Below are 57,671 nucleotides of genomic sequence, written 5' to 3'. Positions count from 1 at the left end.
GTGAGCGGGAGTTTGTATTTGACGGCGGTCGGGAGATCCTGCATGACCATGGAAAAGCCCCCGTCCCCGCAAACGGCGATCGCCTGCCGCTCCGGTTCTGACAAACTTGACGCGATTGCTCCCGGCAGGCCGCAGCCCATTGTCGCAAGCCAGCTGGAAACGATGAAATCCTGATTTGCTTTCATTTTGAAATGACGCGCCATCCAGACTGTCACAGTGCCGACATCTACAGATAGCACCGCATCATCGGCTGCCGCTTCCTCAAGACGCGCCACGACCTGCTGGGGTTTGAGCGGTGTTGCCGCCTCTGTCTCATCTTTTTCGATTTCGTTCCACCAATGCTGCATATGTTCAGTGCAGGCTTCCAGAAACCTTCTGTCTTCCTTCCGTTCAATAAACTCTGTCAATTCGCGCAGGCCGTGAGCCGAATCACAAACAAGACCCGCTGTCACCGGATAGCGTTTTCCGATTTTCGCCGGATCTGAATCAAGCTGGATCGCCGGCGTGTCATCAGGCAAATAATCGCGATATGGGAATGAGGTCCCGAGCATGATTAATAAATCACATTCCTCCATTGCCTCGTAAGCCGGCTTTGTGCCGATCTGCCCGAGATTTCCGAGAAAATGCGGGTGCTTATCAGGAACAACGCCTTTTGCCGGGAGCGTGACAACAATCGGAGCCGCGGCTTTGTCCGCGAATTCCAGCAGCTCACGTTTCGCCTTTTTCATTCCCTGCCCCGCCAAAATAATCGGCTTCTTGGCGTTATTTATATATTGCGCGCAAGTGATGAGCTGTTCTTTTTTCGGTTCAAGGTTCCCTTCAATATACACTGGTGACGTGTATACGGGCTCGCGTTTGATTTTCTCCGCGAACAAATCATCTGACACGCTCAATACCGCAACGCCTTTTTTGCTGCAGGCGGTGCGGATCGCCTGATTCAAGAGATCCGGCAGTGATTCCGCGCTATGTACCTCTCTGTTGAATACTGCCACGTCTTCAAACATTTGCTCAAGCTTGATCTCCTGAAAATAATCCCGTCCGACTTCGCCTGATGAAACCTGTCCTGCAATCGCCAGCACAGGGGCGCCGTCCGCTTTGGCATCATATAAACCATTTAATAAGTGCACCGCCCCCGGCCCTGCGATCGACAGGCAGACGCCGATTTTGCCGGTGAGTTTTGCTTCAGCCGCGGCAGCCAGCGCAGCCACCTCTTCATGGCGGGTTTGAATGAATTTCAATTGATTTCTTTCGTGCCTTAATTCTTCAATAAACTCATTGATACTGTCTCCGGGGATGCCGTATACATGATCAACTCCCCATTTTTCAAGCAGTTCTGTCATTGCTTGTCCTGCAGTTTTGTGTGCCATGCCGTATCCTCCTTTTTCCTATTTTCAATACCACAGGAGAGCTTCTTTAAAACCCGGAGACCTTTATCACTTGCCCAGTCTTCTTTTCAACAGGCCAATCGCCGCAAGCATGCCGCTGTCCTTGAGAGTGACAGCTACGTCCAGAGAGCCTCTCATAAAATCTTTGATTTGCCTTTTTCGGTTCGGCACTATAAATAGCGGCAAACGCTGCGGAGAAAACCACTTCAAATCCGCTGTCTCCATGCCGCTCGTTATCGCTTGTCCGCCTGTTATGTGTCCGGCAAACACGTGCTGTTCATCTTGAAACTTCGGCCTTTGGTAGACACCTATTTTCGCAGAAAGCGCTGCGTTGTATCCGGTTTCTTCCAACACCTCCCGGACTGCCGCTGCCTCAGCCGTTTCCCCGGGATCGACCCTGCCGCCCGGCAGATCCCATAAAGGGACGTCCTTTCGTTTCACCAGCAGAATCTGATGTTTTTCATTCGATACAATGACAAACGAACCTTGCGTATACATTACAAATTCTCCTTTTCACGCAAAAAAGACCAAGGTCGTTTTCCCCTTGGTCATAGTTGCTTTCCTTTTTAAAATGATACGGCAGTGCGGCAATCATTATGTCCTTTTTTCACAACAGCGGACTCTGAGAAAGAAGGCCGATTGGCTGTAAAGGATGGTATGCCAGCCCGTTTTTCCAATCATCACGTTAGCAATAACCAGCTGCCAAGACATGGTTGGCAGCCAATGATGTTTCGTTAATGTTCCAGCAATGATGCGCCGTCGGCCGGCATTGTGCCGTGAACGTACGGAGGCGCCGGCTTGAGCACTGGTTTTTGGCCCATAGCCTCAGGCTCCCCAACATATTCGAAATTCCCTTTTCCATCCATACTAGTCCCTGACGCCCAGCGCCCGCTTTGGCTTTCAGTTCCTTTAGAGCAGTCCATGAATGAATAGGAAACTTCTTGTTTTTCGTATTCACGATTAAATGTACTTGGGACAACTACGCCTTCACGTTCCTCTAATTCTTGAATGGCCGCCAGCCATTGATTTTGATGCATCGTGTCCCTCGCGATCAAGAAGGACAGCATATCCCTCACACCTTTATCATCTGTCATTTCATATAGACGGACAGCTTGCAGCCTGCCTTGCGATTCAGCATTAAGGTTTGCACGGAAATCGGCGAGCAGATTTCCGCTTGCAATCGTATATCGGGCTGTCCAAGGGTATCCCACACTATCATCTGGTTTAGCCCCCAGACCTCCTACGATGGCATGCTGAGGATTCATCCCTCCCATTACAGCTCCAATGACAGGATCTTTAGCCATTTGCTCTTGTTCTTCAATTGGCGCTTTATCAAGCAGCTGAGCTATCATCGTTGCCAGCATTTCCACATGGGCAATTTCTTCTGTGCCGATATCAAGAAGCATGTCACGATATTTTTGATCAGCTCTGCAGTTCCAGCCTTGAAATAAATACTGCATCATGACAGAAATTTCACCGAACTGTCCGCCTAATATTTCTTGCAATTTTTTCGCGTAAACGGGGTCTGGCCGGTCAGGTTTGGCATTATATTGTAACTCTTTCACATGGAAAAACATCTATATCCCTCCAATTCATCTATACGCTTTAGGATGGCTTTGTTTTCTGTTTTCATGTATAAGCTCTAAAAAAATACAACACTCTGTATGAGTGTTGTACCAAATCAATGGAGAACGATAGATACATCATTCTCAAGTGCTATCCCCTGTCTGCCTTTCTTTTTCTGCGTCTTACGGCAATCCAAATGAACACTGCCGCAATCACCATAATGAGTACCAGCACACCAATATACAGCCATTTCTGGCCATTATCTTGTGATGGCTGCTCTTCACTGGAACTGTTTGCTTCTGATTTGAGCTGCTGGTGGTTTGTAAACACCTGCTGGCTGTTTGTTTCATTAACGACGGTTGCCGAGTCATCGGTGCTGTTGAGATAGTTGATGATTTCTTTCGTGACGGCCGCGCCTTTTCCTTTTGACGGTGCAAAGACAGCCATTGTGTAGCTTGTATCCCAAAGAGATGCTTGGGTAAACGCCACTTGTTTTGTTGTCTCATTCAGCATCTCAAAACCTGATACATCAAACGAGCCGTTCTTCGCTTGCGGCACAAGCAGTTCTGATGATTGCTCCTTCAAAAGAGAAAATTGATTGATGCCCCCTAAGAAAATGAGGTCTCGTCCTTTGGCATCATTTGCTGTTACATCAGATGATTTCTTCACCGTATATGAATGCTGCGCTTCGCTGCCAAAGGACTCCGTAACAAGAGAAAGCTCCTCAAGCTTCGATTGGTTTACGGTGTCAGGAATCACGATCAGCGTTGCCTGTTCCTGATTTCCGGCGTAAGGAAGCGGCCACTCTTGAAAATCCGCTGACGGAGACATGCCTTTGACGGTGTAAGACAATGTACTGTTTTTATCGATAAAGACCCACTTTTCTTCGTCAGCGGTGTTGCAAGGATTGTTTTCCTTTAGCCCAGTTGTGACGAATTGAATATCAATGTAGCGGTTTTTCTGCAGCAGCTTAGGATCCACTTTTACCATGGCATGATAGAATCCGTTTTTATCTTCTTTTCCTAAATCATCAAGCCGGACCGAATGCGGCTGGCCGTTGATCATGACCTTCAGTTCTGCAGCCTGAGCAGCCGATTCGTTTTCGGCCGTTGAAGCTTGAATCGTTTCGGACTTTTTCAGCTTAAGCGACAGCTTCGCTGATTGGTTTTCATCTAAAACCGCCGATGCAGGATAAAAGTAATGTGCTGAAGATGTTTTGTCAGCTCCAATTGTGATATCATCCGCTCCAAAATTCTTGAGGGTCAGCCTATTGCTTTCTTTTTTTTCAGCCTGCTTAAGCTTGCTGATTGAGAGTGTATCGCCGCTGAGCTGGCCTGTATAAGTCTGATCCGTAATGACACTGATTTTTTCAGTGAGCACGTCATCGGATGCGGCTTGCGCAAACAGAACCGGCTGCTGCTTGCTCTCTGCTTTCAGCACCCGCTCCGCAAGCAGGAGTTTTTCTCCTTTTGCCTGTAAGCCGGCTTGTTTCATCAGCTTTTTCACCTTTCCGTTCCAATGCTTGTCCACTCCGATGAAAATCGTCGGCTTGTCGATTTTCTTCAGTTCAGATTCCGTGACATACGAAATGGTGACACTGCTGTCGGCCGTTTTCAAATAGCCTTCTGTTTTCACTGCTGCTTCAATTTCCGCCGAACTTGGGTCGTCCGGAATGACGATGGCGGTTTCCTCGGCTGTATTTCCCGATTGGGCGAAAGGATATGGATAATGGTCCAGCGTCGTTCCCTTCGCTTCACTGCTGTCCGCCAGCGTCAGGCGGCTGTCCGGGTAAATTTTGATCCAGTTTCCGGACGTATCCTGTCTGACGCAGACGCCCTCTTTCATTACACCGTAAAATTTCAGCGATACGTTGTGATAGCCTTGGGCAGACTGGCTTTTAGTCAGGTTCAGCTTCAATGTTTTCCGTTTTGAATCACCATTAAGCTTTACCGTTTTGACTGGTTCGTCGTCAATGACAGCCGTTAACGATGATGGAGAAATTAAAAGATTTGAAGCCTCGTATTCAATCACCAATTGCTGATTGCCGGAAGAGGCGCCTGCCGGAATCTGATACGTCAGCTCCGCGCTGTCTTTTGATCCGTACAGTGTCATCAGGTCGCTTGTCAGCACCTGCTGTTTGGCTTGTTCTTGGCTGCTTTTTCCGAGAAGCGAACCGCTGACCTGCACCTCTTTGGCTAAAGCCGCTTGTCCGGTCATCGCCAGAAGCATGAAGCTTGTGAGAAAAATCATTATTTGTTTCAAAAAGGTCACCCGCTTTTATGTTGATTGTATCGTTCTGTTTTGTACCATTTGACCTCCTGCTTGAATAAACGGTGCTTGATTTCTACGAATAAAGAATAGATAACGAGCACAATCCATGCCTGCGAGTATGTAAAGTACATGAGAAATACGATAAAAAAGTTTTGCCTGTTCATTTCTGTTTTTTCAATGCTCAACGTAATCATGACCTCTGTCATAAATAAGAAGAACGCCAAGATCCAGAGGGCCATTGCCAAAAACCCGACAGATAAATGCAAATCATAAAACAAATTGACGACAAATATCGTATTTGACATGATCACGCCAAAGAAAAACAGGAAGTACGTAAAGAAAAAATAAAACAAATCAAAGATAATCCGTTTGCGTTTCAGTTTGAAAAACTGCGCCAAAAATTTCAGTACGACATATTGATTACCGCGTGCCCATCTGGTGCGCTGGCGCCACCACACCTTCCACGTTTCCGGCTCCTGCTCCCAAGTGATGGCGGCAGGGAAAAAGCGGATGTGATAGCCGAGATTATACACCCGGATGGTCAGCTCGGTATCCTCAGCAAGCGCTTTGTCATCCCAGCCCCCGAGCTTTTCGATAATGCTTCTGCGGATCGCGAAGTTGGTGCCCGGGATCGTGGCGATTTTGAACCACTTCCATCTGCCTCCTTGGGCCATCCACTGAAAACAGATCGTTTCGATATTAATAAACTTCGTCAGCAGCGTTTTTGCCGCGTTAATGACGCGGAATTTCCCAACCACGGCGCCTGCCTTTTCGTCATTCATCAGGCCGAGAACGAGGTAATACACGGCCATTTTCTCAGGCGTGTTGTCGGCGTCATATACACAGATCACATCGCCGTTCGATTCGGCAAAACCAGAGTTAAGCGCGGAGGATTTGCCTTTTCCTGCGTTTGGCGGCTTCGTGATCACCATTTTGATGAAATCGTACGTCTCGGAAAATTCATTGACGATATCACCCGTCCGGTCTGATGAATTATCATTAACGACGATGATCTCCAGCCGGTCCTTCGGATAATAAAGGTTGACCATCGCCTTCAGCGTCTGCCGAATCACAACCTCTTCGTTATGCGCCGGGATAAGGACACTGACCTTTGGCAGCTCCTTCATGTTTTCTCTCCACTTCGGGATATTCCGCTCGAAGGTCATATAGTGGCGGAACCCGCCCTGCATGAGAAACATGTGGTAGAGAAGCATGACCCAAATTAAACTTAGTGAGATAAAGAACAGCGTATTACCCAAGGCTTCTTCTCTCCTTAAAAATTCGTTTTTTCAATGTGGCTCTCAAGTAAAACGTATAACTGACAAACATGACAACAAATAAGAGCACAATCGCGGAGAGAATCCATAACGCCTTTTCCAGAGGAGTTTGCCGATGATGATCGAAAAACTCGTCAATGGCGCTTACGCCGTTTTGGACCTGAATCGTTCCGTCACCGCTTGTATGAATTTCAACTTTGTCTGTTTTGACGGTTTGTTTCGTTTTCTTTAAATCCAGCCATTCACTGTCTGGAATGCGTTCCATCTGATCAACCAGCTCCGGCAGATATTTCATTCCAAGATACGGGTGATAAAACCCGCCGGCTACTCCGCCTTCAAAATCAATCATCTGGGCGATGTGCTCCTCCATATCGCCGAGCGGGTTTTGTTTTGATGTATCGACAAAACCGATCGTTTCCGGATACAGCGTCATACCGTGCAGCATTGAAGGAGTTGTCACATATGGAGACGCACCGGATGTTTTCCACGTTGTGCCGCTGAGCTGGACCTGCCCGAAAATGCTTGTAAAATACTGCGAGGCGATTTGATAGCCATATTCGGACATCGTGTAATGCGGCGCTTCAAACGCCAGCGGGTAGAGACCCGATGATGTCAAATCCTCAATCGCACGCGTCAGTTTTTGCTTTGTATACGTTTCTTCCTTTTCACGAAATGGTTTTAAATAGCTGTTATAAGCTTGTTCGTTCGGAAAGTCCCGTTCTTTTTCCAGAATGGATGGGGTGGCTTCGGCATTTCCAGATGTAATCGGCTGATCCGCCTTTGCATCCCAGAATTCAAAGCCCTCTCCCGTTTCACTGTAGCGGTAGGCGTGTGTATAGCCGTGGACAATGATACTGCCGCCCATGCTTTGCAGCTTTTTCAGCACCTTGACCATCTCCGGTTTATCAGACAAATACACTTTGTCGCCAGTTTCCGGATTCAAGTAAACCGGAATCACTGCCAGGATAAAAGGAACATGCCTCTTATGCAGATATGTACCGGCTTGAAGCAGCAATTTTTCATCAGACATCGGGCTGATATCCTCGAGGCGCAAATACAATAACGTTGTCCCCGCCTCCTCTCCGAAAGCTTCTCTGAGCTGTTTCGCCACGATCAAATTGTCATTTAACAAATTCGTTAATCCAATGTACACATTCGCTTTTTTTGTTTTCCATATAAAAGAATGCGTTTTGCCGTCATCGGCTTTAAAGGTATAAAGCGACTTTCCTTTCAGGCCTGATACGCTCAGCACGTTAAGCCCGCTCTCCAGAGACACATCGGCCTTTTCCGACCTGTTGTGAACCTGATATACATGTTCTTTGCTGATTAATGAAAGCCCGGAAAATTGGCTGATTTGGCCTGCGTTATAGCCGATGGCGACAACAGGTGTTTTAACGCTGCTGATCAGAGACACCAGTTTTTTGCTGAGCTTTCTTTTCGTTTGGCCGTAATACATCACATGGTCTTTGCCTTTGAAATCGGACGCTTCCACATCCGAATCTTTTTTGACTGTCACATGGGATGTAAAGTGGCCCGCAAGCAAATCAAGCATTTTGACTTGAGATGACTCTTTGCCGTCCAAGGTTGAATAGATGATGAGAATGCCGGCATCCCGCTCCTTCGCTTGTGCGGAAACTGGAAAGGACGCAATAGCTGTAAGCAGAAGCATTGCGATGCAGAGCAGCGTGATTCCTTTATAGTTCATTCATCATCATCTCGTTTTCCAGTTCTTCTAAAAAGTGATCGGCTGTTTTGATATCTTTGCGGTAAGGCAAATGACAGACATGGAACGTGAGCGACACATACTTCCCATTTTCCAGCTGATACGTGTCCAATTGTTTTTTCAGCTTTGTCAGGACGGCCGGCATATGTTCAGCGGGCGTGTGCGTCAGCACAATCCCGATACGCTCGTCAGAGGGGCGGAACTTCTTATCCGTTTCCCGGACGCTTGTCCTAATTTGCTGACTGACATATTGGAAAAGACGGTCCGTTTCTTTTTCACCGTACAAAGACTTAAACTCTTTGAAGTAATGCATATGAAGCAGCAAAAACACGAAAGAATTTCCGTAGCGTTCCGCCCGCTTGATTTCTTCTGAAAGTTCCAGCTTCATCCTCTGCTTGTTATCAAATCCGGTCACTCTGTCAACAGCGACAAAGCTTTTGATTTCGGCTTTAAGCCGTGTAACTGAATGCCTTAGCTCTGCGGCAATATCATGAATTCTTCCCGCTATAAAAGAAAACAACAAAAGCGCGATTCCCCACACGACAAGTATTCGCAGCCCTTCCTCAGCCGGAAACAGCGCAGCCTGTCCAGTCTGGAAAAACATCATTAAGGTGCCGAGAACAAAGAGTACGATTAAAGTCACCGCCAGCGCGTAAATCGGGCCGAACCATACGCCTGCGGCGATGACGACAAACGTGATGCAAAGGATCAGAGCGCCTTCCGATTGCTGGGCTGACACATAATAAATAAACAGAGACAGGGCTGCGATGAGCCCTGAAAAATAAGCAAATAATTTTTGTGATTCATTGAATGATATTTTCATTAAAAAGCTTCCTTTCGGCTAACAGCGGCAGCAGATTGTCAAAAGAATGCGTCTGAGCGCCGCTCATATAGCCTCCATAATACGATTTCACCGGATCAAGAATTTCAAAGTCATTCATTCTGTCATATATGGCTTTGGTGACTGAACTGTCTTCATATTGTTTTGTTAAAAACAATACGGCTAATGCGTATACGGATGGCGACTCATATTTGACGGCAGGCTCCTTCGTATCTGCCGAATATCGTCCGTACAGCTTTCCGTGTGTCTGAAATTCCTGCTTGATCCAGTCCGCTAAAACAGCGGCTTTTTCATCCCCTTCCGGCAAGTGCCAAGCAGCGTACAGCTGATCTATCAGATTGATCTCACTATCATATGTGTATCCCTTTGTCTCCGAGCTGTATACCTTTGGCAGAAAGCCATTTTTTAAAGGAGCCGAATAGAGAACATTGGCATTCCGTTGTTCTGTTTCCTCGTCTATAATTCCATTCTTCTTTAAGATAGCTAACGCATCGGGCATGACGTATGAAAGCGTCACATCCTTTGAAGCGGCCTGTGAGTCGTAAAAGTCTGTAAATAACCCGTTGTTCATATTGTATGCCTTCAAAGCCGTGCCGATATCCCGGGCCGTTTGCGCGTAGTCGCTGCGGCCCCATTTGGCGGCGGCTTGGTCAAGGGACAGCATAATTCTCATATCATCTATCAGTGCATTCGTTCCGCTCGCTTGGCCGTTTTGAATCTTCCACGTCACCAAGTGATTGCTCATCAGAAATGAATCAGTCAGATGCTGATATTGCTCCTGAAAATGCGGGGCGTCATTTTTGCTGACCAGAAACTCCATCCATAGGCCAAGAGATTCTGATAAATACGAAGGCTGGTCAGACATATCAGTTTTGATTAACCCTTGGCCATTCATTAGATTGTGATAAATGAAATACTCCGCCGGCTGAAGCGGGCTGGCGTTCACTTCTGACACCGACTGATTTTGGACCTTATTTCCAGCTTCAACACACCCTGCGGAAAGTCCGATAGATAAAAAGAATAAGATGACAGCTATTAACAAATGCCTCACAGGCAAATCCCCCTTTGTCGCCTGAAGCGAATCAGACGCTCACAAATATATATAGACGAAAGTATGACTGCCATGTTACAAATTACATTTACTATAAAAGAAAAAAATGCAGATTGCTAGCTTTTTTTTCCCTTTTTGAACATTGAAAAAACGGGTCCTAAGTCCAATAAAAAACCTGTGCGGTATGCACAGGTTTTTCGGTTATTTATCCAAACCGAGTTTCTTCAGCTGTTCTGCCAGCGCGTTGTTAATCGGCTCATCTTTATTATTTTGTTTTTTCATATAAGAGGAAACGTCCCGTTTGGAAGCGCGCCCTTTATCTTTGTTTTTTCGTTTTTCGAATACGGACAGTTTCTCACGGTGACCGCAGACACACGCGAAGGTCTGACCCTCGCCTTGGCCGCGAAGCTCCATTTTTTTATGGCAGTTCGGGCAACGCGCGTTTGTTTTTCGGGCAACCGTTTTTCTGCTTCCGCATTCACGGTCTTGGCACACAAGCATCGTGCCGCGTTTGCCGTTTACTTTCAGCATCATTTTGCCGCATTCCGGACATGCGGTTCCCGTGATGTTGTCGTGTCTGAAAGTCTGGCTGCTGTTTTTGATATCTTTTACCGTTTGGTTAGCGTAAGCTTTCATGTCTTTAATAAAGACAGCCGATTTCAATTTACCGGCGGCGATCGCTGACAGCTTTTGCTCCCATTCCCCCGTTAAGGCAGGTGATTTCAAATCCTCCGGAACAAGCTGCAGGAGCTGTTTTCCTTTAGAAGTAATAAAAATATCTTTGTCTTTTTTCTCTATTAAAAAGCTGTTGAACAGTTTTTCAATAATATCGGCCCGTGTTGCCACCGTACCGAGGCCGCCTGTTTCACCAAGCGTTTTGACGAGGCCTTTTTCTTCTCCCTGCATAAAGGCGCTTGGGTTTTCCATCGCTGACAGCAGGGTCCCTTCGTTAAAGCGGGCGGGCGGCTTCGTTTGGCCGCTTGTTTCAGTTAAGGCGCGCACGGCAAGAGAATCGCCTTTTTGAAGTGCAGGGAGTGTCTGATCTCTGTCATCGTCCTGCTCGTCATCTTCATCCGCCATATCATAAACGGCTTTCCACCCTTGCGACTGTATGGTTTTGCCTTTCGCCGTAAAGGTTTCTCCGCCGATTTCTGCGATGACCTTTGTTTCCTCATATTCGAATGCCGGCATTAACACAGCAAGGAAACGTTTCGCAATCAGGTCATATAGCTTTCGTTCTTTATCGCTTAGACTGCTGAGAACGAGCGGCTCTTCGGTCGGGATAATCGCGTGATGGTCTGACACCTTCGCGTCATTGACGTAGCCTTTGTGGGATTTGATGCCGCGTTTTTTAATTTGATTGACATATTGGGCATACGGTTTTACTTCCATACCTTCCAGACGGTCTTTTAATGTCGGGACGATATCACTGGATAAAAATCTTGAGTCTGTCCGCGGATATGTGACGAGCTTATGCTGCTCATACAGCTTTTGCAGCACAGAAAGCGTTTCTTTGGCGGAAAATCCGAAGCGTTTGTGTGCGTCGCGCTGCAGCTCCGTTAAATCATAGAGCGCAGGCGCGAAGCTTTTTTTCGCTGTTTTTTTCAGCTCGGCGATGACCGCTTGCTTTCCGTCGAGGTCTTTTAGCAACCGGCTTGTTACGTCTTGATTGAACGTTCTCGTCTGCTTTGTTTTTTGATCCTGCCAGGTCAGCGTCATGCCATCAACCGCCGCGCGGATGCCATAATACGGAACCGGCGTAAACGCTTGAATGTCGGCTTCACGCTTTGCAATCATGGCAAGCGTCGGTGTCTGCACACGGCCGCAGGAGAGCTGGGCATTGAATTTTGTGGTGAGCGCACGGGTCGCGTTAATTCCCACAATCCAATCCGCTTCCGCTCTGGCGACGGCAGAATGATACAGATTTTCATATTCTTTGCCGTTGCGCAGCTTTTGAAAGCCTTCCTTGATCGCTTTATCTGTCACAGATGAAATCCACAGCCGCTTGATCGGCTTTTTGACATTCGCTTTTTCAATGATCCAGCGCGCAACAAGCTCCCCTTCCCGGCCTGCATCAGTCGCGATGACAATCTGATTGACGTCTTTACGGATAAGCTGGGATTTGACCGCATTGAACTGTTTTCCGGTTTTTTTGATCACCACAAGCTTTAAGGGCTCAGGGATAATCGGCAGATCCTCCAGACGCCATGATTGAAATTCTTTTCCATAGCCTTCCGGATCAGCAAGTGTCACCAAATGGCCTAAAGCCCATGTAACAATATATTGATCACCTTCAAGATAACCATTTCCTTTTTTATGGCACTTCAGCACCCGGGCCAAATCCCGGCCGACTGAAGGTTTTTCAGCTAATACAACTGTTTTTGACATGCTTGATCACTTCTCTTTCTTTCACGCTCATCCTTTTATTATAACAGACTTGAACAAGCACTCTCTAACCGCGCCCGTTTTTCGTGTCAATTTCCGAGAAAATCACGTGAGTGACGGTTTGCGCGTATGGCGAAGTTTTGTTAATGAAATCTTCTACCGCTTCAAGGCTTTCTGCGTTGATTTTCAGCATATAACAAGCCGCGCCGGCAATCCGGTAACAAAATTCGATATGCGGCAATGTTTGAATATAGCTTTTGAACCGCTCGTAATCCGCGTTTTTGACGGTTGCTTCCACAATGCAGGAAACAGGCAGCCCCAGTTTTTTCTGATCGACCTCCAGTGTGTATTGCTTAATGACGCCGAACGATTCAAGCTGCCTCACCCGTTCTGTCACGGATGGCGGCGATAGCTTAATTTTTCTGCCTAATTCCCTCATCGACAAACGGCTGTCCTTTTTCAGCTCCTCAATGATTTTCAGATCAACCTGATCAAGTTTCATGTCAACATCCTTCTTTTATGATTTTGTTCACATTATCTCGGGTATTTTTGTAAATGACAAGACCAGTTCCCAAGAAAAAGCATATAAAAATGAAAGTTTTCCGAACATTTTCTGAAAGCTGTCATACGGCTCTCCGGATTGTTTATCATATAGTATGAAAACGTGTCCACAAGGAGGGCGATTTATGCTGCAAACACCGATCGGAAGACTTCGCACGATGGGTTTTATTGAAGGAATGTCACTCTTAATCCTGCTGTTCATCGCCATGCCGCTGAAATATTGGGCAGGCCTTCCGCTTGCGGTGACCATTGTCGGTTCGGTTCACGGCGGATTGTTCATTTTGTATTTGCTTGTCTTGGCGTATGCGGCCTTCTCTGTCAAATGGCCGCTGAAATGGTCAGCCGCCGGCTTTATCGCCGCTTTTGTCCCATTCGGAAACTTTTTGTACGACCGCGGGTTAAGGAAATATAAATAATTTAAGGCTGGATCTTTATGATCCAGCCTTTCTTATTACAACCACTTTGTCAACCACGCGATATAGTAGGCCCCCGGAATAAACATCAGCTGGGCGAGGAGTGTCCCCGCCACTCTTGATGTGACCATCGTGACAGAGGTCCATTTTAAATACGTATAGCTTCGTTTTCCTTTTGCCACATCATCGGCAAGAACGGATACCTTTGGGTCAACAAAAATCGCCAGCAACATCGTCGCAATTCCGTTGATTAGACCCGAAGCCATGACGGCTGTCGTGCTGCGTTCCGGAGCCAGAAGGCCTGCGTACAAAGCCGAAAGCACACCGATCGTATAAATCGATGTGATCAGCATGTTGATGACAAACAAACGCTTCGGTATCAAGCGGATATGAAATCCTTTTACATACGAAAGAGACGGCAGACGCAAATAGGAAAGGGCATTTTTGAAACCTTGCTTCGAGAATCCCTTTTGGAACACTTGTAAAACAGAGCCGCCGCCGCTCGCCAAGTGAATAATCGCCCGTGAAAATAAAGCGACAAAAGACGGGAGCAGGATAATGCCAAGAAGGGTGCCGACTGTCGATCCGAATATCAAGAAGCGGAACTGCCCGGCGACAATCGCCAGTGCGTTTTTTCCCGCATCATCAATTAAATGGCCGGTAAAGGGCTGCTGCACCATGTTCGACATTCTGGACACGATGACCATGACATTAAAAAGGGAAAGCGCGGACGCAATAAATCCAACGCGGGCTCCGGAAAGCCTGGTGGCGTAGGCTAAGGTTTCTATCGAGTGAATCAGTAATAAAAAACAGAAAATAAAAAGCACTTGTGTTGTCATGACATGCACGTTATTCTTCCTCCAATTTCATCCTAGAGATAAGACTGGAAAGAAGACAAGCAGGTTTCAATGCGATGTGCTTTTTACAATAAAAAAACCGCCGGCATACGCCGAGCGGTTTGTCTTATTCTTTTCTATAGGCAAATAAAGATTATATGATCCGCCAAATCGGGCGGTTAGATTCATGAAGCATTGTTCCGTAGAATCATTCTGGAAAGTAAACACCATGGAATTTTCTTGAACACAAGACAACGAAAGCCCTACCTCTCAATCGTCACTGCGGCTCCGAAGCCGCGCCGGTGTGAATTGTAAAACAAAAAAGTCTTTTTTCCATCTCATCGTTAGGGGCGATTTGTTATGAAGGAAAAGAATAAGGGCAGCTGGTTTGCTGCTTGCGAAGCGGTAAAGCTTCTCTCTCAAACAGAAAAAAGAAGTTTACTTTCTTTTTTATTTGCTTATTATTCTTGCTTAGCAATTCATGATAACATATCGCCCCTGCAATTACAACCTTTTTATAATTCGAGTGAAACTGGCGTCTTCTCTCCGGCATTCATTAATCTAATAGCCTCTGGTTCAATTTCAAGAATCACCAGGTTCGGGTCATCCTTGCCGTCAAACCAGCGCTCTAATTTAGGATTCCAAATTTTATCCTTCAGTTCTGCTGAATTGTTGATCTTGGCTTTCCCGGAAACCTCGACATACGCGTCGCCAAAGCCTTCACAATCATAGCCTAATAAAATATGGACATTGGGGTTGTTCTCAATTTCTTCCGCTTTATGTGTTTCCTTGCTTGTGGGTGTGTAAATCTTCAGCCCATCATGAAAAAAAGTCATGTAGCGGGAATGCGGCTTGCCCTTTTGAACCGTTGCGAGCGAGCCTACTTTGTGATGATCTAGAACATCAAGCACCTTTTGTTTAATGTCTTGCTGATTCATCGTGAATCACTCCTTTTTAACGTCTCCGCTGTTACTTTTCCACATCCGGGGAAGATTTAAACAAGAAAATGCGCCTTTATTTTAATCCTTTCCATTCACGCTTCAGCAAGCTGTAATAGACAAGGTCATGATACCTGCCTTCAATGAATAAGCCATCCCGTGCCGTTCCTTCCTCTTGAAAGCCGAGCCGCTTAGGGACCGCTCTGCTTTTTTGGTTTCCGACAGCCGCACAGAGAGCAACGCGATTCAGCTCAAGCTCATCAAAAGCGTACGTGATGAGTGTTCGGCAAGCAGCGGTAACGATGCCTTTGCCTTCATATTCTTTGGCAATCCAGTATCCGATTTCCGCTTTTCGATTTACTTGATCAAGGTTATGCAGGCCGATCATGCCGCATAGGCTGCCGTCGTATAGAAGCCCCGCTTCGAGGCTGTTCAGGTCAGCATATTCCCGCCGCCAATCTGGAATGATCGTTTCTTTGTACGTTTCAACGCTGCTTGGGTTTTCCGCCCAAAATAGCCACTGGCCGAGCCGCTGCTGATTTTCGATAACGAGTTCGGCAAGCCGCTCCGCATCCTTTGGCTCCAATAATCGGATGGTGATGTGCTCATTTACCTTGCAGGTGAACATTCCCTCGCCCTCTTTCCTTTTTTACCCATTATAACGATGATTCCGTTTTTTTCAAATACAAAAAAGGATGGGCTGTTAAGCCTCATCCTTATATTCTTGGATCGGTAAAGATATCATGTTTATCTGTGCTCGTCGAAGACATTTCCGTCACCACGGCACCTTCTTCCCCGGCTTGGAACCAATGCTTTGTGTTCGGCGGAATCGTGTATTGCCCGCCCGGTTCTAGTTCAATTTCGTGCCAGACCGTATAGTGTTCACTGTCCTCATGCGGCGGAAGAACCTTTGGAAGCTGCGTTTTTTCTCCTTCTACGTAAAGATACACTTTTCCGTAGCGGCAGCGGAATGTCTCCTGCTTGCCTTCTTGGCCGTCGACCGGCGGATGGCGGTGTTCCGGGCAAGTCTGTTCAGGAAACAGCACCAGTTCCTTTGAGCAATAACGGTCTGTATTGACGTAGACGAAGAGCTGGAGTCCGACTTTTCTTTCTTTTCCTAAGCCGTAGTCCATTAGCTGGATTTGGTCTACTTCCTCATCCGTTAATACAATACCGGCTTTTTGATAATAGCTGTTTACTTCCTCTTTCGTGATGCTCATGTGTCTCACTCCCTCTTACGTCGTCACAAAATCTCCGCCGTTGACATGCAGCGTCTGGCCTGTCATGTAAGATGACTCATCTGAAGCCAGCAGCACATAACAGCCGACATGCTCAACAGGCTGACCCGGACGGCCCATCGGCGTATTTTGCCCAAATTGAGCGACTTTATCTTCAGAGAACGTAGACGGGATTAACGGTGTCCAGATTGGACCCGGTGCGACTGCGTTGACGCGGATGCCGTCTTTGACAAGCGCCTGCGCCATTGTTCTTGTAAAGGCATTGATCGCCCCTTTTGTCGCTGTGTAATCAATCAGCGACGGGTTCCCCCGATATGGGTTGATGGATGTCGTGTTGATGATAGCGCTGCCTGGTTTCAGGTAATCAATTGCTTTTTTAGTCAAATAAAATTGAGAATAAAAGTTTGTTTTGAATGTGCGGTGAAGCTGTTCGCTCGTAATATCTTTGATGCTTTCCTTCGGATGCTGTTCACCGGCATTGTTTACAAGGATGTCAAGGCCGCCAAGTTCTTTGACCGTTTTTTCAACCGCTTCATTGCAGAAATCCTCTTCGCCTACATCACCAGCGATCAGCAGGCATTTTACGCCTTCTTGCTCTACACGCTTCTTCGTCTCTTCGGCATCCCCATGCTCATCCTTATACACAATGGCGATATTAGCGCCTTCCTTTGCGTATGCGACGGATACCGCGCGTCCGATCCCGCTGTCGCCGCCTGTAATGAGCGCTGTTTTTCCTTTTAATTTATCCGCTCCTTTATAATTCTCGTACTCATACATCGGACTTGGATTCATTTCGCTTTCGATTCCCGGCTGGCGATTTTGGGTTTGGGCCGGCAGTTCTTTTGGATAATTGGCCATGATGATTCTCCTCCTTTGTTTTCATGTGTCTATTTGTTGTGTACCTCACACGTACTCTGGATAAACATGGATTAGCACCTTCACATTGCTTTATCAGAAAAATGTTTCACATGAAACGCAAGGAGGAAATAACTTGCAAAGGAGGTTACTGAATGATGAACATGCTTTCTAAAACATTCAGCAGGCCAAAGGGCGTAATCGGTATGATTGCCGGGTACATCATGGCTGCTGAAAATCAGACACTGAATCAGTGGACAATAGATCAGCTGGGAATCACACGGGGGGACAGTATTTTAGAAGTCGGATTCGGACCGGGATACTGCTTGCAACAGATGCTGAAACGCGAAAAGGACGTTCAGCTCCATGGGATTGATGTGTCAGAGGCGATGCTGAAGCTGGCCGCCCGCAGAGTAAAATCGAAAGGTGTGCGCTTAATGCAGGGAAGCATCGAGACATTTCCTCTCACCGCCTCGTTCTATGATAAAGTGATTTCTGTTAACAACTACACCATTTGGAATGACCAGACAAAAGGCGTGAAACAGATTTATCGGGCGCTAAAGCCCGGGGGCAGAGCAGCGATTACGATGCAGCCGCGGGAAGCGGACGCCAGCCCTGAGAGAACCAAATCATTTGCAAAACAGATGATTGCTGACTTCAAAGCAGCCGGCTTCGAAGACATTGAGTTGCAATTTAAACACATTAAGCCTGAGCTTTCTGTCTGTGCAACAGCAAAGAAGCCCGCCACATAAGTGACGGGCATTTTTTTACGAATGCACAGCCTGCTTGCGCAAGACGTCTTTTTTCACCTTGCCGAGGTTATTTTTCGGCAGTTCGTTAACGAACTCAACTTCGGGTATTTTGTAAGCGGACAGGCGTTCTTTACAATATGCGATGACTTCCTCTTCCGTTAGACGCTGGCCGCCGTTTGCCACAATAAACGCTTTTGGTTTTTCCCCGTACAGCGGGTCTGGTATACCGACCACCGCTGTTTCAAGGATTCCCGGGACCTGCTGGATGACTTCTTCAACCTGATCCGGATAGACGTTGTCTCCTCCAAAAATAATGACATCCTTGTAGCGTCCAGTAATGAAAATAAAACCATCTTCATCTAAATAGCCTGAATCTCCGGTTTTGAACCAGCCGTTTTGCAGCACTTTCGCTGTCGCTTCAGGATTGTCTTCATAGCCTTTAAATAAAAATGGCGTGTGAACAACGATTTCGCCGATTTCCCCTTGAGGGAGTTCTTCTCCTGTCTGAGGATCTTCCACTTTGACTTTAACACCTGCCACAGGTTTTCCCGCAGATGCGGCTTTATCCATTCCCATTTCAGGCATCCATGTGCTGATTCCCCAAGCCTCAGTGCTTCCATAGCCGTGGGCGAGCGGGATGCCGATATCAAGATAGCGGCGAATCAGGCTGCTCGGCACTTTTGTTCCGCCAGTCATTAAAATAACAAGCGAAGATAGGTCGGTTTGGTGTGTTTCCCATGCTTCAAGCAAATACGTGTAAAACACGGGAAGAGCCATCACGGTTTGAACCTTTTCTTCTTCAATGATTTTCAGCATATCAACAGGATCTTGATCCTTTGTAAAAATAAAGGTTGTTTCTGCAAAAGTTCCCAGCATGATGCAAATGAGCGCACTCGTATGATAAATCGGATGGCACGCAAGAAAACGCAGGCCCTTCATACGTGTTGTTGAACTTTTGGACCCTGTTACGTATCTATATATGCCGCCATGTGTGATCATGCATCTTTTCGGGTTTCCGGTTGTGCCGGACGTAAACATCAGAAGCGCTGTATCATCAGGGGAAACCATTTCAGTTTCAGGCAAATGATCAGGACCGGCAAACAGAGCTTCAAATTCAGCAGACGTTTCGTAAGCTGTTCCAGTTGCCATCGTTACAGACAATGAGGACAGTTCAGGAAGAACTTCGTCCAGCTTCTCTTTAAACTCCGCTCCGTAAAACAGCGCTTTCGGTTCACTAGCTTTTAAAATGCCTGTCATTTCATATGGTTTGAGCTGCCAGCTGACAGGTACGACAACAGCGCCTATTTCAAGCGCGGCGAACATAATAGTTGAGGCGGGATGTCCGTTTTTGCAAAGCAATGCAACACGGTCGCCTTTTTGAATTCCTTTTTGCAGCAGGGCATTCGCAAGCTGATTAATCCGTTTGCGGTAACCTGCATATGTCAGTGTATGGCCTCCGCTTTTTACAGCCTCTATTTCTTCGCTATTCGGCATGTCATGCAGAATCAGATGCTGTAATGTTTCCATATTGTCATCTCCTATATTCTCTTGAATCTTCAATAATTTGTTAGGTTTTCTTCCTCACCTCACCCATTTTAACCCAAAAAAGATAACTTGTAAAACTATTTCATTTTGGAACTATTCCATTAATGAATGATAAAATAGTCCCGCATTTTGTCATTTTGTACACCATCCACATAAAAACACACACCAATTTTTTGATGTGTGCCATGCGGGATTACAATAGGTTTTTTTCTTTCATCCATGTGAAGAATATGCGGTTTAATCGTTGATACAGTCCTTGTTCTCCCTCTCCCTGAAACCCCGCCATGCTTTCTCCGCTTTCGATAATGGCGGAGCTGATCGCACTTAAAATCTCCGATCCTTCAGCAGATAATGAGCCAGGCGCCATCATTACGAGAATGCGTGTCATGCTGAGGGTATTTCCGTCCATGCCATTCACTTCATAAGAGGTGCTGAGATCATACATTTTGAAAAAAGGCAGGACGATTTCATCATTTTTGAGATGATAAAGCGCCATGTTGGTCCCCGGAATTCCCAATCCCCCTTGTTTCTCCCGCTCCGCCAGGCAAACCGCAGCTTTTTTCGGATCACGGATCAAGCCATCCTCCTTCAGCTGTTGAAAAAGCTCTGACAGAAGCTTGCTATGATCCGAGTTTGTTTGGAGTTGATTAAGTGTAAAGTGGCGCAGAACATCTTGAATGACGGCCATGTACCGCCCCATGCTTTCCGATGCTGCCAGCATGTCAGGCACGTCAGCTTGCTGCGCCTCTTCCTTAGGCGTTCTTTTTTTCTCAAGAATGAGCGGAATTTTCCGCTTGATATACTGTTTTACCTGATTTGCGTCTTCCTCATTTAAAAGCGGACTAACCATAATGTAATCGATGTTTTCGTAAGGAATCGGCACGGTGGAAACAATCATATCATAGGCTTGAACTTTCCTGCCCTTCAGCTCGATCAAGGATGACATATCAAACGATTCAATTTCCGGCAGCTCTTTCTTCAGTCTGGAAGCAAGCATTTTCGAAGACCCGATCCCGCTTGAGCAGACAACAAGCGCTTTCACTTTGGCTTCTTCTTTTTTGATTTCAAGGGCCGAGCCGAAGTGAAGGACGATAAAAGCGATCTCATCATCAGAAAAGGACATGCCCGGAAAATACTTTTCCACGCCTTCTTCGATCGCCATATAAAGCAGAAAATAATCGCGTTTGATCTGTTCCTTCATCGGATTGTATATTTCGATATTTTCTTTTATGCGGCTGACAGCCGGCTCCAAATGGGCAATCAGTCCTTCATATAAAGAATAGTTTTTCGTAAGATCCATTCTGATTTTGTCTGAAATAAAAGCAATGAGCCGCTTTGTATGCAGGGCTGTTTCCAGTTCGATTTCCTGCGCTTTGTATTCTGTTTTGTACTTTCGATTGGCGCTTCGAAGGTGGATTGTAATATAGCCCACCTCCGCCTCCGGAATCGTCACGCCGAAGGCATGTTCAAGTTCGCCCGCGATTTCAAGAGCTGAGCTGTATTCCTTCGCATTCTTCAGTTCCTCAAGCTCATTTTGCTCCATAGCAATGGTTTCCCCAAGCTTGATCCGCTCGATTGCATACGTCAGATGGACGACGAGTGCTATATAAGAGCTGTCGGACAATGAAAAGGCGATTTCTTCTTTCAGCTGAAATAGGATACGCTCCATTTTTAACAGCTCGCCTTTGCTGACTACGCCGAACATTTTCTCTGAAGAATCAGCTTTACCTTTGATGTTTAATTCTACCGCTTCCAAAAACATTTGGATGTCGAGGCGGTTCACAATCAGGTTGCCGACAATTTTACGTTTCGCATTCTCCGGCCCTATGAGCTGGATGCCAATACCTCTTTTACGAATCAGTGTCAATCTAAAGGGAGAAATCCATTTCTCCAGCTCGTCTAAATCATAGCTGACCGTGGCATTCGTCACCTGCAGGTCATGGGCAAGCGTGTACAGCTTGACGGGCTCCTGAGACTCTAATAGCGAACAGAGAATGAGCAGCTTTCGTTCATCCGCGCTGTATTCATGCTGTTCATATGTTAAGTCGGTAAGCAGCTTTTGTTTATTCTCGGGACTTCCCACTGCCTTCAACCCTTTGCCAGGCTGTTTATCGAGCGTAAGCCCGACGGGTTCCATCAGCGGCTTAATTGATTTGAGCTCCCTGTGAATGGTTCTCGTGCTGACTTCCATCAGCTCAGCAAGCTCAGTTACGGTTACATACCGGTTTTGTAATAATAAGTGCTTTAAAAGCTTTTGTTCTCTGGCAGTCATATACATCAAAAAGGCCTCCTAGACAGTCGTGATGTGCGGATGAAGTCGCAAAGAGATACAGGAGAGGAATAAGAGAGGTTTTCTTTATAATATAAAACGCTTTCAAACGAGATTCAATCACTTATAAATGGGAATTTGGCATCAAGCGGTGTGACAATATTGAAAAAGCACCAGCTGCTAAGCTGATGCTTTTTGTTAAGGTATATCGCAACCCTGTGCGGCTGTAAAAATGCGGAACCACTGATCCTGATCAAACTTGTATGCCAGCGTGTTTACCGCGAAGGGTATTTTAATTCGATTGAAATTGCTTTTTCGCTTTCTCAACAACATAGTGGCTGCCGCCGCGGTCCTTCACATTTTGGATCATCATGGCGACAAGCAGGTCTTTGTTTTCGTAATCGTAGCCGACGAACCAGCCATTTTCCGTGCCGTCTTTATCATCTTTTGATGTTTTCAGCTCGGCTGTTCCTGTTTTTCCGGCAACGGTGATTCCTTTCACGACCGGCTGATACGCTGATCCGCGCGCGTCTTCCACAACGCCTTTCAGACCTTTCGTAATGTCTGCCGCTCCTTCCTTCGTGACCACTTGCTTGTGCCAGACATCAGCTGTTTGCGAGTCTTTTTTGATCAGCGTCGGTTTGACGAGATCTCCGTTGTCGACAAATGGCGTGTAAGCAGCTGCCAAGTGAAGCGGAGACATTTGCATTTGTCCTTGTCCGTATCCTGTATCCGCAAGCAAAATGTCTGAATCGAGCTTGTCATTTGCGATAGACGATTGCTGGATCGGGAATTCATACGGAATGTCCTCTGAAAAGCCGAACGTTTTCAACCCTTTTGTAAAGTTGTCTGCTCCCAAATCAAGCGCATTCTGCGCAAAATAAATATTGTCTGACGTAATGAGGGCATTTTCCAGATCGACTTGCTGAAGGCGCTCAGACACACGTGTCACTGAATAGCCGCCCCAGCTTGAATCTTTTTGCCACTCTTTTCCTTTGATTGTTTTCTTCTCATCCGCTTTTAGGGTGCCGTTTTTAATTCCGATGGCAGCCGCAATCGGTTTAATTGTCGAGCCCGGTGCGTATGTCTTGTTGAATTTCGCTGAAAACGGATTGTTCTTATCTTCGTTTAGTTTTTTCCATTCCTTATCGCTCCAGCCGAAAATAAATCCGTTTGGATCGTAAGAAGGCGCGCTGACAAGCGCGAGTGTTTCGCCTGTCTTCGGCTGAAGCGCAACTGCCGCCCCGCTGTCGTCCTTCAATTCATCATATAGCTTCGTTTGCGTCTTGATATCAATGGTGAGGTGAAGATCCTCGCCGTCCTTCGCTTTCTTTTCAGCGATGACTTCTCCGGTTTGCGGAACGTAGATTTTCCATCCAGTTGCGCCTCTTAGTTTGTCTTCATACACATTTTCAAGTCCGGTGATGCCGATGTTAGACGTATCGCTGTATGCTCCGTCTTTCTTTTTCTTCAGCTCTTCCGCAGTAATGGCGCGGACATAGCCTGTCAAATGGGCTGTCTTTTCGCCATACGGATAATAGCGGGAGCTGACATTCGTTCTCGTTACACCTTTTAATGACGTCGCCTCAGACACTAACTTTTCTTGGTCCGGCTTGACCTTTTTGACCGGCACAAACGAATCGTCTTTCACCCAGCCTTGATCCAGCTTTTTCTTGATGTCGTCTTCAGTCAAATCAAGTTTTTTCGCGAGTTCTTTTATGACTTTTTCTTTTTTGTCGCCAAGCTCTCCGGGAACAATGCCGATTTCCGGCACATCTGTATTGATGGCTAAACCTTTCCCGTTTTTATCGTAGATTTGGCCGCGTTTTGGTTCAACGCTGGCGATTTGCACTGTTTTATCATCAGCCAGCTGCTTGAAAATAAACGATGGGTTCCAATCTATATTCCATGACTCCTCGTCATCATTTTTTTCTTTTTTCAACACTGCGGTATTTTTGAAGCTGACTTTGCCCGCATTTGTGTCCATGCTGACTTTATACAGGATGTGCTTCATCGTCTTGTTATCTTTGTCGCCCTCATCCACTTCTCCCGCAGTGACTTTCAGATTTTTCACGCCTGCCTGCTCATAGATGGTTTTATACCTGCTGACGAAATCTTTTTTGGAGATTTCTTTTTTGACATCTTTGGCCAGGCTCTGATACATGTCATCGAATTGCTGATCGTTCCACTGTTTCACGAATGCTTCCATGCGATCCTCTGGTGAATCTGTCTTGGAGCATCCGATTAACCCAATCAATCCGACGCATAGAAATACTAGTAGAATACACTTTTTTAACATGACTTTCCCCTGCCTTCCACTTGTTATTTTCTCTTATATGAATTGGTGCGCGCAAGATTTTTTTGAAAATGAAGGAAAAGGTTCACCGATTTTGCAGAAATCTCCTGTCGTTTGCTGTAGACTATTTGAAAAGAAGGAAAGAAGGGATGACATGGTCAGAGAGGCAGCGATGCTTCACATTAAAGAGGGGCTTGAACAAGAGTTTGAGGAGGCGTTCCGGCAAGCGGCGCCGATTATTTCCGGCATGAAGGGCTATATCACGCACTCGTTATCAAAATGCATGGAAGAAACACATAAATACCTGCTGCTTGTGGAGTGGGAAACACTTGAGGACCACACGGAAGGCTTTCGCGGTTCTTCAGAGTATCAAGAGTGGAAAGCCTTGCTTCATCGGTTCTATACCCCGTTCCCGACGGTCGAGCATTTTCAGGATGTGTAATAGATTTATATAATATGAAGAGTAAAACCGATGAGAGAGACAGACCATACGAAAACGGCGGTATAAATATTAAACGCACCTGAGCCGTCGTTTTCTTTTTTACGCTCTTCAAGCCCCTGCATAAACATGACTGCGCCAAGAAAGACAAGCATGACCGATTGGATAACAGAGGTGTGTTCCGTATAGTTAAAAGCAACGAGCGCCAGAATAATAATGATAACCGCAAAAGACATTTTAAAAATCCGAAACAAAAGGACCATCCTTCCTAATATACGAAATATTGAACGTTATGGCTATATTTGCCTACGTCCTCCATTATTCTAGCGCACTTTTTTTGTCTGTAGAACAGGAGACAGGGAATTTTAAGTTTCTTTTAATGTTTCAATCACATATAAAAAAACGCGCTCTGTCATAAGGCGCGTTTCTATGAAACTGGCAATTCTTTATAACCCAGCTTGTGAACGGCTTGAGCCATCGCTTGATAGCCTTTGCTGTTCGGATGGACACCGTCAAAGGACAGATATTCCTGCTCTTTTCCTTTGAAAATGCTATAGGCATCCGCGATTTTGACATGGGGCGCCGCCGCAAGTGTTTCTAAATGCGAATTAAAAGATGTGATCCATTTGCCAGCGATGTCAATGCCGGGAAACGGATTGTATAAGTTGAACACACGGATGGCGTACGGAGACGGGTTTTCTCCTTTGATTTCGGCGATTTTGGCAATCATCTTTTCAAAATTCTCATGGCAATGAGCGGATGCTCGGCTGAAAGTCGTTTCATCTTTAGACGTTTGGTAAGCAAAGACTGAATCAATAAGATCATTTCCGCACCCTGTGATCGTTATCATGCCAGCAGCCTGAATGCATTTTTGCACATGGGGATGTGACAGGAGCCCCAGAATTTCTTCTGTATTTAAGCCTGATTTAGCAAAGATGGAGATTGCCGTTTTTGTTTTCAAATCGGATTCCATCATGTCTCCGAAGCGATGGACGAATCCGGGGGAAAACAGCCCGGCTCCTCTCCCTGTCGTCAAAGAATCCCCCAGTGCTGTATATTGAAGCACCATGTTTTTTCCTCCACTCCTGAACGTCGATACGTTAATGTACGCAGGAGGGAAAAGATCGGCTACTCAAGAATACCCTATTTTTCTGGAAATCTGCATAGCGGCATCCTTCACCTTTTCTATTAAATAAGGAAGCCTGTCTTCTGTAAATCTTGCTTCAAAGCCTGCAATGCTGATGCCGGCTGCCACTTGCCGCTTATGGTTAAAGATCGGGGCGCCGATGGCCGCCGTATAGTTTTCGAGCTCTGAATAGCTGACGGTATAGCCATTCTGCACGGAGGCATCAATCTCCTCCAGCAGCTTTTCCGGATCGGTAATCGTCCCGGCACCAATTGAAATGAGCTCTGTTTGTTTGATGTATGTTTCGATTTCTTCACGGGGAAGAAAGGACAAAATGCTTCTCGCACACGCTCCCGCATACAGAGGAGAACGCCTGCCGATCGCCGTGTACAGCCGGACAGTCTGTGTTCCTTCGATTTTCTCAACGTATATCGCATCATTGCCGTCCCTCATGATCAATTGCACGGCTTCATCCACTTCCCGGCACAGCTCTTCCATCACCGGTTTCGCTATTTTTCTGATATCGAGCCTGTCAGCGACAAGCTGTCCAAATTCAAGAAACACCAGTCCTAGCGAATAAGCGCCGGACGAATCCCGATTGAGGAACCCCATTTCCTCCAAAGAGCTGACCATCCGGTGAACAGAGGTTTTCGGCATTTTTGACAGCGACACCAGTTCACTTAAGGTAAGGCTTGGTTCATGCAAAAACAAATTAAGCAGAGCCATAGATTTGACTACGGTTTTGTTTTTATTCTGCATCATTGATCTCCTTTATTACGTCAGCCATTCCATCTTCATTCTCGTTTTCAATTCTTTTATATGCTGTTCCCGTTCGATCGCAAGCGCTTCCGCTTCTTGAAGGGATACAGGCTCAAACTGGACGTGCTCGCCCGGCATGATTTGGGAGACAATCGGAAGATCAGCGGATATGATATGCGCGATCCTCGGATAGCCGCCGGTCGTTTGCCGGTCTGCAAGCAGGATAATCGGGTTGCCGTCAGGCGGCACCTGAACAGTTCCAAACGAAACCGCTTCCGACACCATCTCAAGCGGCGCCTTCAGTTCGAGCGGTTCTCCTTTGAGCCTGTAACCCATACGGTCGGACTGCGGCGTGACCCGAAACGTTTCTGCATAAAAACGCGTTTTCGATTCTTCTGTAAAAAAGCCGAATTGTTTTCCTTCAAGTACACGGATAATGGGATTCTTTTTTAATGGCAGAAACCTGCCGCGGCTAACCGACCATTTCGGTGCCGCAAATTCCCGCTTTCCAAGCTGGAGGTTTAATTGGGAAAGGATGGTTTGCGAAAGAGATGATATTTCTCCAATGGACAGTTCATCTTCCTTCTGAAGCGCTCTGCCATGAAGTCCGCCGATGCCTGCTCTAACGTACGTGCTTTTGCTTTCCATGACGTCAGGCACATCGAAACCGCCGGCCGCCGCTAAATAAGCACGGCTGCCAAGTTTACAGGGACCAAAACTGACTGTGCTGTTTCCCTTGACGAGCACAGGCTTCCATAAAGGTGCTTCCTCGTCATTAATACGTAGCGTGAAGTTCGCCCCTGTCACCGCAATCAGCGTCTTTTTTGTAAAATAAAACGACGGACCGGGCCCCATCAGCGTAATTTCAAGACCGGCTTCATTTTCGCTGTTGCCGATCAGCAGATTGGCTATGCGCAGCGAAATTGTGTCCATGGCTCCGCTTGCCAGTACACCGTATTTTTGATAACCCGTTCTGCCTATATCCTGAACCGTTGTGAGCAGTCCGGGCTTTAACACTTTCATGCTCAATTGGACTCCTCCTTATAGGCGTGATAGTCTTCTTCTGAGATGCGCACGAATTTCACAGTGTCTCCCGCCCGCAGTAATGTCGGCGGGTTTTCCTGCGGCCGGAAAAGAGCCAGCGGCGTTTTGCCGATCAGCTGCCATCCGCCCGGCGTCGAAATCGGGTAAACGCCTGTCTGCAATCCCGCAATTCCTACCGAACCTGCGGGAATGGAAGGTCTTGGCGATGATTTTCTTGGAGCGGCAATGCGTTTGGACATCCCGCCTAAAAAAGGAAAACCAGGAGCAAAACCAAGCATATACACCACATATTCGCCGCTTGTATGAATCTCAATGACTTCCTCCGGAGAAAGCTGATTGATCTTCGCCACCTCTTCTAAATCGGGCCCGAATTCACCGCCATAGCATACGGGAATTTCTACAATACGGCGGCTATTTTCATAGTCTTTAGCTATTTCCTTCAGCCCCTCTTCGACATCAAGTTTTACCTTCTCAAAAGGTGAGCTCATGCCTTTAGGCAAATGCTTGTACACTTCATACATATCATAAAATACCGTTAGACTTGTAAAAGCCGGAATACACTCAATGAACCCCGGAAATGGCTGTTCTTCTATATAAGCGGCCGCGGCATGGACAAAACCGTTGACCTGTTCGTTTATTTCTTCTCCGAATCGGATCATCATTGCAGAATCACCGAGCTGTTCGATTTGACATCGTACAGTCATCTTTCTCACCTCTTTTATTTCTCGTTCATCAGGAGGACGAGAGGTTACAGCACCGCAAGCGACTCGTCTCGAATATCTGTGATGAGCATATGCCCCGGCGCATGTGTGATGACCATTTCAGGTTTTACATTCATAGCCACGGCTTGCGGGGTCACACCGCATGCCCAAAAAACAGGAACCTCGCCTTCACGAATGGAAACGGCATCTCCGAAATCCGGTTTGTCCGCATCAACAATGCCGATTGCTCCCGGATTGCCGATATGAATCGGCCCTCCGTGCACTGCCGGAAAACGCGAGGTCACTTGTGCAGCGCGTACAGCCAGCCGTTCTGGAACGGGTCTCATGCTGACAACCATCTTTCCTTGAAACACGCCCGCTGAAACACAATCAATATTCGTTTTATACATCGGAACGTTCGTCCCCTCATCAATATGCCGGACAGGTATTCCATTATTGATCAGCGCCTGTTCAAAGGAGAAACTGCATCCGATCAGAAAGCCGACAAAGTCATTCTCCCAGTATGGCGTGATATCAGATACTTCTTCCGTCAAGATACCATGCCTGTAAATACGGTATTTCGGAAAGTCCGTTCTGATATCGGCATCGGGCGCTGCCAGAAACGGCACAGGCGAACCCGCTTCTGTCACATCCAGCACAGGGCATGGCTTTTGATTCCGTTGGCAAAACAGCAGGAAGTCAAACGCTAGGTCTTTCTTCAAGATCACAAGATTCGCTTGGGCATAGCCGCCGGACATTCCTGCGGTCGGCCCGTTTATTTTTCCTTCTCGTATCAGGGCGCGCACATCCTGCGGCGCCATTTTGTTTAATTGCTCCACCTTTATCAGCTCCACAATTGAGGAAGTTGTGTAAATAACATGTAGACACCCATCACAGCCATTACGACCACCACAAGTGAACCTGAAACGGTCAGCCAAAGCGGATGCTTATAATCACCGATAATCTTTTTCTTATATGCGGCAATCAGCAGCGTTCCGAGCGCAATCGGCAGAATTAAGCCATTCAGCGAACCGACAAGCACGAGGATTTTCGCAGGTTGTCCGATTGTGACAAAAGCTAACGTGGAAATCACGATAAACCCGATAATAATGCCGCGTGAATTTTTTTCAATTTTCGGAGAAAAGGTTTTAAAGAACGAAACAGACGTGTAAGCTGCTCCGATGACAGAGGTAATGGCCGCAGACCACATGATCAATCCGAAAATTTTATAACCGACATTTCCAGCAGCCAGCTTGAAAACAGAAGCCGCCGGGTTGCTTTCATCGATATGCAGGCCTTTTGAAACAACGCCAAGCACCGCGAGGAAAAGAGCAATACGCATGACAGATGTAATTAAAATGCCGACAACCGAACTTTTTGTCACCTGCGGGATGGATTCCTTTCCTTTAATTCCGGCATCCAGCAAGCGGTGTCCTCCGGCAAATGTGATATAACCGCCGACGGTTCCGCCCACTAGCGTGACAATAGCAAAAATGCTGATTTGCTCCGGCGCAATCGTATTCGCCACAGCCTCGCCAACAGGCGGAGCTGTCGTAATCGCGACATACAAAGTTAAAAGGATCATGACAAAACCGGCAATTTGCGTAAACCGGTCCATCGCTTTTCCCGCTTCTTTAATTAAAAAGATTAAAATGGCAACGGCAGCACTGATCAAAGCGCCTGTTGTTGGTGTAATGCCAAACAATACCTGAAGCCCCAGTCCGGCACCTCCGATATTCCCGATATTAAAAGCCAATCCGCCAAGCACGACGAGAATGGCGATGAAATAACCCAATCCCGGAAGCACCATATTCGCAATTTCCTGACCGCGTTTTCCAGAAACCGCTATGATGCGCCATACGTTGGTTTGGGCGAAAATATCCAAAATAATAGATATGATAATGACAAAACCAAAGCTTGCCGCGAGTGTGTTTGTGAATGTTGCGGTTTGTGTCAGGAATCCCGGGCCGACCGCTGATGTCGCCATTAAAAAGGCGGCCCCCATCAGCAATGACCAGCTGCCCGCCTTTTTTCCTGCTGTTTTTTTCTGCTGCTCCATCTATTGTTCCTCCTTTATGTTGACTTCTGTGCTGAAATAGCGGCCACTTCAATTCCCGCCTCTTTGAGCTCTTTTCTGATTTTCTGCGCAAATGTCAGCGCATGGGCTCCGTCTCCATGAATGCAAACCGTGTCCGCTTTTAATGACACATCATGGCCTTGCTGAGATTTGACCGCCCCTTCTTTCACCATTTTGATCACCTGGGTGACGGCGGCATCATCGCTTTCAATGAGTGCGTCCGGCTGGGATCGCGGCGTCAGTGTGCCGTCCGCTTGGTATGTTCTGTCGGCGAACACTTCACTTGCTGTTTGCAGTCCGATCCGTTCTCCCGCTTTTACGAGCTCGCTCTCAGCAAGACCGAAAAGAACCAGGCCGGGATCAACTTTACAGACAGCTTTCGCGATGGCGTCAGACAGCTTTTGATCGACTGCCGCCATATTGTATAAAGCGCCATGCGGTTTGACGTGCTGCATGCGAAGTCCTTCTGCTTTTAAAAAACCAGAGAGCGCGCCAATTTGATAGACGACAAGATCATACGCTTCCTGAGGTGAAATTGCCATATTGCGGCGGCCGAAACCGAGTAAATCCGGCAAACCCGGATGCGCGCCGATTTTTACGCCTTTTTCTGCCGCAAGCGCGACGGTTTTCCGCATGACACCGGGGTCTCCTGCATGAAATCCGCATGCGATGTTCGCTGATGTGACATACTCTAAGATATCTTGGTCAAGGCCAATCGTGTAGGCTCCGAAGCTTTCTCCTAAATCACAGTTCAAATCAATCTGAAACACAGAATCCCTCCAGCCAAAGCAAACAATATGCTTTATATTATCATCGTTCCGAAATTCGGAACGACTATTCCGAATTTTTGAACTTTGCTTTATTATAATTCAAACCTATTAGTTTGTGAAATCCTTTTGTCAGAAAACCTCCCATGGTCCCAGAAGAAAACCTCCCAAACTAAAAAAGAGTCCATCTTAGGACTCCTTTTTTTATAGTACCCAATGGCGAATCGCTTTAGCGACACCATCCTCAATATTTGTATCCGTGGTCCAATCAGCCGTTTCTTTCACGACGTCTTGCGCATTTCCCATCGCAACACCCAGACCCGCTTCTTTGATCATCGCGATGTCATTGAGGCTGTCACCCATCGCCATCACATTCTCCATCGTAAAGCCGAGTTTTTCAGAAACCTTCGCAAGAGCCGCGGCTTTGTTGATGCCAAGCGCGTTGACCTCAATGTTTGTCGGGCTTGAATTGGTGATTTCAAGCTCTTTGTTTTTCCTCAGCTCCTCCAGCACTTCGTTTCGGATGTCGTCATCCTCAATGTCAAAGCCGAATTTGAGCCATTCGTGATCCGTAATGTTTTCCGGAAACTCGCCTCTCCATACTTTATTTACGGTAGAAGCCCAGAAATTAGTGTTGTGCTTATTCCGCAAATCCCACATCATTTGAATGTGATCCGTATGGAGCAGCTTGCGTTCCACCAAATTAAAATTCGAATCCCAAATTTCACTGCCGTTTGCCGTGATTAAAAAGGATGACAGCTTCAGGGATTCCGCCAGCTCCCGGCACGTCATCAGCGTCCGGCCCGTGCTGATCACCACGTACACGCCTTTATCCTCGGCTTCACGAATGGCTTTAAGGTTTTCATCGGAGATCAGCTGCTCGTCATTCAGCAGCGTTCCATCCATATCGATTGCGATCAGCTTGATATCTACATTTTCTCTTTGAACAGACATATATGTACCTCTCTTTATCTTTTAATTGTGCATCTTTCTATTCTAATACATTATACCCATCGGAACAAAAAAGCGATTTCACATGTTTGAGGCGTCCTGATAAAAGGAAAACAAACGGTGAGGTGATCAAAGATGACAGAAAGAAAACAGCAAAACAAACCAAATGAAAATCCTGAACACAATGACTTAACCGATCCGATTCCGAATGAAGAGCTGAAGGAAAACATGAAGGATGAAAAACACAAACGGCAGCAAAGAGATGACTCACAAAGCGAACGGGATTACGATACGAAATAATAGAACCCCTCACAAAACGTTGTGAAGGGTTTTTTTCATTTTTCGATATAGATGCCGATTTCAGCTTCAGCAACAGGCTGTCCGCCAACTGACGCCTTGGCATGCCCGAACACAAACCCGCGTCGGTTGCGCGTAACTTCAAATGTAAGATCAAGCCGGTCACCAGGCGCGGCCGCTCCGAGTTTTTCCGCTTTCTTCACGGAAGACAATAAACCCAAGCTGTTCTGATCTGTAACTCCTGTAAAAGCCGCTGTTTGCGCAAGTGCTTCAATCACAAGTGAAAACGGCATTTCTGTTTGCTTATCATTGATAAACCAGTCGTTCTCACTGATCAGCTTATACGCTGCCGCATGTTTGCCGGGCTCGCTTTCCGTCACGCCATCAATAAACAAAAACGGATAGCGATGAGGCAAAAGTAATGAGTTCATTCTATTTCTCCTTTTTTGACTATTATATATCAGCCAAAAGCTGAACGATAGGATATAATGGAAAAAACGCAAAGGAGACCGTTATGCCCCCAAAACCGCTTGTCATTCTCGCACACGAAATATACGGTGTTAACAGCCATATGAAAAAGATGGCCCGGCTGATAAAAATGGCTGGATATGATGTGGTGACGCCTAACCTGCTCGGGGATGGTGAAGTCTACACATTGCAAGAGGAAAAAACCGCATACGATCAATTTACAAAACACGAACGGCTGAAAACAGGAGAAACCATCATTCAGAGCTTAATCAGGCAAAACGCCGGACGGCGCATCTTTGTGGTTGGATTCAGCGCGGGCGCAACGATCGCATGGAAATGCAGCAGTATGCCTGAGGTGAGCGGAGCTGTTTGCTATTACGGTTCCCGGATACGCGATTCTCTTCATCACGTGCCAGTCTGCCCGGTCCTATTGTTTTTCCCTTCATTTGAACCGTCGTTTGATGTTGCGCTTCTCATCAAAAAACTGCGGGAAAAACAGCATCCCGATTTGGAGATTTATCAATTTGAAGCTCTTCACGGCTTTGCCAACCCTGACTCTGATACTTTCGACAGGGCACTCTTCTTCAAAGCGCTTTCCATCATAAAAAACGAAGCAGAAAAACCGCCCCGCCCTGTTTCATCAGGTTGTTCTTAAACGCGCACAAATGGTCGTCAGTGACCACATCCGTGACTCGTTCCATAAAATTTTTATTTTGCTTGTCTCATCTCACTGAACGGATAAAAGACGAGAGATTCCGTACCGACGATTTCTTCATCAGAAGGCATACCCATTCCGTTTCTGCTATCCATCGAATTCAGGCGGTTATCTCCCATTACGAAATATTTGCCGGAAGGAACCTCAGCTTCGAAGTCACCCGTTAAGCTTACACCTATTTCTTTGGCTTCTTGTTGATGTTCCTTTAGGTACGGTTCTTCCACCTTTTTATCGTTTATGTATAGCTGATCATCCTTCACTTTTACGCTGTCACCAGGCAAACCGATTAAACGTTTGACGGATGAACGGCCGCTCGTTTTGTCATGAATGACGATAATGTCGCCTCTGTAAAAACCGCCTGTATATTTGGCTGCTTTGTCAACCAAAATTCTTTCTGAGTCTTGAAGCGTTGGAGCCATTGAAGAGCCTTCAACAATAAAGGGTTTGTAAAACGCCATTCTGATGGTAAAAATGAGCACTGCGATCAATACGATACTGAGTACAATGATCCATTTGGTTTTTCTTTTTTTCTTTAATGTGATTTTTTTTGCATTCAACTTCCTTCACCCGATACCTTCCTAAGAATTCCAAATCATTATACAGCATTTGGATCTTCTTGGTTAGTTTTTTATGGATATTTTCGTAAGGAAATTGATTGGCCGGGGCAACCATCGGCCCCGCCCTGTGTCATCAAAGTTTTCTCAAACGCGCACAGATTTCATCCGTGACCTCTGCCGTTGTGTTTTGTCCGCCAATGTCGCGTGTTTTGACGCCGTCTGCCGTTACTTGTTCCATCACATCGAGGATCTTCGCCCCCAGTTCTTCCTCTCCGAAATGATCAAGCATCAGCTTTGCTGTCCAAATCTGGCCGATTGGGTTCGCGAGGCCTTTGCCGGCGATATCGGGAGCTGATCCGTGGACCGGTTCGAACATGGATGGATACTTGCCGGACGGGTTGATGTTTGCAGAGGGGGCAATGCCGATGCTCCCCATGAGACTGGAGCTGATATCTGTTAAAATGTCACCGAATAAGTTGCTCGCTACAATGACGTCAAAGGTTTCAGGACGTGTGACAAAGAAAGCGGCCAACGCATCAATGTGCTGGGATGACGTGTCAATTCCTCTGTAATCAGCCGCAGTCTGCTGAAAGACTTCATCCCAGAACGGCATCGCGTGATAAATGCCATTGGACTTTGTTGCGCTCGTCACATGGCCGCGCCGCTTTTTCGCCAATTCGAAGGCAAAACGCATGACACGCTCTGTCGCTTTTCTCGTGAACACGGTATTCTGGATGGCAATTTCATCATCACCCCTGTGAATGCGACCGCCGACCTCACTGTATTCGCCTTCACTGTTTTCACGAATCACCACGAGGTCAAAATCATTTGGATGCAAAAGCGGTGACATAATGCCCGCCATTTGTTTAGCAGGTCTCATATTAATGGAAAGCTCAAGCTCCCTCCGGATTTTCAGCAGCAGCCCCCATAATGACATATGATCGGGAACCAGCTTCGGATTTCCGACCGCTCCTAAAAAAACCGCTTCAAATTGAGTGAGCGTATGTATTCCGTCTTCAGGCATCATTTCGCCGTGTTCCATATAATAATCACAGCTCCATGGAAAAGGCGTAAATGAGAATGACAAACCTCCGTGAACTTCGGCTGCTGTATAAAGCACTTTTTCCGCAGCCGCCACAACCTCTATTCCTACTCCGTCTCCGGGTATTGCCGCAATCCGAATTGTTTCATTGTGTCATTCTCCTCCCCCTATTATCGAAAACGCTTACTATTATACTAGATTGCGAGATGGCAAAAAAAGCCCGTGACATGCTGTCACGGGTCGGTTATTGGTTGAGTTTCTTTAAAACAATGGCATGAAGCGGTTCATGGGACTGAATGCCGCACACCTCTTGAAGCACGCCGCTGTATCCTTTTTCTTGGATCAGCTCTTGCAGTTCCACCGCTTCAGGGTCACCGGTGAAATTGAAGCGCAGTGCTGCGGCAATCCCTTCCGCCAGTGCATTCGGCTCTTTTATTTTCTTTGCAGGGCCTACGAGTCTATCATGCTCTCCCAGCTTTCTGAGAGGCGATCTCGCCACGCGGGTCACATCGTCCGTAATGAATGGATTTTCAAAGCGTCCAATGATTTTTTTGATATATTGTTCGTGTTCGGTTTGCTTAAAGCCATACGTTTTGATGAGATAGTCACCGGTTTCAAGCAGCGCCGAATGAACGACACGGCGGATTTCCGGATGATCGATTGCTTCTTTTACGGTTTTTAATCCGCGCTGATAGCCGACATAGGCGGTCACTGCGTGGCCGGTATTGACGGTAAACAGCTTGCGTTCGATATACGGCGTTAAATCATCAACAAACAGCGCGCCGTTTATGGCCGGTGTATCCCCTTTAAAACCTGATTCATCAATGACCCATTCAAAAAACGGTTCAACCGATACTTTGAGCGGATCTTCATGATGCTGAACCGGCACGATCCGGTCAACAGCCGAATTCGGAAAACCGACCGCTTCACTGATGGACTCTTGCTCTGCTTCCGTTAAATGGCTGTATATCTCTTTCTTCAGGAAGCTGCTGCCGCCGATCATATTTTCGCAGGCAATGATATTCAGTATGTTTGCAGCTTTTCTTCGTCTTAAACCTTCTGCTATAGACGGAGCAATCAGCTTCAGCACATTCGGGCCGACCGCTGTTGTGATGAGCGACGCTTCATTAATCAGCCGATACAGCTCCTCCGTCTGGTTCCCGCTGTTAATGGCGCTGACCGGGCCGATGACCTCTGATGAGCGGCCCTCTTCTGCCAGCTCCACTGTGTATTCCCGTTTTTCATTAAGGAGGCTGACCATCGTATCGTTCACATCCGCAAACACCACATCATAACCGGAGTGGTGAAGCAGCGCGCCGATAAACCCTCTTCCGATATTTCCCGCACCGAAATGTAAGGCGATCATGTCAGTTCACCTCGTGGAAAATGGCGATCAAATCTTCTTCGCTTTTAGCAGAGATCAGGCGTTCAATGTTTTCTTCTTCTGAGCAAATGATCGCGATGTTAGACAAAATGTCTAAATGCTCATTATTTTTGCCCGCAATGCCGAATACCACTTTTGCCGTGTTGCCTGCGCCGTACTCGACACCGTCTGGAATCTGTATGATTGAGATTCCAGAGTGAAGCACGTCGCTTTTCGCCTCTTCTGTGCCGTGTGGTATGGCTATGAAATTCCCCATAAAAGTAGATGATGTTTCTTCACGTTCAAACATTTTGCCAATGTAATCTTCTGTTACATAGCCGTTGTCAATCAGCGCCTGGCCTGCCATTTTGATGGCTTCTTCCTTTGATGATGCCGTTTGATTGAGTTTAATATTTTCCTTTGCGAGTACTTGCATGGGTATCACTCTCTTTCTATGAGTTTACTTTTTAAGCTTTTCAAGAAGCTCGTCATATTTCGGACTGTTTAAGAAGTTATCCACTGATATGTGTGTCGCGTTCGGCAGCTTCGCTTTCGCGCGATCTGTTAAATCTTTGTGGGTGATGACAATGTCCGCATCGCTTGGCAGATTGTTAATAGCCGTGTTGGCCACACTGATATCAAGCTCCGCTTTTTTCACTTTGTTTCTTAAAATCGATGCTCCCATCGCGCTTGATCCCATTCCCGCATCACAAGCGAAGATGATTTTGTTTACGCTTTCAGGAGACAGCGCAGACGCTTCCTCAGCTTTCGTTTGCTCCGCTTCTAAAACAGAGGCTGCTTGGCTTTTCTTCCCCTTCATGGACTGCATTTTTTCTGTTGCGGCAGCGAGGTCTTCTTCGCTTGCTTTTGAAGATTTCAGGATCACCGCTGATACGATGAACGAAACAGCTGCAGCGACCAATACACCCGCCAATACGCCGAAGTAGCCGCCTCTTGGCGTCATCGCCATCAATGCGATAATACTGCCCGGTGACGCTGCTGCGACAAGTCCGGCATTAAAGATCGTGAATGTTAACAGTCCGCTTGCTCCGCCGGCAATGGCCGCCAGAATCAAGGCCGGTTTCATCAAAATGTATGGGAAGTAAATCTCGTGAATCCCGCCGAAGAAATGAATGATCGCCGCTCCGGGAGCCGTTGATTTTGAAGAACCTTTTCCAAAGAACATGTACGCCAGCAAAATGCCGAGCCCTGGCCCAGGGTTTGCTTCTACTAAAAACAGAATCGATTTGCCCGTTTGGGCTGCTTGCTCGATTCCGATTGGACTTAAGATTCCATGGTTAATGGCGTTGTTTAGGAACAACACTTTCGCCGGTTCCACAAAAACGCTGGCTACAGGCAGTAAATTAGCGTGTACAATGACTTCCACACCTGCCGCCAGCAATTTATTTAACGTCAGGACAACCGGACCGATGGCGTAAAACGCGAGAATCGTTAAAGCCGCGCCGACAATCCCCGCCGTAAAGTTGTTGATCAGCATTTCAAAGCCTTGTTTGACTTTATCCTTGAACAATTTATCAGTCTGTTTAATGAGGTATCCGCCAAGCGGCCCCATGATCATTGCACCTAAAAACATTGGTATATCCGACCCGACAATCACCCCGATTGCCGCTGTCGCACCGACGACTCCGCCGCGGTGGTCGTAAATCATTTTTCCGCCTGTATACGCTATCAAAAGCGGCAGTAAATATGTGATCATCGGGCTGACAAGTGTATTCAGCTGTTCATTTGGAATCCATCCCGCCGGAATAAACAGCGCGGTAATGATGCCCCACGCGATAAACGCGCCGATATTCGGCATAATCATTCCGCTCAAATAACTGCCGAAGCGCTGCACTTTCACTTTCATGCCGCCTTGCTGTTCTTGCTGCATATATAAACCCTCCTTGTTGTCGCTGTAAGCTATAAAAATAGATTCAGAGAATTTTGCTTCCCTTTGACTCTATGTTAAAACGCTTACAGTCCCTATACAATTGAAAGTAAAGAGGACTTTGGCACATGGGTGTGACATTTTTTTAAAAATAAAAAGGCTCCTGGTATCAGGAGCCTCTGGTATCAGGAGCCTTTTCTCTTACCTCTATAAATAATGTTGCCGTTTTGAATCACGTACTTTGCGATCATCCGTTCACTTACAATAAAAACAGGATACGCGCACACAAGCGCAAAAACAGCCATCGGGACGTGCTGTGCGGCCGGCAGCATTGACCCTGCCGCATTGCGGAGGAGCAGCAACAGATAAATGAGCAGCACGATGACCGCTAGTGACACCAACATCATCGGAGCTGATACTTTATATTCATAAAGCCGTTCCCGGCAGTGTCCGCAGCGAAATTGGCAAGGCACATTGGATGATCTGACCATGTCGCCTGTCAAAGGTTTGCCGCAATTGGGGCATAGAGTTTCTTTCATAGGGTATTCCTCACTTTCCATTCCATATGTCTATTATACCAGAGTCCCTTCTGTTTCGTTTTGTTGCTGTTCAACACATTTTCACATTTTTTATCATCAGCTTACTTGTCTCTGTCTCTAAAATCCTCTACGCTTAAATAGATCTTAATGGAGGGGATGTATGAATGCTTCCGATTAATAGACAGCAACACATACTGAAGTGGCTGAAAGAAGAAGGCGCGCTCAAAATTACTGATATCAGCGCACGGTTCGGCGTTTCGGAAATGACGGTATACAGAGATGTCAATCAGCTCGTTCAGTCAAATCAGGTCATCAAAACGGCCGGCGGCATCACGCTCCCAGCCCGAACACCTCAAGCGGATCATATGTGCAGCTATTGCCTAAAACCGGTCAATCAAGTCCATTCGGTTCAGCTGATTACGGTAAACCAAGACATTGAACAGCTGTGCTGCGCACATTGTGCGTTTTTGCGTTACGCAGATAAAACGGAAGAGATTTCACACTTAATTTGCCGAGATTTTCTGTTACACACAACCGTCAGTGCCGGTTCGGCTTATTTTGTGGTAAATGCTGAATTAAACCTGCACTGCTGCCAGCCGCAGGCGATTCCGTTTGCGACACTCGATCATGCCGAACGGTTTCAAAAAGGATTCGGCGGAGCCGTCCGCACCTTTGATCAGGCGCTGGAAGATATGCTTCAGGACAGAAAAAAGCGCTGCACCTGCACCAAGAATTAAACACAACATATACAGCGGAAGGTGGTGTCTGAGTGATGAAGCGAAACAGATGGTGGATCATCTTTCTGCTTTTTCTTGTTTTCCTGCCGAAAACAAGCTTTGCTCACGCCTATATCGTCAAATCTTCACCTAGTGAAAACAGCGAATTAAAAAGCGCACCTGCACATGCAGAAATCGAATTTAATGAACCGGTAGAAGAAGGGTTTCATTACATTAAAGTCTATAATTCAAACGGCGAACGGGTAGATAACGGCAAGACTGAAATCAAAAAAGATAACAATCACATCATGACAGTGAAGCTGAAAAAGAATCTGCCGCATGATGTGTACAGAGCGGAATGGAATGCCGTGTCCGCGGACGGGCATCCGGTCTCCGGCGTCATACCGTTCAGCATCGGGAAAGCGGAAGGCGGATTCAGCAGCCAAAAAGCAGCAGGTTCACCTCTGAACCCGGAAACAGCCGCAGACCGAGCGATGCTGTATACAGCCTTATCTTTGTTTATCGGGACGGTTTTCTTCCATCTCTTCTGGTATAAAGGGGATTCAGAACAACTCGCCAAACGGACGAGACGCATCTTGATCGTCTCGATTACCGCATTGGGCCTGGCCCTTTTACTTCAGCTTCCGATTCAGACAAAAGCAAACGCGGGCGGCTGGGACAGCGCCTTCCAGCCGATCTATATCAGAGAGACACTGTTTGAGACAGCAGGCGGCACCATTTGGATCATACAGGCCGCGCTGTTCGTGCTGCTAGCACTGTCTGTGATCCCTGCGATACGCAAAAACCGCTATTCGTCCTTTGGCTATTGGACAGCGCCGCTCATTTTCTTTTTCGGTCTCCTGCTTGCCAAAGCGTTTACCGGCCATGCTGCTGTCGTTGAAGAAAAAGCGGTCGGGATTTTGATGGATTTCCTTCATTTATCATCCGCTTCCATCTGGGTCGGCGGAATAGCGGCACTCGTTTTGCTGCTCGCAAACGAATGGAAGCAGCCTGACAAAACGCTCGCATGGGAAACGGTAAGCCGCTTCTCGCCGTGGGCGCTTACTGCAGTCGGCGTCATTTTATTTTCAGGTTTGCTTAATGGATTTTTCATCATTCGTTCGATGGATTCACTGTTCCGCACAGCGTATGGGCAAGCTCTTTTAGTTAAAAGCGGATTGTTTGTGTTGATGCTGGCCTTAGGCGCGGTTCATTTTCTGCTCACCAGAAAACAGCGCCGCGCAGGAATCAGCCGGACCGTGAAAGCGGAATGGGCAATCGGCATCGCTGTATTGATCACAGCGGCCGTGTTTACCAGCCTGCCGAGCCCGCCTGAGCCGGTGCCGGAACCGTTCTACCAAACCAAAGCGATTGAGAACGGGCAAAGCGTTTCTCTCAGCATCAGCCCGAACCAGCCTGGCAAAAACGTATTTGAGCTGCGAGTCACCGACCATAACGGCGACCCGGTAAAAAACATCCAGCAAATCACGTTAACCGTTTATAAAACAGGTCTGTCAGGCAGCGAGAACAAAAACACCTTCCAATTAAAAGAGAAAGCAAAGGGCGTCTTCCAGGATGAAAACCTATCCATTAATGAAAAAGGAAACTGGAAGATCAAAGTCCACGGTTTGACCGGTGACTTTAACGAAATCAATATGATGTTTACAAAAACCAATTAGAGGAGTGTTTTACGTTGTTAAAAAAAATCGCATTCACACTATGTCCAGCTATTGTCGGCTCACTTTTATTCTTTACGGCCCCTGCCAGCGCGCACGTTACTGTAAAGCCCGCTGAATCCGCTGCAGGTTCATGGGAAACCTATACAATGAAGGTTCCTTCTGAAAAAAACCTGCCGACAACAAAGGTTGTCCTCAAAATGCCGAAGGATGTTGAGTTCCAGCAGTACGAGCCGATTCCGGGCTGGAAGATATCCACCCAGAAACACGATGATCAATCAGTTTCCGTCACATGGGAGGCGACTGACGGCGGCATTCAGGAAGGACAGTTCCAGCGGTTTACCTTTGTTGCCAAAAACCCTGACAAAGCGGAGGAAGCCGCTTGGGACGCATACCAATATTACAAGGACGGCAGCATTGTCGAATGGACAGGTGACGAGGATGCGGATACGCCTCATTCCATTACAAACATCACTGCTGCAAAACAAGTGACAGATGAGCACGGCGCCACGAAAACGGAAGACGATTCCGAAGACACAGGCTCTTCAGCTCTCAACATCACAGCGATTGTGCTGTCTGCCGCAGCCATCATTTTGTCTGTAGCAGCGCTTGTAAAGAAAAAGCGCGCCTAATGAAAAAAGCGATCCAGAAGACATATCTGGGTCGCTTTTTTGATTTATCCGCGTCCTGCCTGGAAGGAAGGGTATTGTGTCATACCGCCGTCCGCGAATAACGTGATACCTGTAACGTAGCTTGATTCCTTCGAAGCAAGCCATACCGCTACCGCGGCGATTTCCTCCGGTTCGCCGATATATCCCATCGGAATCATGCTTTCAACATCTGCTTTCTGTTTAGGATCAGCGAATTTTTCGGCATTGATTGGCGTGTTGATCGCGCCTGGCCCAATATTATTGACACGAATGCCCTTAGGCGCGTACTCCAGCGCTAATGTTTCCGTCATCAGTTTAATCCCGCCTTTACTAGCCGCATAGTGGACAAATAACGGCCACGGAATCACTTCATGCACACTGGACATGTTGATGACATTTCCCTTGATATCGTGTTCTACGAAATATTTAATCGCTTCCCGGCTTCCTAAAAAAGCGCCGGTTAAGTTCGTGCTGATGACTTTATCCCAATCCTTCAGCGGCATTTCGTGAGACGCCACAGGATTTTCAAGTCCGGCGTTATTTATCATAATATCGAGTGTGCCGAACTCTTTAATCGCAGTTTGTACAATGTTTTTCACATCTTCCTCTTTCGTAACATCTCCTTGGACGATAACGGCTTCACCGCCCGCCTTGATGACCGCTTCTTTGACCTCGTTCGGATTCTGTTTTTCGCTAAAGTAGTTGATCACCACTTTCGCCTGCTCCTTGCCGAAGCGAATGGCCATGGCTTTCCCAAGGCCTGATGCGGCTCCTGTAATGGCGACGACTTTTCCTTTTAAATCCGGATACATATATATCCTCCTCCAATTGTTATGAATTTGTTTTGGCGATTCCTAAAAATATGGCTGCCGCGATAATCAGCGCAATCCCAATCCCAATCCCAATAAGCTGGCGTTTTGATTTCTTTTCACGCAGGATGAATATGCCGCCGAGCGTAGAAATGACAATTCCCATTTGCGAGAGGGAAAAGCTTGTTGCGACGCCGACCTTCGGCTGAGAAATAAACAGAAACATATTTCCTCCTGCCCAGATTAAGCCGGGGAGGATATTTCTGATTGCATATTTGTTAAAGGGTTTGTGTTTATAGGTTAAAGCAAGTCCCCCGATTACCATCCCGATCGCCTGCGGCAAAAGAGCCGACCAGCCAGACACATTAAACAATCTGGCAACGACGACATACACCAAATAACCGAGCGTCGAGACAAGAAGAATCAATATGCCTTTTTTAAAGTTGCTTGGCTCACCCTCTTTCTTATCTTTCTTATCTTCCAATGATGCGAGAATGATTCCCACGATGATAAAGATCAGAGCGAGAATGCCAAGCGTAATCGCAATCGGTGTAGACCATTCACGAAACACAATCACACCGAACAGTGAGGTTGACACGAGCTGCATTCCAGTGGAAATCGGCATTGTTTTGGACACACCCATCAATTCAATGCTTTTCAGCTGGTTGCTCTGTCCAAGGGACCAAAATAAGCCGGATACGATGCCGACAATAAAAATGCGCAGTGACAGAGCGGGCTGAACAAAAAAATAAATCACGATAGACACAATGAGCGCCCCGATCGTCGTTCCGAGTGTCTGGCTGTACGGTCCACCGCCTAATTTCACATTGAAGAGAACAATGCTCCCCCAAAACAAAGCCGGGAGAAGAGCCAATAATAAATCCATTGTTGGGGAACCTTCTTTCAAAATGTATTTGCTGTTATTTTGGCTGGAATGGTTGGGTTTATTCGCCGGAAACACAAAAAGAGCTGCCGGAAGATCCGGCAGCTCTTTAGGAGCTTGCATTCTTTTACAAACCAATGGACATATATTTCGTTTCAAGGTACGGCTCAATGCCTTCCGAACCGCCTTCGCGGCCGACGCCGCTTTCTTTCATTCCGCCGAATGGCGCTTGAACCGCTGACGGTCCTCCGTCATTCCAGCCGATAATGCCGTACTCGAGATTCTCGGAAATATAGATGCCGCGGCGGTAGTTTTCTGTGAAGAAGTAAGCAGCCAAGCCGTACGGCGTATCGTTGGCAAGCTGAATCGCTTCATCAATATCAGAAAACGTGATGATCGGTGCAACCGGGCCGAAAGTTTCCTCGTGCATGATATTCATGGACGTATCGACATCGGCGAGCACTGTCGGATTGACAAAGTAGCAGCCTTTGTCATCGTTTCGGTCATACGTGCCCCCTGCAAGAACCTTCGCGCCTTTTTCAACGGCATCATCGATTTGGCTGACGATTTTTTCGAAGCCTCTTTTATTGATAATCGGGCCGACATTGACGCCATCTTCAAGCCCATTTCCGACTTTGAGCTTAGACACTTGCTCGCTTAGTTTCGCGGCAAATTCGTCTTTAATCGACTCGTGAACGATGAGACGGTTTGCACAAACACAAGTCTGTCCGGCGTTTCTGTATTTAGACAGCATCGCCTGTTCGACGGCAAGATCGATGTTGGCATCCTCATCCACAATCAGCGGGGCATGGCCACCGAGCTCCATGGAGACATGTTTCACGGTGTCCGCACTGTTTTTCATGAGGATTTTCCCTACCGGCGTTGATCCTGTGAAGGTGATTTTGCGGATTTTCGGACTGCTTGTGAAGACATTTCCGATCTCTTCGCCGTCGCCGATCACAACCTGAAGGACGTCCTTCGGAATGCCCGCTTCATATGCGAGGCGCGCAAGCTCATAGGCAGACAGCGGTGTGTCCGGTGCCGGCTTGATAATAAACGTGCAGCCGGCAGCAAGAGCAGGCGCCGCTTTACGTGTAATCATCGCATTCGGGAAATTCCAAGGCGTGATGGCAGCAACAGGGCCGACTGGCTGGCGTGTGACGACAATTCGTTTGCCGGTTGTCGTAGCAGGGACCGTTCTTCCGTACACACGCTTCGCTTCCTCTGCGAACCATTCGATATAGCCTGCGCCGTATAGTACCTCACCGACCGCTTCCTGATACGGTTTTCCGTTTTCCTTTGTAATTAAATCTGCAAGTTCTTCTTTATGTTCAACAATCAGCTCATACCATTTTTTTAAGAGAGACGCTCTTTCATTCGCTGATGTTTTAGACCACGTTTTAAACGCCTGATGTGAACGTTCAATGGCTTCTTCTACTTCTTTGGCTGATTGCTGAGGAATCGTTTTGATCTCCTCGCCCGTAGCCGGGTTGCAGACCGTTAATTGATCTGGCATATTGAACATTCCTTTCTGTTTTATGATTACTTAAAATGATAGCAGACCCAGCTATTTTCTTTCCAATGATTACGCTCGCAGGCCCGCCTCCAATATGCTGAGCCCTTCATTCAGAAGGCTGTCTGAGATGACGAGCGGCGTCAGAAAACGAATGATATTGCCGTTGATTCCCGCTGTCAGCAAAAGCAAGCCGTTTTGATTCGCATACGCCGCAATCGCTGCCGCTTTCGCCTTATCAGGCTCTCGCGTGTCGGGGTCCTTGACAATTTCGATGGCCGCCATTGCCCCGAGTCTGCGGATGTCACCGATGAACGGGAATTCTTGTTTCCACTCATACGCCTTCTCTTCAATGATTTTTCCAATTTCTTCAGAACGGTCATTCAATCCTTCTTCTTCAATGATATCCAAGACAGCCAAAGCCGCAGCGCACCCGAGCGGGCTGCCTGCATACGTGCCCCCCAGCTCCCCGGGCGCCGCCGCATCAAGCAGTTCCGCACGGCCGATCACACCGCTTAACGGCAAGCCCGCCGCAAGTGATTTAGAAACCGTGATCAGGTCAGGCACTACATCAAAATGCTCAATCGCGAAATAAGCGCCAGTTCTGGCAAAACCCGTTTGGATTTCATCAGCGACAAAGACAATGCCGTGTTCTTTGCAAAATGACGCAACGTGCTGCACAAACCTTTTCGATGGGATAATGAAGCCGCCTTCTCCCTGCACCGGCTCCATCACGACACACGCCACCGTTTCCGGCGCGACGGAAGCGATGAAGAAATCATTAAACGCTTGGATGATCATGTCGTCATAGCTTTCATCACTCATGCCCGCCGGCTTTTGATAATAATAGGGGAACGGTGCTTGATAAACCTCTGAAGCAAAAGGTCCGAAGCCGAATTTATAAGGTTTTACCTTGCTCGTCATACTCATCGTCATATTCGTCCGCCCGTGAAACCCGCGTGTAAACGAAACAACCCCTGGGCGCTTTGTATATTTTCTGGCGATTTTCACAGCGTTTTCAACCGCTTCCGCCCCCGAGTTCAGAAAGATCGCTTTTTTCTCATAGCTGCCCGGTGCAATGCCGCACAGTTTTTCGGCTAATTCGATATAAGATGGGTACATCATGACATTGAACCCCGGGTGAATGAGCTCCTCAGCCTGCCGCTTTACAGCCTCAACCACCTTCGGATGTGAGTGTCCGACGTTTACCGTTCCGATGGCGCCTGCAAAATCAATAAACCTCCGGCCGTCCAAATCGTACAGCTCAGCCCCTTCCCCTTTGGCCGCCAGACTGCGGTTGCCGTTGCTCACACCTTTTGACACGAATTGATCCCGTTTTTGCTGCCACTGGGCAGTCGTGATGCTTGCTGTTGTTTCACTCATGTGAATGTCCCCCTGTCGCTATTTTCTTATCATTCTGACTTCTTTTTGGTATGATGAAAAGTACCAATTATAACTTTTTGATGGTATCAGAAGGAGACACCGCAAATGGATATCACAATCACACTCGACCGCTCAGAACAAGCCGATTATATCTATCAGCAAATTTATCAAAAGCTGAAAAAAGAAATCCTCAGCCGCAATCTGCTGCCCCACTCGAAGGTTCCCTCCAAACGGGAGCTGGCAGAGAAGCTGAAGGTTAGCGTAAACTCAGTGAATGCAGCCTATCAGCAGCTGCTGGCTGAGGGATATTTATACGCCATTGAGCGAAAGGGTTTTTTCGTGGAGAAGCTGGACATGTTTTCAGCCGAGGAGCACCCTCCGTTTGTACTGCCGGATGATCTGAAAGAGGTTCACCAAGATCAGAGCGATTGGATCTCGTTTTCACACATGAGTGCCGATACAGACCATTTTCCGATCAAAAGCTGGTTTCGCTGCGAGCAAAAAGCGGCCTCCCGCTCATACCGCACGCTCGGTGATATGTCGCATCCGCAAGGAATATATGAAGTGAGAGCGGCCGTTGCCAGGCTCATTTCTTTGACGCGGGGTGTAAAATGCCGGCCGGAACAAATCGTTATAGGGGCAGGCACACAGGTGCTCATGCAGCTATTGACTGAGCTGTTGCCCAAGGAAGCGGTGTATGCGATGGAGGAGCCCGGTTACAGGCGCATGTACCAGCTTTTAAAACATGCCGGAAAACAGGTGAAGACCATTATGCTTGATGACAAAGGCATGTCGATTGCTGAAATCAATAGACAGCAGCCTGATGTGCTGGTGACGACCCCGTCGCATCAATTTCCGGCCGGAACGATTATGCCTGTATCCAGAAGAATTCAGCTGCTGAACTGGGCAGCCGAGGAACCGCATCGCTATATTATTGAAGACGATTATGATAGTGAATTTACATACGATGTCGATAGCATTCCGGCGCTTCAAAGCCTCGGCCATTTTCAAAATGTCATCTATATGGGCACCTTTTCAAAATCCCTTCTCCCAGGCTTGCGGATCAGCTATATGGTTTTGCCGCCGGAGCTGCTCCGGACATACAAACAGCGGGGCTATGATTTGCAGACATGCTCGTCGCTTACACAGCTCACCCTGCAGGCATTTATCGAGTCCGGAGAATATCAGAAGCATATTAAAAAAATGAAGCAGCATTATAAAGAAAAGAGAGAGCGTCTGATCACCGCTTTAGAAACAAAGTTCAGAGGAAAGATTTCCGTAAAAGGGGCGAATGCGGGACTGCATTTTGTCACCGAATTTCATACAAGCCGCACCGAACAAGACATTCTGGCACACGCCGCCGGCCAGCAGCTCGAAATCTTCGGAATGAGCCGATTTGACTTAGAGGAAAAAAACAAGCGGCAAACAGGCCGGCCCGCTCTCATTATCGGCTTCGCGCGGCTGAAGGAAGAAGACATTCAGGAGGGTGTCGAGAGGCTTTTCCGTGCTGTTTACGGACATAAAAAAATCCCCGGTACAGGGGATTAATTCACCAGCGATCCTGGTCAACATTCAGTATGGCTTCAAGCAGGCCGGGAAACGCCTTTTCAAGGTCTTCAGCGCGAAGCGAATAATACCGGCGCTTTCCTTCTATCCGAACTTGAGCGATGCCTGATTCTCTCAGTACTTTAAAATGATGCGACAAGGTCGATTTGGCAACCTGTACATCCGCACAGGTGCCGCACGTTTTTTCTTTCGCTTCAGCTAATTGCTTTACCAGCTCTAAACGAAGCGGATCACTAAGTGCGTGAAGAACCTTTGTCAGCTGCAACGTTTCTGTTTCTGGATGGTTTGGAATGTTCATGACACAAATGTATCACACAACAATTAGAATGACAATTTTACTATTTGAGGGTTTTTCCTTTACCTCATTTTGAATACATGATACAGTTAGTTCGATTAAATTCGAACAATAAAATCAGCATAACGATGGAGGAGATTGACATGATCGTATTACAAGCTTACATCAAAGTAAAACCAGAAAAACGCGAGGAATTTTTGAGCGAGGCACAATCGCTTGTTCAGCACTCAAGAGCTGAGGAAGGCAACGCGCAATACGACCTATTTGAAAAAGTGGGTGAAGAAAATACATTTGTGATGCTTGAGCAATGGAAAGATGAAGCGGCGATGAAATCACACAATGAAACTGCGCATTTCCAAGGATTTGTCGCAAAAGGAAAAGAACTGCTGAGCGCCCCTCTTGATGTTGTCCGCACAGAGCTTAGCGAGTAAGGAAAGGGTGTCCCATATGAATGAAGTCATCAAATCATTAACAGACCACCGCTCGATTCGCAGCTATACGGATCAACCTGTAGCACAGGAACAATTGGACCACATCATTCAAGCGGTGCAAGCAGCCCCCACTTCTATCAACGGGCAGCAAGTGACTGTGATCACAGTGCAGGATAAAGAGCGCAAAAAGAAAATCTCCGAGCTGGCAGGCGGTCAGCCTTGGATTGATCAGGCTCCTGTTTTCTTGCTATTCTGCGCAGACTTCAACCGGGCCAAAATCGCGCTTGAAGATCTGCATGATTTCAATATGGAAATCACAAACGGATTGGAGTCCGTTCTTGTCGGCGCCGTAGACGCCGGTATCGCCCTCGGCACAGCGACAGCAGCGGCCGAATCCCTCGGACTGGGAACGGTTCCTATCGGGGCGGTTCGCGGAAACCCTCAAGAGTTGATCGAACTGCTTGAGCTTCCGAAATATGTGTTCCCTGTTTCCGGCCTTGTCATCGGGCATCCAGCTGACCGTTCAGCGAAAAAACCGCGTCTTCCGCAGGAAGCAGTCAATCATCAGGAAACCTATTTGAATCAAGATGAGCTGACGTCCCACATTCAGTCATATGACGAGACAATGTCTGAATACATGAGTAAACGGACAAACGGACAAGAAACAAGAAACTGGTCACAGAGTATCGCTTCCTATTATGAGCGCCTATACTATCCGCATATCCGTGAAATGCTTGAGAAACAAGGATTTAAAGTTGAAAAATAAGCCTCACCCGGCCTGTCGGATTTTCCGGCGGGCCTTTCGATTGTCCGGTTAAAATCCATTGACTTCTATTTAGTTTATTTGGTAAAATTTTTTCATTGTTACTCATTGGTTTTCTGTGAACCAATGGGTTTTCTAATGTTCAAGAAAGAAGGAAGCCATGAGATGCTTGATAAAAAAACAGATATCTTGTTAACTGCGAGAAAGCTTTTTTCGGAAAAGGATTTTACGTCGGTTTCTATGCAGGCGATCGCAGAAGAATGTAAGATGTCAAAAGCTTCGATATATAAGCTGTTTCAGTCTAAGGAAGATCTGCTTTTAGAGCTGCTGTCATTTAACCAGAAGCAAATGGTGGCCGCGGCCTCAAGACTTCAGGAAAATACCTCGCTGACACCGGAGGAGCGTTTGATGCAAAAGGTCAAAATGGAGCTGGAAGGCTTCAGGCGGAACCAGCAGTTTTTCAATATGCTGACCTACGGGAACCCTAAGCTGCATAATAACCGGGTTAAACAGCATATCCATCAGACCAGATCAACGATTATTTGCTGGCACCGCGATTCGCTGATCCAGGCGTATGGAGAAACCATTCTCCCGTTTGTGTGGGATTTAGTCATCATTCTTCACGGCATGATGCGTGAGTTTGTCATGCTGATCAAGATCGAGGAAAAACCGCTTGAGCTTGACCCGATCGCAGCGTTTATCATCAGCACCCTCAATCAGATTGTCAAAAACAAGGAAACCCGGCAGTCTCTCCTTCCTCCTGAAGCCATCGAGCTTTATATTCATTCAGCATCCTCCTACAAGCCAAAGGATAAATCAGCCCTGTTGTCGGAAAGCCTGAAGGAATTACACCAAGGCATCTCTTCCCTGCCCGCCGCGGACTTTGACGTAGATGAACTGACATCCGCAGCCGCTATGCTGGAGGAAGAAGCGAAGAAGAAAGAACCCCGCGCTTTTTTGCTCAAATCACTGATTGGCTATCTGGAACAAACCGGTGTTTTAACACAGCCCGTTTCGATGTTAAAAACACTGTTAATTACTTAGAGAAAAGAAGGGATATGTATTGGATAAAAGTATTGCACCAAAACCTTTTAATCGTTCTGTCATTGTCGGCATTTTATTAGCCGGGGCGTTTGTCGCGATTTTAAATCAGACGCTGTTAATTACCGCGCTTCCCCATATTATGAGGGATTTCAATGTAGATGCCAACCAAGCGCAATGGCTGACAACTTCATTTATGTTAACCAACGGGATTTTAATTCCGATTACGGCGTTTTTAATTGAAAAATTCACGAGCAGGACGCTGCTCATCATAGCAATGAGTATTTTCACTGCCGGAACAGTCGTCGGAGCATTCGCGCCGAACTTCCCGGTTTTGCTGACAGCGCGTATCATTCAAGCAGCAGGTGCAGGTATTATGATGCCGCTCATGCAGACCGTATTCCTGACGATCTTTCCGATTGAAAAGCGTGGCCAGGCTATGGGTATGGTTGGATTGGTCATCTCATTCGCGCCTGCAATCGGGCCGACTCTTTCCGGATGGGCAGTCGAAGCTTTCTCTTGGAGATCTCTGTTTTATATTATTCTTCCGTTTGCTGTGATTGATTTAATTCTTGCCAGCATCCTGATGAAGAACGTGACGACTTTAAGAAAAACACAGATTGATATTTTATCAGTGATCCTTTCGACATTTGGATTCGGCGGGCTTCTGTACGGCTTCTCAAGCGTTGGATCTTATGGCTGGACCAGTTCAACCGTCTTGATTTCACTGCTGGTGGGTGCCGTCGCACTTATTTTATTTATTACTAGACAAATGAAACTTGAAAAACCGATGCTGGAATTCCGCGTCTTTACGTTTGGCGTTTTCAGCTTAACAACACTGCTTGGAACGCTTGTCTTCGCACTATTGATCGGTACGGAAACCATCCTGCCGCTTTATACACAAAACGTCAGAGACGTCACAGCTTTTGATACAGGACTCATGCTTCTTCCGGGAGCCATTCTGATGGGCTTCATGTCACCGATCATCGGCAGAATCTTTGACCGTGTCGGCGGAAGAGGGCTGGCAATCGCCGGTTTCTGCATCATCTTCCTGACATCGCTGCCGTTTATGCAGCTGACCGACCATACGTCACTCGCTTGGATTGTCGTTTTATACACTGTTCGCCTTTTAGGTACCGCCATGATCATGATGCCGGTGACGACAGCCGGAATCAACGCGTTGCCGCGCCACCTGATTCCGCATGGAACAGCGATGAACAACACCATCCGCCAGGTCGGCGGCTCGATCGGAACCGCACTTTTGGTGTCCGTCATGAGCAACCAGGCGGCACACGCAGGCACGACAAATGTGAAACACGCAGCCTTGCACGGCATGAACGCCGCATTTCTCGTGGCAGCCTGCATCGCACTTGCCGGCTTCCTTCTATCATTTACATTAAAGAAACCTCAGCGCCCTGCCGAACAGCAGGCGGCACGCTGATCACATAAAAAGGCCCCGCTTTTAAGCGGAGGCCCTTTTGTTTACTTCTCTAAACCGTCTTTTACTTCTTTAATCATTTGCGTCATAGACTCAAGTCCGCCTCCTGATAAGTACCAAGTAGCAGAATCAAGGTAAACGACGTGATCATTTTTCACTGCGTTTACGTTTTTCACATAATCGTTTTCAACGACTTGTTTTGTAGATGATGTTTCTCCGATTGCTGTACCGCGGTCAATGACAAACAGGTAATCCGGGTTTGTTTTTGAAATGTACTCGTAAGAAACACTTTGTCCATGAGTAGAGGCTTTGATGTTTTTATCAGCCGGTGTCACGCCGAATACGTCATGGATCAGGCCGTATCTTGATTTAGAACCGAACGCGCTGATTTTTCCGTCGTTCGCCATGATGACAAGACCGTTTTTGTTAAGCTTTTCAGCTGTTTTCTTAAGGTCTGCAATTGAGCTATCAATTGTTGCAAGTTCATCTTTTACTTCATCTTCTTTATCAAAGATCTTACCGATTGTTTCCGCGTCTGACTTAAATGACTCCATGTATTTCGCTGTGTCCACGCCAAGGTAAATCGTCGGCGCGATATCAGAGAATTCTTTGTATGACTCAGATTGTCTTCCTGAAATAATGATCAGATCAGGGTCTATTTCAGCCACTTTTTCAAAATCCGGCTCTTTTAAGCTTCCGACATCCGCATATTTGTCATCTTTGAATTGGGACAGATATTTAGGAAGGGCTTGTTTCGGGAGGCCTGCCACTTTATCATCAAGGCCGAGTTTATCTAACGTATCTAAGCTTCCAAAATCAAACACGACTACTTTTTCAGGGTTCTTTGGCACTTTTGTGCCGTCTTTGTCAAGCAGGTGTTTCACTGTGATTTGTTCATTCTTTGAATCAGAACCTTTGCTGCTGCTTGTACTTTGGTTTCCGCATGCAGAAATGACAACTGCCGTTACCAAAGCGATGAATAATAATGCAAACTTTTTCATGCTCTTCACCTCTTCTATAGATTAAGAAAAATAAACACCTATTCTTTGATGATCAATCGTCTGAATCGGGATGGTCATATCGTAGATTTCTTCAAGCACAGAGGTTTCAATAATCTCCTCGGGCGGCCCCTCTTTTACGATTCGGCCGTTTTTCAAGGCAACGATATGATCGGAGTAGACGGATGCGAAGTTGATATCATGAATAACGATCACGATTGTTTTTCCAAGCTCCTCCACCAGCCGTTTCAGCAGTTTCATAATTTCAACTGAATGTTTCATATCCAGATTGTTCAGCGGCTCATCCAGAAAAATATAATCGGTGTCCTGGGCAATGACCATTGCGATAAATGCCCTTTGGCACTGTCCGCCGCTCAGCTGATCCAGGTATTTGTCCTGAATGTCTTCCAGTTTCATATAGCCGAGCGCCTGGTTGATATGACCCCAGTCTTCCTCTGTCAGCCGGCCTTGTGAGTAAGGAAATCTGCCGAAGCTGACGAGATCTTTGATGGTGAGCCTGATATTGATTTGGTTCGCCTGCTTCAAAATGCTCATTTTTTTAGCAAGCTCTTTGCTGTCGCATGATCCAATCTCTTGGCCGTCTATGAAAATCTCGCCGGAATCTTTTTTGATCAGGCGGCTCATTATAGACAGCAGCGTGCTTTTGCCGGCGCCGTTTGGACCGATAAACGAGGTAATTTTGCCCTTTTGAATCGTGACTGATGTCTCTTCAAGGACCACTTTCCCGCCATATTGTTTGCTTACATTTTTGACCTCTACCATGATTTATTCTCCTTTAACAGCAAGTAGATAAAATAAATCCCGCCGGCAAAATTGATAATGACGCTCAGCGTCGTTGAAAAGGTAAACACTTTCTCAACCACAAACTGTCCTCCCACCAACGCAATGATGCTGATGAAGACGGAGCCTGCGATTAAGTATGAATGCTTATACGTTTTCAGGAATTCTCTCGCCAGGTTGACGACAAGAAGGCCTAAAAACATAATCGGCCCGACTAGCGCTGTTGAAACAGAAACAAGGATCGCAACCACGACCAGCATCTGCTTCACCACTTTGTCGTAGTCAATGCCCAAATTCACGGCGTGCTCGCGCCCGAGCGACAGCACGTCAAAAAACTTCGTAAAACGCCAGACGTAAACGCCTGTCAGCAGGAAGATGATGAACGCGAGCCATAACAAATCCGTATTGATGTTGTTAAAGCTGGCAAACATCTTGTCCTGCACCACTTGAAACTCATTCGGATCAATCAGCATCTGCATAAAGGAAGACAGGCTGCTGAACAGTGTGCCAAACACGATTCCAACGAGCAGAAGGAAAAAGATATTTCTCCCCTCTCCCTTAAACATGAGCTGATAAAGAACAAGGGAAAACAGTATCATCAGCAGAACAGAGATGATAAAGTTCATGTTTTTATTCATGATGACCATATTTGCAGAACCGAATAAAAAGATAATGCCGGTCTGAATCAGCATGTAGAGAGAATCAAGGCCCAAGATGCTCGGCGTCAGGATGCGGTTGTTCGTAATCGTTTGAAAGATCATCGTCGAAAACGCAATCGCTCCTCCCGTCAGCACAATGGCAGCGACCTTTTTGATTCTTCTCGGCAGGGTGTAATCCCAATTGCCTACGTCATAAAACAAAAACAAGCCAATACAAACAATGGCTAAACCAACGAGCATCGCAATTTTCATCTGGTTACGCATAAGCTTTTCTCCTTAACAGCATAAACAGGAAAATGCCGCTGCCGATGATTCCGACCATCAGGCCAATCGAGATTTCATAAGGGAAGATAATGATTCTGCCCAATATATCGCAAAACAGCACAAAAACCGCTCCCAATAGCGCCGTGTGCGGCAGGCTGTTCTTTAGATTGTCTCCTCTGTAAATCGATACAATATTCGGGATAATCAAACCGAGAAACGGAAGCATACCGACAGTCAAAATGACAAGAGACGTGATCAGGGACACGATCATGAGCCCGATGTTCACAACCCGCTTGTACTTCAGGCCGAGGTTGACAGAAAAGCTTTCTCCCATACCGGCCACTGTAAATTTATCCGCATACAAATAGGCAATGATGACGAGCGGAATACTCAGATAAAGAAGCTCGTATCTTCCTTTCACGACTAAAGAGAAGTCTCCCTGAAGCCATGATGACACATTCTGGATCAAGTCATATTTATATGCGATAAATGTCGCGATTGAACTGACGATATTCCCAAGCATTAAACCGACAAGCGGAATAAAGATGGTGTCGTTAAACTTGATTCTTTCAAGGATTTTCATAAACAGAAAATTTCCTGCAAGGGCAAAGACAAACGCGATCAGCATTTTGATTAAAGGACTGGCGGATGTAAACAGCAGCAAAGAAATTAAAATGCCGAGCCTCGCCCAATCCACTGTGCCCGCGGTTGTCGGTGACACGAATTTGTTTCTGGTGATCTGCTGCATAATCAAACCGCAGATGCTCATGCTTAAACCCGCGATAATGATGCTGATCAATCGCGGCAAACGGCTTGCAAACAGCGTTGACGCCTCTTGTTTGCTTAAATCAAAGAGATCAAGCGGCGACAGATCTTCTACGCCGATAAATACAGATGTGACTGCTAATATGATAAGTAGAATAAATAAGTAACGTAGCTTCATGCTGCCTCCTCACATCCTTACAGCAAAAAGAACGTATCTCCTACTCCGCAAGGACTCAAAACAATATGGCCATATAGTAATTGATTATCATTATCATTTACATATTACCATTTTTCTAGTGTTAGTCAATATTCTTTCAAAATATTAATCTGATCATATAATCAATTTTACTCATCGTTATCATCATTTTCAAATCCCAAATCGTTAGGCTGTTTACCATATTTATCTTCACAACGCATGTATACGGTCAACAAACCTGACATCGTTCCTCGTGGAAAATACAAATGTTCATTCCAGAAAGAAATTACCCCTTGATTTACAGGACTGAAAGAGAGATAATAAATACTAAATTTGCGAGAAAATTTTAAACATTAGGAGATGTAAACATGAAGGTCGTTAAATTCGGAGGCAGCTCACTCGCTTCAGGCGCTCAGCTTGAAAAGGTGTTTCACATCGTAACCTCAGATCCGGCACGGAAAGCTGTAGTCGTTTCAGCTCCGGGAAAACGCTATGCTGAGGATACGAAAGTGACTGATCTCTTAATCGCATGTGCAGAACAATATTTGGCATCAGGCAGCGCCCCTGAATTGGCGGAAGCTGTTATGGAACGGTATGCCCTCATCGCCAATGAGCTTCAGCTGGAGCAAAGCATTATCGAAAAAATCCGCGATGATCTGTTTACGCTTTTAGAAGGAGATAAAAACGATCCCGAGCAGTATCTTGACGCAGTCAAAGCCAGCGGGGAGGATAACAACGCCAAGCTGATCGCCGCCTATTTCCGCCATAAAGGCGTCAAAGCGGAATATGTCAACCCGAAGGACGCCGGCCTTTTTGTGACACATGAACCCGGCAACGCGCAAGTTCTTCCTGAATCCTATCAAAACCTCTATCGTCTTCGGGAACGTGACAGCCTCATTATTTTTCCCGGTTTTTTCGGATTCAGCAAGGATGGCGATGTGATCACATTCTCACGGAGCGGTTCTGATATTACCGGTTCCATTCTCGCCAACGGACTTCAAGCTGATTTGTACGAAAACTTTACAGACGTGGACGCTGTGTACTCTGTCAATCCGTCCTTCGTTGAGAATCCAAAGGAAATCAGCGAACTGACATACAGAGAGATGCGGGAGCTGTCCTATGCGGGCTTTTCAGTTTTTCATGATGAAGCGCTCATTCCGGCGTTCAGAGCGGGGATTCCCGTACAAATCAAAAATACGAACAACCCGTCAGCCCAAGGCACACGCGTCGTGAGCAAGCGGGATAACACAAACGGCCCTGTCGTCGGCATTGCCAGCGATACCGGCTTTTGCAGCATTTATATCAGCAAATATTTAATGAACAGAGAAATCGGATTTGGGCGCAAAGCCCTTCAAATCTTGGAGGAGCACGGATTGACGTATGAGCATGTTCCATCGGGAATTGATGACATGACCATCATCTTACGGGAGGGTCAAATGGATGCCGTCACTGAACGCAGTGTGATCAAACAGATTCAAGAGGAGCTGCACGCCGACGAAGTGATTGTCGAGCATCATCTCGCACTGATTATGGTTGTTGGAGAAGCGATGCGCCACAATGTCGGCACAACGGCGAGAGCGGCCAAGGCATTATCAGAGGCAAAAGTGAATATCGAAATGATCAATCAGGGATCTTCTGAAGTGAGCATGATGTTCGGCGTAAAAGAAGCCGAAGAAAGAAAAGCCGTTCAAGCGTTATATCAGGAATTTTTCGCGGGCGTGCTGATCTCTTAATTACATAAATAGCGGGCGCAAACGCCCGCTCAGCTTGTAGAGAAAACGATGTTTTTTCTACAAGCTTTTTTGTTTTGTAATGTTTCTTTAGATATTCAGCTGATTTCAAAAGCAGAAAAAGAGCTCCCACATACCTAGCCCTGCTTGGCTAGGTAT

The 57,671-nt window shown here is 46.8% G+C and carries 56 protein-coding genes and 2 pseudogenes (1 of these 58 running past the window's edge); 14 read left to right on the top strand and 44 right to left on the bottom strand.

What is annotated here, in order from left to right:
- From JMN17_RS18765 to lrpC, 10 genes are all read right to left on the bottom strand, one after another.
- Positions 1-1,367, bottom strand: partial view of a pyruvate oxidase gene (locus JMN17_RS18765; protein ID WP_087992988.1) — the 5' portion only. 358 nt of this gene lie to the left of the window's left edge; only the first 1,367 of its 1,725 coding nucleotides appear in the window; its start codon is at positions 1,365-1,367; its stop codon lies off the left edge, out of view.
- 66 nt (positions 1,368-1,433) lie between these two features.
- A complete protein-coding gene (locus JMN17_RS18760) occupies positions 1,434-1,883 on the bottom strand; it encodes an NUDIX hydrolase (protein ID WP_087992989.1) in 450 nt (149 codons plus the stop codon).
- 236 nt (positions 1,884-2,119) lie between these two features.
- Complete coding sequence (locus JMN17_RS18755; RefSeq protein ID WP_202328945.1) at positions 2,120-2,962, bottom strand: manganese catalase family protein; 843 nt, start codon at positions 2,960-2,962, stop codon at positions 2,120-2,122.
- 139 nt (positions 2,963-3,101) lie between these two features.
- Entirely contained in the window at positions 3,102-5,213 is a 2,112-nt protein-coding gene (locus JMN17_RS18750) for a cellulose biosynthesis cyclic di-GMP-binding regulatory protein BcsB (protein ID WP_202328943.1), read from the bottom strand.
- Positions 5,214-5,218: 5 nt separating this feature from the next.
- Positions 5,219-6,481 carry a glycosyltransferase family 2 protein gene (locus tag JMN17_RS18745; protein WP_087992992.1) on the bottom strand — a complete coding sequence of 421 codons (1,263 nt, stop codon included), beginning with the start codon at positions 6,479-6,481 and terminating at the stop codon, positions 5,219-5,221.
- Positions 6,474-8,183: a DUF2334 domain-containing protein gene (locus JMN17_RS18740; RefSeq protein WP_087993073.1), complete on the bottom strand. Its 1,710-nt coding sequence runs from the start codon at positions 8,181-8,183 to the stop codon at positions 6,474-6,476. Before JMN17_RS18740 ends, JMN17_RS18745 begins: the two co-directional genes overlap by 8 nt.
- A gap of 10 nt (positions 8,184-8,193) precedes the next feature.
- Positions 8,194-9,045 (bottom strand): diguanylate cyclase domain-containing protein, encoded by an 852-nt coding sequence (locus JMN17_RS18735; RefSeq protein WP_087992993.1) that lies wholly within the window; start codon positions 9,043-9,045, stop codon positions 8,194-8,196.
- On the bottom strand, positions 9,026-10,114 hold the full coding sequence (locus tag JMN17_RS18730) for a glycosyl hydrolase family 8 (protein WP_202328935.1): 1,089 nt from the start codon (positions 10,112-10,114) through the stop codon (positions 9,026-9,028). Before JMN17_RS18730 ends, JMN17_RS18735 begins: the two co-directional genes overlap by 20 nt.
- Before the next feature lie 201 nt (positions 10,115-10,315).
- Complete coding sequence (locus tag JMN17_RS18725) at positions 10,316-12,502, bottom strand: DNA topoisomerase III (RefSeq protein WP_202328933.1); 2,187 nt, start codon at positions 12,500-12,502, stop codon at positions 10,316-10,318.
- Positions 12,503-12,566: 64 nt separating this feature from the next.
- Positions 12,567-13,001, bottom strand: coding sequence for a transcriptional regulator LrpC (gene lrpC / locus JMN17_RS18720; protein ID WP_087992996.1), 435 nt, complete (start codon positions 12,999-13,001; stop codon positions 12,567-12,569).
- A 184-nt stretch (positions 13,002-13,185) separates the two neighbouring features.
- On the opposite strand from lrpC, the gene JMN17_RS18715 reads away from it, so the two are divergent.
- Positions 13,186-13,476: a DUF3817 domain-containing protein gene (locus JMN17_RS18715; protein WP_019257503.1), complete on the top strand. Its 291-nt coding sequence runs from the start codon at positions 13,186-13,188 to the stop codon at positions 13,474-13,476.
- Between the two features lie 35 nt (positions 13,477-13,511).
- Here JMN17_RS18715 and amj read toward each other — a convergent pair whose 3' ends face one another.
- The 5 genes from amj to JMN17_RS18690 form a co-directional block, all read right to left on the bottom strand.
- A complete protein-coding gene (gene amj / locus JMN17_RS18710) occupies positions 13,512-14,321 on the bottom strand; it encodes a lipid II flippase Amj (RefSeq protein WP_087992997.1) in 810 nt (269 codons plus the stop codon).
- Positions 14,322-14,824: 503 nt separating this feature from the next.
- The gene (locus JMN17_RS18705) at positions 14,825-15,247 is read right to left on the bottom strand and encodes a pyridoxamine 5'-phosphate oxidase family protein (protein ID WP_087992998.1); all 423 of its coding nucleotides are present in this window, start codon (positions 15,245-15,247) and stop codon (positions 14,825-14,827) included.
- A gap of 76 nt (positions 15,248-15,323) precedes the next feature.
- Positions 15,324-15,875, bottom strand: coding sequence for a GNAT family N-acetyltransferase (locus JMN17_RS18700; protein WP_087992999.1), 552 nt, complete (start codon positions 15,873-15,875; stop codon positions 15,324-15,326).
- An 88-nt stretch (positions 15,876-15,963) separates the two neighbouring features.
- Positions 15,964-16,467: a D-lyxose ketol-isomerase gene (lyxE, locus tag JMN17_RS18695; protein WP_087993000.1), complete on the bottom strand. Its 504-nt coding sequence runs from the start codon at positions 16,465-16,467 to the stop codon at positions 15,964-15,966.
- Positions 16,468-16,482: 15 nt separating this feature from the next.
- Complete coding sequence (locus JMN17_RS18690; RefSeq protein ID WP_087993001.1) at positions 16,483-17,343, bottom strand: SDR family oxidoreductase; 861 nt, start codon at positions 17,341-17,343, stop codon at positions 16,483-16,485.
- Between the two features lie 152 nt (positions 17,344-17,495).
- On the opposite strand from JMN17_RS18690, the gene JMN17_RS18685 reads away from it, so the two are divergent.
- Complete coding sequence (locus JMN17_RS18685; RefSeq protein WP_176365301.1) at positions 17,496-18,092, top strand: class I SAM-dependent methyltransferase; 597 nt, start codon at positions 17,496-17,498, stop codon at positions 18,090-18,092.
- Between the two features lie 15 nt (positions 18,093-18,107).
- Here JMN17_RS18685 and JMN17_RS18680 read toward each other — a convergent pair whose 3' ends face one another.
- The 4 genes and pseudogenes from JMN17_RS18680 to pbpC all read right to left on the bottom strand — a co-directional run bounded on the left by JMN17_RS18680 (position 18,108) and on the right by pbpC (position 24,205).
- A complete protein-coding gene (locus tag JMN17_RS18680) occupies positions 18,108-19,619 on the bottom strand; it encodes a class I adenylate-forming enzyme family protein (protein WP_202328931.1) in 1,512 nt (503 codons plus the stop codon).
- Between the two features lie 211 nt (positions 19,620-19,830).
- Positions 19,831-21,915: a mannitol operon transcriptional activator MtlR gene (gene mtlR / locus JMN17_RS18675; RefSeq protein WP_202328922.1), complete on the bottom strand. Its 2,085-nt coding sequence runs from the start codon at positions 21,913-21,915 to the stop codon at positions 19,831-19,833.
- Between the two features lie 189 nt (positions 21,916-22,104).
- Positions 22,105-22,206, bottom strand: a pseudogene (locus JMN17_RS21845) (aldo/keto reductase); the annotation flags it as partial.
- Positions 22,199-24,205: a penicillin-binding protein 3 gene (gene pbpC / locus JMN17_RS18670; protein ID WP_202328919.1), complete on the bottom strand. Its 2,007-nt coding sequence runs from the start codon at positions 24,203-24,205 to the stop codon at positions 22,199-22,201. The gene pbpC and the pseudogene JMN17_RS21845, both read right to left, overlap by 8 nt.
- 151 nt (positions 24,206-24,356) lie before the next feature.
- On the opposite strand from pbpC, the gene JMN17_RS18665 reads away from it, so the two are divergent.
- Positions 24,357-24,644 (top strand): antibiotic biosynthesis monooxygenase family protein, encoded by a 288-nt coding sequence (locus JMN17_RS18665; RefSeq protein WP_019257494.1) that lies wholly within the window; start codon positions 24,357-24,359, stop codon positions 24,642-24,644.
- Positions 24,645-24,649: 5 nt separating this feature from the next.
- Here JMN17_RS18665 and JMN17_RS18660 read toward each other — a convergent pair whose 3' ends face one another.
- From JMN17_RS18660 to JMN17_RS18620, 9 genes are all read right to left on the bottom strand, one after another.
- Positions 24,650-24,895 carry a YczI family protein gene (locus tag JMN17_RS18660; RefSeq protein ID WP_087993006.1) on the bottom strand — a complete coding sequence of 82 codons (246 nt, stop codon included), beginning with the start codon at positions 24,893-24,895 and terminating at the stop codon, positions 24,650-24,652.
- 173 nt (positions 24,896-25,068) lie between these two features.
- Entirely contained in the window at positions 25,069-25,710 is a 642-nt protein-coding gene (locus JMN17_RS18655; RefSeq protein WP_202328915.1) for a GDSL-type esterase/lipase family protein, read from the bottom strand.
- A 63-nt stretch (positions 25,711-25,773) separates the two neighbouring features.
- On the bottom strand, positions 25,774-26,526 hold the full coding sequence (locus JMN17_RS18650) for an IclR family transcriptional regulator (RefSeq protein WP_202328913.1): 753 nt from the start codon (positions 26,524-26,526) through the stop codon (positions 25,774-25,776).
- Between the two features lie 15 nt (positions 26,527-26,541).
- On the bottom strand, positions 26,542-27,549 hold the full coding sequence (locus JMN17_RS18645; protein WP_202329056.1) for a 5-oxoprolinase subunit C family protein: 1,008 nt from the start codon (positions 27,547-27,549) through the stop codon (positions 26,542-26,544).
- 2 nt (positions 27,550-27,551) lie between these two features.
- Positions 27,552-28,274: a 5-oxoprolinase subunit PxpB gene (gene pxpB / locus JMN17_RS18640; RefSeq protein ID WP_202328911.1), complete on the bottom strand. Its 723-nt coding sequence runs from the start codon at positions 28,272-28,274 to the stop codon at positions 27,552-27,554.
- A gap of 44 nt (positions 28,275-28,318) precedes the next feature.
- A complete protein-coding gene (locus tag JMN17_RS18635; protein ID WP_301272154.1) occupies positions 28,319-29,110 on the bottom strand; it encodes a putative hydro-lyase in 792 nt (263 codons plus the stop codon).
- A gap of 5 nt (positions 29,111-29,115) precedes the next feature.
- A complete protein-coding gene (locus tag JMN17_RS18630) occupies positions 29,116-30,330 on the bottom strand; it encodes an NRAMP family divalent metal transporter (RefSeq protein ID WP_087993010.1) in 1,215 nt (404 codons plus the stop codon).
- A 14-nt stretch (positions 30,331-30,344) separates the two neighbouring features.
- Positions 30,345-31,118, bottom strand: coding sequence for a 5-oxoprolinase subunit PpxA (gene pxpA / locus JMN17_RS18625; RefSeq protein ID WP_087993011.1), 774 nt, complete (start codon positions 31,116-31,118; stop codon positions 30,345-30,347).
- Positions 31,119-31,319: 201 nt separating this feature from the next.
- The gene (locus tag JMN17_RS18620; RefSeq protein ID WP_202328908.1) at positions 31,320-32,069 is read right to left on the bottom strand and encodes a Cof-type HAD-IIB family hydrolase; all 750 of its coding nucleotides are present in this window, start codon (positions 32,067-32,069) and stop codon (positions 31,320-31,322) included.
- Between the two features lie 132 nt (positions 32,070-32,201).
- On the opposite strand from JMN17_RS18620, the gene JMN17_RS18615 reads away from it, so the two are divergent.
- Positions 32,202-32,366 carry a hypothetical protein gene (locus JMN17_RS18615; protein WP_087993013.1) on the top strand — a complete coding sequence of 55 codons (165 nt, stop codon included), beginning with the start codon at positions 32,202-32,204 and terminating at the stop codon, positions 32,364-32,366.
- A 35-nt stretch (positions 32,367-32,401) separates the two neighbouring features.
- Here the strand turns inward: JMN17_RS18615 and JMN17_RS18610 are convergent, their stop codons facing one another.
- The gene (locus JMN17_RS18610) at positions 32,402-32,794 is read right to left on the bottom strand and encodes a 3-hydroxyacyl-ACP dehydratase FabZ family protein (protein ID WP_087993014.1); all 393 of its coding nucleotides are present in this window, start codon (positions 32,792-32,794) and stop codon (positions 32,402-32,404) included.
- An 83-nt stretch (positions 32,795-32,877) separates the two neighbouring features.
- Here JMN17_RS18610 and JMN17_RS18605 point away from each other — a divergent pair, with 83 nt between their 5' ends.
- Positions 32,878-33,486 carry a dienelactone hydrolase family protein gene (locus JMN17_RS18605; protein WP_202328906.1) on the top strand — a complete coding sequence of 203 codons (609 nt, stop codon included), beginning with the start codon at positions 32,878-32,880 and terminating at the stop codon, positions 33,484-33,486.
- Between the two features lie 53 nt (positions 33,487-33,539).
- On the opposite strand, the gene sipU is transcribed toward JMN17_RS18605, so the two are convergent.
- The 6 genes and pseudogenes from sipU to JMN17_RS18575 all read right to left on the bottom strand — a co-directional run bounded on the left by sipU (position 33,540) and on the right by JMN17_RS18575 (position 38,935).
- Positions 33,540-34,103, bottom strand: a complete 564-nt coding sequence (gene sipU / locus JMN17_RS18600) for a signal peptidase I sipU (RefSeq protein WP_087993016.1) — start codon at positions 34,101-34,103, stop codon at positions 33,540-33,542.
- A 133-nt stretch (positions 34,104-34,236) separates the two neighbouring features.
- Positions 34,237-35,294, bottom strand: a pseudogene (locus JMN17_RS18595) (tartrate dehydrogenase).
- 95 nt (positions 35,295-35,389) lie between these two features.
- The gene (locus JMN17_RS18590) at positions 35,390-36,511 is read right to left on the bottom strand and encodes a mannitol-1-phosphate 5-dehydrogenase (protein ID WP_202328904.1); all 1,122 of its coding nucleotides are present in this window, start codon (positions 36,509-36,511) and stop codon (positions 35,390-35,392) included.
- 1 nt (position 36,512) lies between these two features.
- Complete coding sequence (locus JMN17_RS18585) at positions 36,513-36,944, bottom strand: PTS sugar transporter subunit IIA (RefSeq protein ID WP_202328902.1); 432 nt, start codon at positions 36,942-36,944, stop codon at positions 36,513-36,515.
- A 24-nt stretch (positions 36,945-36,968) separates the two neighbouring features.
- Positions 36,969-38,399, bottom strand: coding sequence for a PTS mannitol transporter subunit IICB (locus JMN17_RS18580; protein WP_087993020.1), 1,431 nt, complete (start codon positions 38,397-38,399; stop codon positions 36,969-36,971).
- A 182-nt stretch (positions 38,400-38,581) separates the two neighbouring features.
- Positions 38,582-38,935: a hypothetical protein gene (locus JMN17_RS18575; protein WP_087993077.1), complete on the bottom strand. Its 354-nt coding sequence runs from the start codon at positions 38,933-38,935 to the stop codon at positions 38,582-38,584.
- A gap of 164 nt (positions 38,936-39,099) precedes the next feature.
- On the opposite strand from JMN17_RS18575, the gene ycnK reads away from it, so the two are divergent.
- Genes ycnK through JMN17_RS18560 form a run of 3 tightly spaced genes read left to right on the top strand, consistent with a single transcriptional unit; the run spans position 39,100 to position 41,959 of the window.
- Positions 39,100-39,672, top strand: a complete 573-nt coding sequence (ycnK, locus tag JMN17_RS18570; protein ID WP_087993021.1) for a copper uptake transcriptional regulator YcnK — start codon at positions 39,100-39,102, stop codon at positions 39,670-39,672.
- Positions 39,673-39,707: 35 nt separating this feature from the next.
- Positions 39,708-41,330 (top strand): copper resistance CopC/CopD family protein, encoded by a 1,623-nt coding sequence (locus JMN17_RS18565; protein ID WP_202329052.1) that lies wholly within the window; start codon positions 39,708-39,710, stop codon positions 41,328-41,330.
- Positions 41,331-41,344: 14 nt separating this feature from the next.
- Complete coding sequence (locus JMN17_RS18560; protein ID WP_202328900.1) at positions 41,345-41,959, top strand: YcnI family copper-binding membrane protein; 615 nt, start codon at positions 41,345-41,347, stop codon at positions 41,957-41,959.
- Between the two features lie 44 nt (positions 41,960-42,003).
- Here JMN17_RS18560 and gdh read toward each other — a convergent pair whose 3' ends face one another.
- The 4 genes from gdh to gabT all read right to left on the bottom strand — a co-directional run bounded on the left by gdh (position 42,004) and on the right by gabT (position 46,565).
- Positions 42,004-42,789, bottom strand: a complete 786-nt coding sequence (gene gdh / locus JMN17_RS18555) for a glucose 1-dehydrogenase (RefSeq protein WP_087993024.1) — start codon at positions 42,787-42,789, stop codon at positions 42,004-42,006.
- A gap of 19 nt (positions 42,790-42,808) precedes the next feature.
- A complete protein-coding gene (gene glcU / locus JMN17_RS18550) occupies positions 42,809-43,672 on the bottom strand; it encodes a glucose uptake protein GlcU (protein ID WP_087993078.1) in 864 nt (287 codons plus the stop codon).
- A gap of 124 nt (positions 43,673-43,796) precedes the next feature.
- The gene (gene gabD / locus JMN17_RS18545) at positions 43,797-45,185 is read right to left on the bottom strand and encodes a succinate-semialdehyde dehydrogenase (protein ID WP_202328898.1); all 1,389 of its coding nucleotides are present in this window, start codon (positions 45,183-45,185) and stop codon (positions 43,797-43,799) included.
- A gap of 69 nt (positions 45,186-45,254) precedes the next feature.
- Positions 45,255-46,565 (bottom strand): 4-aminobutyrate--2-oxoglutarate transaminase, encoded by a 1,311-nt coding sequence (gene gabT / locus JMN17_RS18540; protein WP_202328896.1) that lies wholly within the window; start codon positions 46,563-46,565, stop codon positions 45,255-45,257.
- Positions 46,566-46,670: 105 nt separating this feature from the next.
- Here gabT and gabR point away from each other — a divergent pair, with 105 nt between their 5' ends.
- Complete coding sequence (gene gabR, locus JMN17_RS18535) at positions 46,671-48,113, top strand: MocR-like transcriptional regulator GabR (RefSeq protein WP_202328894.1); 1,443 nt, start codon at positions 46,671-46,673, stop codon at positions 48,111-48,113.
- Between the two features lies 1 nt (position 48,114).
- On the opposite strand, the gene JMN17_RS18530 is transcribed toward gabR, so the two are convergent.
- Entirely contained in the window at positions 48,115-48,429 is a 315-nt protein-coding gene (locus JMN17_RS18530; protein ID WP_087993028.1) for an ArsR/SmtB family transcription factor, read from the bottom strand.
- A gap of 140 nt (positions 48,430-48,569) precedes the next feature.
- Here JMN17_RS18530 and JMN17_RS18525 point away from each other — a divergent pair, with 140 nt between their 5' ends.
- The 4 genes from JMN17_RS18525 (at position 48,570) to JMN17_RS18510 (ending at position 52,102) form a co-directional block, all read left to right on the top strand.
- Complete coding sequence (locus tag JMN17_RS18525) at positions 48,570-48,857, top strand: putative quinol monooxygenase (protein ID WP_003225015.1); 288 nt, start codon at positions 48,570-48,572, stop codon at positions 48,855-48,857.
- A gap of 16 nt (positions 48,858-48,873) precedes the next feature.
- On the top strand, positions 48,874-49,623 hold the full coding sequence (locus tag JMN17_RS18520) for an NADPH-dependent oxidoreductase (RefSeq protein ID WP_087993029.1): 750 nt from the start codon (positions 48,874-48,876) through the stop codon (positions 49,621-49,623).
- Positions 49,624-49,785: 162 nt separating this feature from the next.
- A complete protein-coding gene (locus tag JMN17_RS18515; RefSeq protein WP_202328892.1) occupies positions 49,786-50,664 on the top strand; it encodes a TetR/AcrR family transcriptional regulator in 879 nt (292 codons plus the stop codon).
- 19 nt (positions 50,665-50,683) lie between these two features.
- Complete coding sequence (locus JMN17_RS18510; RefSeq protein WP_087993031.1) at positions 50,684-52,102, top strand: MDR family MFS transporter; 1,419 nt, start codon at positions 50,684-50,686, stop codon at positions 52,100-52,102.
- A gap of 41 nt (positions 52,103-52,143) precedes the next feature.
- On the opposite strand, the gene JMN17_RS18505 is transcribed toward JMN17_RS18510, so the two are convergent.
- Genes JMN17_RS18505 through yclN form a run of 4 tightly spaced genes read right to left on the bottom strand, consistent with a single transcriptional unit; the run spans position 52,144 to position 55,764 of the window.
- Complete coding sequence (locus JMN17_RS18505) at positions 52,144-53,100, bottom strand: siderophore ABC transporter substrate-binding protein (RefSeq protein WP_087993032.1); 957 nt, start codon at positions 53,098-53,100, stop codon at positions 52,144-52,146.
- 21 nt (positions 53,101-53,121) lie between these two features.
- Positions 53,122-53,880 (bottom strand): petrobactin ABC transporter ATP-binding protein YclP, encoded by a 759-nt coding sequence (gene yclP / locus JMN17_RS18500; protein WP_087993033.1) that lies wholly within the window; start codon positions 53,878-53,880, stop codon positions 53,122-53,124.
- On the bottom strand, positions 53,874-54,821 hold the full coding sequence (gene yclO, locus JMN17_RS18495; protein WP_087993034.1) for a petrobactin ABC transporter permease YclO: 948 nt from the start codon (positions 54,819-54,821) through the stop codon (positions 53,874-53,876). Before yclO ends, yclP begins: the two co-directional genes overlap by 7 nt.
- Positions 54,814-55,764, bottom strand: a complete 951-nt coding sequence (gene yclN, locus JMN17_RS18490) for a petrobactin ABC transporter permease YclN (protein ID WP_087993035.1) — start codon at positions 55,762-55,764, stop codon at positions 54,814-54,816. Before yclN ends, yclO begins: the two co-directional genes overlap by 8 nt.
- Positions 55,765-56,150: 386 nt before the next feature.
- On the opposite strand from yclN, the gene JMN17_RS18485 reads away from it, so the two are divergent.
- On the top strand, positions 56,151-57,515 hold the full coding sequence (locus JMN17_RS18485; RefSeq protein ID WP_087993036.1) for an aspartate kinase: 1,365 nt from the start codon (positions 56,151-56,153) through the stop codon (positions 57,513-57,515).
- Positions 57,516-57,671 lie beyond the last annotated feature (156 nt).

The sequence above is a fragment of the Bacillus sp. RHFS10 genome (assembly GCF_016757475.1).
GTDB classification, from domain to species: domain Bacteria; phylum Bacillota; class Bacilli; order Bacillales; family Bacillaceae; genus Bacillus; species Bacillus subtilis_G.
This window is presented reverse-complemented; position numbering and strand designations above follow the sequence as displayed.

What these genes read in the sequence shown, in the direction of transcription:
- JMN17_RS18760 (WP_087992989.1), bottom strand. Translation starts at nt 1,883, where the DNA reads ATGTATACGCAAGGTTCGTTTGTCATTGTATCGAATGAAAAACATCAG.
- JMN17_RS18755 (WP_202328945.1), bottom strand. Translation starts at nt 2,962, where the DNA reads ATGTTTTTCCATGTGAAAGAGTTACAATATAATGCCAAACCTGACCGG.
- JMN17_RS18735 (WP_087992993.1), bottom strand. Translation starts at nt 9,045, where the DNA reads ATGAAAATATCATTCAATGAATCACAAAAATTATTTGCTTATTTTTCA.
- JMN17_RS18725 (WP_202328933.1), bottom strand. Translation starts at nt 12,502, where the DNA reads ATGTCAAAAACAGTTGTATTAGCTGAAAAACCTTCAGTCGGCCGGGAT.
- lrpC (WP_087992996.1), bottom strand. Translation starts at nt 13,001, where the DNA reads ATGAAACTTGATCAGGTTGATCTGAAAATCATTGAGGAGCTGAAAAAG.
- JMN17_RS18715 (WP_019257503.1), top strand. Translation starts at nt 13,186, where the DNA reads ATGCTGCAAACACCGATCGGAAGACTTCGCACGATGGGTTTTATTGAA.
- JMN17_RS18705 (WP_087992998.1), bottom strand. Translation starts at nt 15,247, where the DNA reads ATGAATCAGCAAGACATTAAACAAAAGGTGCTTGATGTTCTAGATCAT.
- JMN17_RS18700 (WP_087992999.1), bottom strand. Translation starts at nt 15,875, where the DNA reads ATGTTCACCTGCAAGGTAAATGAGCACATCACCATCCGATTATTGGAG.
- lyxE (WP_087993000.1), bottom strand. Translation starts at nt 16,467, where the DNA reads ATGAGCATCACGAAAGAGGAAGTAAACAGCTATTATCAAAAAGCCGGT.
- JMN17_RS18690 (WP_087993001.1), bottom strand. Translation starts at nt 17,343, where the DNA reads ATGGCCAATTATCCAAAAGAACTGCCGGCCCAAACCCAAAATCGCCAG.
- JMN17_RS18685 (WP_176365301.1), top strand. Translation starts at nt 17,496, where the DNA reads ATGATGAACATGCTTTCTAAAACATTCAGCAGGCCAAAGGGCGTAATC.
- JMN17_RS18680 (WP_202328931.1), bottom strand. Translation starts at nt 19,619, where the DNA reads ATGGAAACATTACAGCATCTGATTCTGCATGACATGCCGAATAGCGAA.
- mtlR (WP_202328922.1), bottom strand. Translation starts at nt 21,915, where the DNA reads ATGTATATGACTGCCAGAGAACAAAAGCTTTTAAAGCACTTATTATTA.
- pbpC (WP_202328919.1), bottom strand. Translation starts at nt 24,205, where the DNA reads ATGTTAAAAAAGTGTATTCTACTAGTATTTCTATGCGTCGGATTGATT.
- JMN17_RS18665 (WP_019257494.1), top strand. Translation starts at nt 24,357, where the DNA reads ATGGTCAGAGAGGCAGCGATGCTTCACATTAAAGAGGGGCTTGAACAA.
- JMN17_RS18655 (WP_202328915.1), bottom strand. Translation starts at nt 25,710, where the DNA reads ATGGTGCTTCAATATACAGCACTGGGGGATTCTTTGACGACAGGGAGA.
- JMN17_RS18650 (WP_202328913.1), bottom strand. Translation starts at nt 26,526, where the DNA reads ATGCAGAATAAAAACAAAACCGTAGTCAAATCTATGGCTCTGCTTAAT.
- JMN17_RS18645 (WP_202329056.1), bottom strand. Translation starts at nt 27,549, where the DNA reads ATGAAAGTGTTAAAGCCCGGACTGCTCACAACGGTTCAGGATATAGGC.
- pxpB (WP_202328911.1), bottom strand. Translation starts at nt 28,274, where the DNA reads ATGACTGTACGATGTCAAATCGAACAGCTCGGTGATTCTGCAATGATG.
- JMN17_RS18630 (WP_087993010.1), bottom strand. Translation starts at nt 30,330, where the DNA reads ATGGAGCAGCAGAAAAAAACAGCAGGAAAAAAGGCGGGCAGCTGGTCA.
- JMN17_RS18620 (WP_202328908.1), bottom strand. Translation starts at nt 32,069, where the DNA reads ATGTCTGTTCAAAGAGAAAATGTAGATATCAAGCTGATCGCAATCGAT.
- JMN17_RS18615 (WP_087993013.1), top strand. Translation starts at nt 32,202, where the DNA reads ATGACAGAAAGAAAACAGCAAAACAAACCAAATGAAAATCCTGAACAC.
- JMN17_RS18610 (WP_087993014.1), bottom strand. Translation starts at nt 32,794, where the DNA reads ATGAACTCATTACTTTTGCCTCATCGCTATCCGTTTTTGTTTATTGAT.
- JMN17_RS18605 (WP_202328906.1), top strand. Translation starts at nt 32,878, where the DNA reads ATGCCCCCAAAACCGCTTGTCATTCTCGCACACGAAATATACGGTGTT.
- JMN17_RS18590 (WP_202328904.1), bottom strand. Translation starts at nt 36,511, where the DNA reads ATGATCGCCTTACATTTCGGTGCGGGAAATATCGGAAGAGGGTTTATC.
- JMN17_RS18585 (WP_202328902.1), bottom strand. Translation starts at nt 36,944, where the DNA reads ATGCAAGTACTCGCAAAGGAAAATATTAAACTCAATCAAACGGCATCA.
- JMN17_RS18580 (WP_087993020.1), bottom strand. Translation starts at nt 38,399, where the DNA reads ATGCAGCAAGAACAGCAAGGCGGCATGAAAGTGAAAGTGCAGCGCTTC.
- JMN17_RS18575 (WP_087993077.1), bottom strand. Translation starts at nt 38,935, where the DNA reads ATGAAAGAAACTCTATGCCCCAATTGCGGCAAACCTTTGACAGGCGAC.
- ycnK (WP_087993021.1), top strand. Translation starts at nt 39,100, where the DNA reads ATGCTTCCGATTAATAGACAGCAACACATACTGAAGTGGCTGAAAGAA.
- JMN17_RS18565 (WP_202329052.1), top strand. Translation starts at nt 39,708, where the DNA reads ATGAAGCGAAACAGATGGTGGATCATCTTTCTGCTTTTTCTTGTTTTC.
- gdh (WP_087993024.1), bottom strand. Translation starts at nt 42,789, where the DNA reads ATGTATCCGGATTTAAAAGGAAAAGTCGTCGCCATTACAGGAGCCGCA.
- glcU (WP_087993078.1), bottom strand. Translation starts at nt 43,672, where the DNA reads ATGGATTTATTATTGGCTCTTCTCCCGGCTTTGTTTTGGGGGAGCATT.
- gabD (WP_202328898.1), bottom strand. Translation starts at nt 45,185, where the DNA reads ATGCCAGATCAATTAACGGTCTGCAACCCGGCTACGGGCGAGGAGATC.
- gabT (WP_202328896.1), bottom strand. Translation starts at nt 46,565, where the DNA reads ATGAGTGAAACAACAGCAAGCATCACGACTGCCCAGTGGCAGCAAAAA.
- gabR (WP_202328894.1), top strand. Translation starts at nt 46,671, where the DNA reads ATGGATATCACAATCACACTCGACCGCTCAGAACAAGCCGATTATATC.
- JMN17_RS18530 (WP_087993028.1), bottom strand. Translation starts at nt 48,429, where the DNA reads ATGAACATTCCAAACCATCCAGAAACAGAAACGTTGCAGCTGACAAAG.
- JMN17_RS18525 (WP_003225015.1), top strand. Translation starts at nt 48,570, where the DNA reads ATGATCGTATTACAAGCTTACATCAAAGTAAAACCAGAAAAACGCGAG.
- JMN17_RS18520 (WP_087993029.1), top strand. Translation starts at nt 48,874, where the DNA reads ATGAATGAAGTCATCAAATCATTAACAGACCACCGCTCGATTCGCAGC.
- JMN17_RS18515 (WP_202328892.1), top strand. Translation starts at nt 49,786, where the DNA reads ATGCTTGATAAAAAAACAGATATCTTGTTAACTGCGAGAAAGCTTTTT.
- JMN17_RS18505 (WP_087993032.1), bottom strand. Translation starts at nt 53,100, where the DNA reads ATGAAAAAGTTTGCATTATTATTCATCGCTTTGGTAACGGCAGTTGTC.
- yclP (WP_087993033.1), bottom strand. Translation starts at nt 53,880, where the DNA reads ATGGTAGAGGTCAAAAATGTAAGCAAACAATATGGCGGGAAAGTGGTC.
- yclO (WP_087993034.1), bottom strand. Translation starts at nt 54,821, where the DNA reads ATGCGTAACCAGATGAAAATTGCGATGCTCGTTGGTTTAGCCATTGTT.
- yclN (WP_087993035.1), bottom strand. Translation starts at nt 55,764, where the DNA reads ATGAAGCTACGTTACTTATTTATTCTACTTATCATATTAGCAGTCACA.
- JMN17_RS18485 (WP_087993036.1), top strand. Translation starts at nt 56,151, where the DNA reads ATGAAGGTCGTTAAATTCGGAGGCAGCTCACTCGCTTCAGGCGCTCAG.